Here is a 57,166-nt window from a genome sequence, read left to right as displayed (position 1 = left end):
AACTCACTCGGGTATGGCTTTGGCACAACAACATCCTTCCAGACCCACCCCTCGGGCAAGCCAGATCAGATGTCACCTATCCGTGCATCAGACCCCGCTCTGCTGACAACGGAGTGGCTATCGATTCGTATGGAATATAGGTCCTTAATCGTGCAGTGATAGAACTTGGATTCGTCGGTCCAATGCTCCGTCACACTCGTGAGCCATAGTTGGTTCGGTCCGCCCGCGTTGGACTCGCGTAGCACGACGTCAACATGCACCAGAGGCATGGCCTTTCGGGTCACTCCAGCCTTCTTGCGAACGTGGACGAAATCCGAGTTGATCTCCCGACGGGCACTACAAACAACAGTCAAGGTCTTGGTGATACTGCCAATCGAGGTGTTCCATCTTCGATATTTCTAGACATTGGATCGCAATACTTCTGTGTTACTTTTGTCGCACATTCCGACACTCAGTGTGGAGAATCAGGGGAGGTACGCGATGACTAGTCAGGCATTTGCTTCGACCAGCCGCGTCGAAGAATTTCGGACTGCGGATCGAGCGAGAGAGTCGATTATCGAAGCCCTCGACGCAGAATTATCCGGAATCCGGCCGATGATCGCACGGTCTTGGTACCGCAGTCGAGCCGCGGGCGTGGACGGCTCCGCGGACCAAGGAATGATCGATTCTGGCCGAGTCGACGAATATACTCTGAGCGCTGCAGAACCCCACTTGCGCAAACTCGATGAGGTGGCGTCTGATCTAGGTGGCTACGTGAGTCTCACCGCGCCGAACGGTTCGCTCATCCACCCGAGCTTCTTGCGGGCTGATGATAGCTTTCCGGAAGGTTATTCGCTGCTCGAAGAAAGCTGCGGAAGCAACGGCGAGGGGCTGGCGCTGGAGGAGGGACGTGGGGTGTGGCTTGCCCCCGAGGAGCACTTCCGCGAAGACCTGCGCGGGAACTGGTGCTTTGGATCTCTGGTCAGGGATCCTTTCCACAACCGGGTTCGCGCTGTAGTCGGACTCACATTTCCAGAAGCGCGTGTCTCCCAGATTGACCCGGGATCAACGCTCCTTATGCTCGAGGGAGTGTCGTCGCGAATAGAGCAGGAGATAGCGACCCGTACGTCCTCAAAGGAGCGTGCGTTGCTCGATGAGTATTTGACCGTAACGCGGCGACGAGGAGACACCCCCATCATTGCGATGGACGGCAAAAACTCCCTCATGAATGCCGCCGCGACATCTCGCCTGCAAGAGAATGACCTCGCGATCGTGGAAGGGTACGCGAAGTCAGTAATGTCATCCGGTCGCTCTAGCACCGCCAACGTGACTCTCCACGGACTCGGTTTGTCTGAGCTCACGCTTACTGCCGTGCAACTCTCAGGTGCCAGTGTTGGTGCAATTGTGACGATTCGGTCGCGGATTGAGCAACGTCACACACGTCGGTCCACAGGTGTGGTTCATGACGAAAAATTGGTTCAGGAGTCCTTTGCGCTTGCCCAATTGCGTCAGCGGCTCGTAGGCGCAAGTGATGAGTTCGAAGCCACTCTCTCCTTGGCTGCCCGCGCAGTCGAACAATCGCGGTCAGCAGTGGTGATTGGAGAGGCCGGAGTTGGTAAGCGGCGATTGGCTGGGACAATCGCTGCCCTCCGCGGGAGCAGCGTCTTCGTTGACGCTCGTCACCAGACCAGTACCTTGCCGTTCACAGAAGAGGTCGCACAAGCGTTGGGGGCGACTCCTGACACGCTCGTGATCGGGCATGCAGACGAGCTCAGTCAGCTTGACGGCATTGAAATTGTTCGAACGCTCGGCGGCCACCCAACGACGAAGGTGATTCTGACGGCGCATCGAGCCACTCCCACCACGATCCGCATTGCTGAGTTCTGCGGAGCCATCGAACTTGAGGTCGCACCGTTGCGCAATCGTCGTGAGGATATCCCGATCCTTGCACAGGCGATCGCTGCAGAAATCGGCCAAAAGGTCCTCTCGCGGAAGATGCTCTCAGCCCTGACGAACGCCGACTGGGAGCGAAACGTTCACCAATTGCGGTCGATCGTGACCAACGCGCTGGAGCGTTCACGAGGTGGCGAGGCGACCATGGACGATCTACCAATCGCGTTCCAACGTGTCGCGTCAATGGGGCGGTTATCGAGACTCGAGGAGGCTGAGTACAGCGAGCTGCGAAGCGCTTTGCGCGAGGCGCAAGGCAATCGTCGACTTGCCGCATCAATGCTGCAGATCGGTCGCTCGACACTCTATCGACGTATGGATTTCTTCAGGAGCCGGGGGCTCGACCTCTAGCAAGACGACTACCGGCCGCATTGGCGGCGCAATCTACTGGCATACCGACCGGACCGTGCACTCCACGGTCCGGTCGGTATGCCATTTTTTGTTGGCTTCGCGTGTACCGATCTGGGACGTTTCGGGCCGGTCTTGTAGCGGTGGAATGGTCACACCCCGCAGGCGAAACTCGATTCGGCCGCGGACCTCAACCGTCATAGACGAGAACAGGATTGCCACACATGAACCGCGAAGGACAGGGGACCATCCTGGTCGCTCCCCACCACTTCCCCGACCTTGACAGGGAGCACGCGCTCGCGAAGGAGCTCGGTTACGAGTTGGTTGCCGCCAGCGACGTCGATGAATTCCGCGAAGGTCTCGCAGACGCTGAGATCGTGATGATCACTCCTTACGCAAAATTGACGGCGGGCGACTTCCCGACAATGCAGCAGTGCAAGGCGGTAATCCGATACGGCATTGGATACGACAACATTGACGTCGATGCGGCATCCGCGGCCAACATTCCCGTATCGATTGTCCCGGGCACTGCCTCCGAGGAGGTTGCCTCGCATGCCTTCTCAATGGGCTTGGCACTCGCGCGGCGACTCTCCGCAGGAGATGCAGCCATCCGAAACTTCGCTTGGGGCGGCATCATCGGGTACGACACCCCTGTCCTCTCTCAGCTCGAGGTAGGTGTGGTGGGGCTCGGCCGTATTGGTCACCACGTTGCGCGGATGTACTCAGCGGTCGGTGCGCAGGTGCGTGCCTACGACCCCTTCGTCACCGAGAGCGAGTTTGAGCTTGCCGAGCTCACTGACATTCTCGAAAACTCGGATGTCGTATCGCTCCACCTGCCGCTGACCGATGAGACCTGGAATCTCGTCTCGGGCAGTGTGCTTGAGCGCATGCGCCGTGGTGCCGTCATTGTGAATGTCTCGCGTGGTGGGCTCGTGGATGAAGCCGCACTGGCCGAAGCTTTGATCAGCGGACACATCGCTGGTGCCGGCATCGACACTTTCGCACAGGAGCCGCTCGACGCCGAGCATCCGCTGCGAAAGGCCCCCAACACCATCTTGACGCCACATATCGCTTGGCGCTCGAACCGGTCGACAGGTGCCCTGCAGGAGGGCGCCGTGGAGCGCGTTCGACGGGCACTCACCGGTCAGCCACTGATCGACCTTGTGAACTGAGAATCGGGAGAAATAGACGTGAGTACCAACACAGCTACTGAGCGTGTCAAACACGAGGCCCTTGCCGAGGACCCGCATCTGCGCCGAGGACCTCGTGGGTTTCCGCTACTGCCCGGCGGCTACGGCCGATCGACCTATTTCACCGGAGAGCCGAGCCCCTATGCCATTCGCGGCTCTGGATTCCGAGTCTGGGACGATCGTGGTCGCGAGCTCATCGACGCGAACAATAACTTCACGTCGTTGATCCACGGAAATGCGCACCCTGAGATCACGGAGGCCGCGACCACGGCGCTGTCGGCGGGCGCGAGCTGGGGAATTCCGAACTTGTGGGAGTGGGAGCTCGCCGATCTGCTGCTCAAAAGGCTGCCGTCGCTCGATCAGGTGCGCTTCACGAATTCGGGAACCGAGGCTGTCATGTCGGCACTGCGCATCGCACGCGCGGCAACCGGGCGTGACAAGGTCGTCGTTACGAAGGGTGGCTACCATGGGACCTCGGATGTAGCGCTGGTGCCCGGAGGGCCGTCATATACCAAGGGTGTTCCCCAGGGTGTGATCAATGATGTGACTGCAGTGCCCTTGAACGACGTTGAGTTCCTTACCCAGGCAGTCGAGTCTGCACCGGAAGCCTTTGCAGCGATCATTCTCGACCTCCTGCCGAACCGTGCCGGCCTCATTAGCATCACTGAGGACTTCGTTCGCGCCGCGCGCGATCTCGCAACAAAGTACGGGATCGTGCTCATCATCGATGAAACGATCAGCCTTCGACTTGGCTACAGCGGCCTCATCGGCGAGTACGGCGTAGAGCCCGATTTGCTTACGACCGGCAAGCTGATCGGGGGAGGGTTCCCCGTGGGTGCAGTTGCAGGCCTGGGCGAGCTCATGGCAGAAGTGGATCCGACCCGCGCCGGTAATCTCCCGCACGGAGGAACATTTTCTGGAAACCCTGTGAGCATGGCGGCTGGAGCGGCTGCCTTGCGACTGTATACGGAGGGCCAGGTTCAGCGTCTGAACCGTCTGGGCGACGCCGTGCGTGCGGCCGTGACGAGTCGGGTCGCTGACGCTGGGTGGGAGATTCGCGGCCGTGGATCACTGCTCCGAGCGGTTCCTGCTGGCACGGAGAAAGTCACCGAGGACGTGCAACACCGCCTCTGGTGGGCGACGTACGAGCGCGGCTTGCTCGGTTCCCCGGCGAATCTCCTTTCCCTCTCGACCGAAATGGACGAGAACGTCGGCGCCGACATCGCTGATCGACTCACCGATGCCGTGAACTCTGTAGCCGCCGGCACCGACCGCGCTTGACTAGAAAGAAGCGACAGCTATGAAACTTGTCTCATACAATCACGCATACGGGCCCCGTGGTGGCGTCCTGATTGGCGACGAGGTGTACGACCTCGAACGGCTCTTGGCCGACGCCGTCGACGCCGACCGAGGTGCGCCGCACTCCACACGTGAGTTCTTGGCGCTGTATGGGGACCGCCTCGCTGAGTTCGGCGGAGTGTTCGCACGTGCCGGCGAGACTGCGGTCGGTGCACTCGTGGGTACGGTCTTCGAGGCTGGCCTGGTCGGCCCAGTGACGGACCCGACTAAGGTGCTCTGCGTCGGGCTCAATTACAAGGACCACGTCGCTGAAACCGGTCGTGCGTTGCCTGAGTACCCCGATGTCTTCACGAAGTTCGCCTCGACCCTCGTGGGCCCGTTCGACGAGATCGGCGGTGCTGACGTTAGTGACAAGCTCGACTTCGAGGGTGAGGTCGCTATCGTGATTGGGCGACGCGCGTCGCGCGTCAGCGAAGCCGATGCACTCGACTACGTCGCAGGACTTGCGCCGCTCAACGATGTGTCCGCTCGCGATCTCCAGTTTCGCGGTACCCAGTGGACTCCTGGCAAGGCCGTTGACGGGTCAACACCCTGGGGTCCAGCCATCGTCACGCTCGATGAGATCGGAGATCCGCAGACACTCGAGCTCGTCACACGAGTCAATGGTGTCGAGATGCAGCGCTCGAATACACGCCATCAGATTTTCCCGATTGCCACGATCGTGTCCTATATTTCAGGTTTCCTGACCCTCGAACCTGGCGACGTGATCGCGACCGGTACCCCTCAGGGGATCGGAGCGAAGCGCACTCCGCCCGTGTGGATCACTCCGGGTGACACTGTCGAGGTCGAGATTGAGCGCGTCGGCACGCTGAGCAATCGCGTGGCCGCGGTCTGAATCGCCCTCGGACCACATTCCATTCCCCTTCTGAACCGAAAGCACATACATCATGAGTCAAGTACTTACGGGCGCCGATGAGGCGCGGTACCGTATCGCTGTCGACACGGGCGGCACCTTCACCGACGTGGTCGTCGGCTCGAGCACCGGTGGCATGGCCGTCGGCAAGGCGCTCACCACCTACGATCGCGTGTTCACTGGATTTGAGGCTTCCGTGCGCCGGGCTGCCGAGTCCGTCGGCTGGGACGGCGATACCGTACTGCGCAACGCCGACGTCATCGTCTACGGCACCACGCACGCCACGAACGCCGTGCTCACCGGCAAGGTTGCGAAGACTGCCCTCCTTACTACGACAGGCTTTGCGGATACTTTGCTGCTCCGGGAGGGCGGCCGCCGTGAGGCGTTCGACTCGAAGGCCGCCTACCCGCAGGCCTACATCCCTCGAAACCAGACCTTCGAAATCCCGGAGCGATTGTCAGCGGAGGGAGAAGTTCTCCTGCCGCTCGACGAGGAGCGTACCCGCGAGGTCCTACGCTCGCTGGCCGCGGACGGCACCGAGGCCATCGCGGTGGGCTTTTTGTGGTCAATCATCAACGATGTACATGAGCGCCGCGTCGGTGAGTTGATCGAGGAAGAGCTGCCGGGTATCCCCTACACGCTCTCCAACGAAGCAAACCCGACTATCCGCGAGTACCGGCGCACCTCTGCGGCCGCAATCGACGCATCCTTGAAGCCACTGATGGCGGATCACTTGGGAAATCTGCGTGCCGACCTGGTGGAATACGGATTCGCAGGGGATCTGCTCGTCGTGACATCGGAGGGCGCCGTTCTTGACGTTGCCGACGTGTTGAACCGTCCAGTGCTGCTGCTCAATTCGGGCCCCTCGATGGCACCATTGGTGGGCGCTGCCGCGGCCCCCGATCGTGACACCGTCGTGGTGTGCGACATGGGCGGGACGACCTTTGATGTGTCGTTGGTTGAGAACGGGACCGTCCGGCACACCCGCGAAGCGTGGCTCGGAGAGCCGTTCGTCGGTCACCTCACCGGCCTGTCCTCGGTGGCGGTGACGAGCATTGGTGCCGGCGGTGGCAGTATCGCTTGGATCGACGGTGGCGGGCTGCTGCGTGTCGGACCTCAGAGTGCGCGCAGCACGCCTGGCCCGGCTGCCTACGGCCGAGGCGGTGAAGAACCGACCGTCACCGATGCATGTGTCGCACTCGGTTACCTCGATGCTCAGGGTTTTGAGGGCGGGTTTACTCTCGATCGCGACGCGGCGACGCGCGCGATCGACAGCCGGATCACGGGGCCCCTGGGACGCGACACTCTTCAGTCAGCTCAAGCGATCCTTGATGTGTCGGCAAACCATATGGCGACCGCGATCCGTCAGTCCTCGCTCGAGCAGGGTGTCGATCCTCGCGGGGCTCTCATCGTCGCTGGCGGTGGCGCGGGCGCAATGGTTGCGGCGACTATCGGCGCGCTGCTCGAGGCTGACACGGTACTCATTCCCGCGACCGCGGGCGTGCTCGCTGCATACGGCGCGCATCGCGCGCCGATCGCGACTGAGTTCCTCTCTCCGCTGCACAACGATACGCGCGCGTTCAATGTGAGCTCGGCGGCGACGGCTTTGCGTGATCTCTCGGGAAAGGCTGCTGTCTTCGCTGAACGATTCAGTGGCACCGAACCAGTGATTTCCTACTTCGTCGACGCGCGCTACCCGGGTCAGGCTTGGGACCTCCGCGTGATTCTCGACGAGTCACCCTCCCCGGAGTTGGCAGCTGAGATCGTCGAGCAGGCGTTCCACGTGGAGCATGATCGCCGCAACGGGACTCATGACCCCGACAGTCGTGTCGAGATCATCACCTGGGGCGTGCGCGTCGAAATCCCACGTCCCGAACTCGTCGCACTCGCAGGATCGAACGACTCGACCTCTGAAGTGCATCGCACCGACGACATCGTGTTCGGGGGCAAGCCCTACGCGACCCCGCGCTACCGCGGCGTCACGCTGAGTCCCGGCGATCACATCGCCGGACCCGCCGTCATCGATCAGCCAACGACCACCATCGTGGTGCCGCCCGAATGGGACGCAGAACTCGACGACCGATCCAACATCTACCTCACCCGTAAGGAGGCGTGACATGACACGCGAATTCGACCCGGTGAAGCTCTCCGTACTCGCCAACGCATTCGACGGCATCGTCCGTGAAATGACGAGTGGACTGCTTCGTTCCGCACGATCCTCAGTGATCAACACCGCGCGAGACTTTTCGTGCGCGGTGCTTACCGCCGACAACCAGCTGCTGGCCGCCGCAGAAGGTGTGCCCGTGCACGTGTTCGGTGCCGGTCCGCTCGGTGAAGACATGGTCGAACTGCACGACGACATTCGCGAGGGTGACGCTTTTCTGCATAACGATCCCTACCGAGGTAACTCGCACGCGGCCGACCACTGCATTCTCGTGCCGATCTTCGTCCAGGGCCGACACCTCTTCACTGCGGTGACGAAGGCCCACCAGGCGGACTGCGGCAATTCACTGCCGACGACCTTCTTCGCGACCGCTCGCGACGTATATGAGGAGGGAGCGCTCATCTTCCCCTGCGTGCGCGTGCAGCGTGACCACACCGATATTGACGACATCATTCGCATGTGTCGTTCACGGATCCGGGTACCGGATCAGTGGTACGGCGACTACCTCGCTTCGGTCGGCGCTTCGCGCATTGCCGAGCGACGCATTCAGGAACTCGCCGAGAAGTTCGGCGCCGACGACCTGGTCGATTTCGTCGATGCCTGGTTCAACTATTCTGAGCGCCTTGCCCAGTCCACGATCGAGACGTTGCCGGCCGTTGAACTCCACGGCTCAACCGCGCACGACCCGTTCCCCGGTACCGGCCCCGAAGGGGTGCCGTTGCAGGCGACCATCGCGGTACGCCCTGAGGAAGGACGTATTTCGATTGATCTGCGAGACAATCCCGACAATCTTCCGAATGGACTGAATCTGACTCGGGCTACGGCTACGGGAGCCGCCCTCGCAGGAATTCTCTCGGGGTTGCCCGAGAACCTTCCAAGCAACGCTGGCACCTTCCGGCGCATTGAGGTGCAGTTGCGGGACGGCTGTGCGGTTGGTGTGCCAAAGCACCCCTTCTCCTGCTCGTCGGGAACGACAAATCTCGCGGATCGAGTGGTCAACCTCGTACAGGCGGCGTTCGCGCAGATCGATGATGGGTATGGCGCTGCAGAAGGTGCGGCAGGTCAGGCACCGGCAAAGTCGGTCATCTCGGGGATCGACGAGCGGAACGGCAACGCTTACGTGAATCAGATTCTCGTCGGCGGTGTGGGAGGTCCTGCAACTCCGTTCGTAGACGGGTGGCCCACATACCAGCGCCCTGTCTGCGGTGCACTGCTATATCACGACAGCGTCGAGGTAGATGAGCAGCGCTACCCGATCCTGGTACATGAGCGGGCCTTGGTTGCTGATACCGGCGGCGCCGGTCGTCAGCGCGGTGGACTGGCAACTCGTGTGGTGATGGAAGCTCGGGACGAAGAGGTGACGCTTACCTACGGAATCGAGGGCAAGTTGAATCCTCCGAAGGGTGTCCGTGGCGGGCATGGCGGTGCCGAGCCGGAGGCGTGGGTCATCGATGCAGTGTCGGGTGAACGCAAAGAGATTCCGGTAGTTGGACGATACGATCTGCGTCGTGGAGAGAAGGTAGTGTCGATTACTCCAGGCGGTGGTGGCTACGGCGATCCGCTGGAGCGCGAGCCGGAGGCTGTATTGATCGATGTGGAGGATTTGCGCGTATCGATCGAGACGGCTCACGAAATCTACGGTGTTGTGATTTCCGATGGTGAGATTGACAACGCGGCGACTTCCGCGAAGCGACGGGACCTGCTGTCCGCTCGCTGATCGTGTGTCTCAGAATGGGACACGTTTCGCACACACCATTCTGAGATTGTAGAACTACTGAACGGGCGAGCCGCTGCGGTTCGCCCGTTCATTTCTCAGAGCGACGACCAGTGCGTCGCTCTTGCCCGGGCCATCGCAAGATGTGAGGCTCATCGAGAAGTGTGACTGACGGAGAGAAACTATGGAACCCATTCGAGTCGGCATCATTGGCGTCGGAAACGTTCTGAATCAGTACCTGGACAAGATCGACGTCCACCCCGATGTCGACATTGTGGCACTGGCCGACGTGAACGAGGCTGCGGTCACCGCGCGAGCCAAGGAGTACGGCGTCCGCAAGGCCCTCAGCCCCGATGAACTACTGGCTGATCCCGAAATCGAGCTGGTGCTCAATCTGACCCCGCCGAAGCTGCACGCGCCAGTGAGTCTGCAGGCGATCGCGGCGGGGAAGCACGTCCTGTCCGAGAAGCCATTCGCCACCTCGCTCGAGGAAGCGCAGCAGATTCTCGATGCGGCGAAGAAGGCTGGTGTGTATGCGGGCTCGGCCCCGACCACCTTCCTGGGTTCAGGAGCCCAGACTAGCCGTAAGTTGATCGACGACGGTTGGATCGGCGAGCCTGTTGCCGCCTTTGGATCGTTTGTCAACCGCGGATACGAGCACTGGCACCCCAATGTCGACCCGTTCTACAGCCCCGGAGCCGGCCCGATGCTGGATATTGGCCCGTATCTCATCACCAACCTGGTGAACATCTTCGGTCCGGTTCAGCGCGTCTCGGCATCTGCCGCCAAGTCATCGGAGACTCGTCCGCGCCCGACTAGCACAGGTGGCTACGACGGTGAGATCGAGATCCAGACGCCGACACACATTTCGGGGTCGATCGATTTTGAGTCCGGCGCAGTGGCCACCGTCGTCGTGAGTTGGGATGTGTGGAACCACAATCTTCCACATTTCGAGATCTACGGCACGGCGGGATCCATCGCGGCACCCAACCCGGATCATTTCGACGGTGCTCCGGTGCTTCGCCGCGGTGAACCTCGCGACCTCTCGCTCGACATGACACCCCCCGGCGGTGGTGACTGGCGAGAGACATCGCTGACGCATCGCGATGATGCGTACCGAGGCATCGGTCTCGCCGAATTCGGACATGCCATTCGTGCTGGCGTTGAACCCCGCACCGGTGGCGCATTCGCATACCATGTGCTCGAGGTGCTGCTCGCCTTCGAGCAGTCGTCTCAGGCTGGCCGTCATATTGAGATCGCGAGTACGTGTGAACGACCAAGGCCGCTGCCGTCGGTCGGCCCGCACGAACCGTATCGGTTCGACTGAGGACACAATGCGCCCCGGCACCGGCCGGGGCGCATTGCTCTTTTGATGACGAGAGGTTGTCGATGAAGCAGCACACCACTCCAGCACGTGACGTTCGAGGACAATTGAACGTCGCAGAGTTGGTGTCCATGCCGCACCTTGGCCTCGAGCTTGCTGCGGGAGCTGCAGGACTCAACCGGCGCGTTCAGTGGACGCACACCTCCGAACTCGAGGATCCGGGCCCATGGCTCGAGGGTGGTGAGTTACTCATTGTCAACGGGTTTGGGATTCCGGCCGATGCGCCTGGTCAAGCTGCGTATGTGCGGCGACTCGCTCAACACCGTCTCGCTGGTGTCGCGGTGAGTGTGCGCGCACCGGACCTCACCCCCGAGATGCTCGCCGTCGCCGACGAACTCGGATTTCCGGTCATGCGGATTCCGCGCCAGGTCCCCTTCATTGAACTGTCGTATCTCGTTGCGAATGCGAGCGAGCGATCAGCACGTGACCGCCTTGCCCGACACCTTCGCATCTTCGAGACCCTACGTTTGAGAAATGCAATTGACAGCGATGTGCCAGGGATCTATCGGCAGCTCGAGCAGATTTCTGGATACCGGCTTGCGCTCATTTCGCCTTCCGGGCAGGCGCTGCTCGACAATTGGCCCTGGGTGCCCGATATCGAGTGGGGGGACGCGCTTGAGGCGACTGACCTACGCGTGGTGAAGGGCGGCTACCTTTTGCCGCTCTTCGTTGGTGACCGGGTGACCGCTTATCTTGTCGGCATTGAGCACGCTGAATTCTCGGCTGAAGGACTCGCGGCTCTCCAGCACGTCAGCACGCTCGCTGCACTTGATGCGATCGAGAATCAGCGGCGGCGGGAAGCCGAGCACCGTACCGGAGCGTCCGCGCTGGCTCGTGCACTGGAAGCGGGAGCTTCGCACAGTGAAGTGGAGCAGAGACTCCACGATTCAGGTTTGATGCGAGAGATTCCATTTCGCGTTGTGGCCTTCGGAAGAATCCCGAATCCTTTGCCTGAGAGTCGGGCGCGAGATTGGTTGGCGGATCGTCGGATTCGACACACCCTCCTGTGGCAAGAGCAACTCATCGGGGTACTGCAGTGCAGTGATGAACAGCTCGCGGAACTTTCGGCAGCACTCAACGTCTCCGTCGGGGTTAGCCCCACGAACACCGACGTTGCTGAGATTCCAAGAATGCTGCGGCAAGCGAGATGGTCGTTGAGTCTCGCAGTGGATACCGATACACCTGAGATTGTGTTTACGGAGCAACAGCTTGGTATCTCTCGTTGGTTGAACCCTGATGCTCGAACAATGGAGCGTCTCGCAGAAGACACGCTCCGTCCTATTCTCGAACATGACGCCACGCAGGGATCCGAGTTATTCCACACGCTTGCCGTCTACTTCAGACAGCACGGCAGGATGCGTGTGACGGCAGGCGCACTGTATGTGCATGAGCACACTCTGCGTTATCGGCTGAACCGGATTGAGCAGATGACCGGGAAGAGTCTGAAGAACATGCGTGAGTCGTTCGAGCTCTGGCTCGCGGTGGAAGCTCACGCGTTGGTCGCTCGCGACGAAGACGAGTAGACGCAGAAATGCCCGTCCTCACCAATTGACGAGGACGGGCAGATGGTGGCACGAGTCAGCTGGGCAACTCGCTGTGTGCGGTTTCGCGTGACAGTAGGATTCCTGTGACGCCGATGATGGATGCTGCCGCACCGAGCCAGATCACGCTCAGCCATGTGTCTGTAGCGCTCAAGAGGGCGAAGGCGATGAGCGGAGTGAGCCCGGCAATCGCGGACGCACCCTGGAAGCCTACGGACATCCCGGTGTAACGCACCCTGGCGGGGAACAGCTCTGATAGGTAGGCGGAGAGCGGGCCGTACGTAGCTCCTACGAAGACCAGTTGACCGCCGACGGCGAGCACGATCGAACCGATGCCCGCGGTCGGCGTGAGCAGGGAGAAGTACACGGGGAGCCACAATAGGCATCCGACAAACCCGATGGCGAGCACTGGCCGTCGTCCGAATCGATCAGAGAGGGCCGCCCAACTCAGTGACACAACGATGTAGAGCACCTGTGCGATGGTGATCGACCACAGCACCATGCTGGCATTCAATCCGAGCCAGGTCGTCGCGTACGGCGTGACAAACACCAGTGACAGCTGGTAGTAGACCAGGGACAACGAGATCGCGATCCCGCAGAAGATCCCGCGACCGTGCCGTGAGAACAGCTCGACAATTGGCAAGCGCTCGTTCGTTGCAGGCTCCGAACGGCGCTCGGCCTGCATCTTCAGGAACGCGGGAGTATCGGCGATCTGGGTACGAATGTAGGCACCGACGCCCAGGAGAACCGCGCTGATGAGAAATGGGATGCGCCAGCCCCAGGCCTCGAACTGAGCCTGCGACATCACGCCAAGGAGAATCGCGAGCAGCGCAGACGACAGGAGAAAGCCGAACGAAGCGCCGACGTTTGCAATGGTCGAGAGGAACGCCCGGTGTCGAGTTCGTGCAGCGTGCTCGATGATGAGAGTCGCAGCGCCGGCGAATTCGCCGCCCACTGCAATCCCCTGGATGAGACGCAGCAGCACGAGCATTGCGGTGGCCCATCCGCCGAGCACGGCGAAGGTCGGGAGCAGGCCGAGCAAGACGGTGCTGCCACCCATCAACCAGACGGTGACGACGAGCATCCGTTTTCGTCCGATGCGATCGCCGAAGTGCCCGAATATGATCCCCCCCCACTGGTCGCGCGAAGTAGCCGACAGCGAGCGTGCTAAAGCCGAGCAACACTTCCGATACTGGGTCGCCGGGTTGGAAGAATAGTCTGCCGAGGATGAGCCCCGAAAGTGACGCGAAGATGAAGAAATCAAACCACTCCAATATCGCTCCAACGGTGCTTGACGCGACGACTCGAACCAGCGAAGTGCGTGGGTTGGTGATCGGAGCTGTGGATGCCGTGTGCATGGAAACCTCTGATTCGTCATTGAACTGTCGCTGGGGTAGCGAACGCTGCAGCAGGGTGCTCGGCCGACAGTAACAGCGCGCCGCAACGGGAATCATTGGATGAATATATGAAGCCACTGGGACCCGGTTGGGAGAAAGTGACAATCGTCGAGACACTGTCGCCGAGATGGTGAGAGCTCAGTAACATCGAGCTCTGCGGCGCAAAATCGCGGCGCACTCTGGCGCCGACGCACGTATCGGGGCGCCCCTACCTTGAGAACTGGAAGAGTTGATGTCAGCAGCGAAATCCCTGGTGGTGAGCCTGCCCGCCGCAGATCTCCGCGACGCACTCACACCACTCGAAGGCGTCGAATACGTCGACTGGGATTTCTCAACACCGCCGCCTCGAACGCACATCGATGTTGTCATTCTGCCGTATCTGTCATCGATGCAGCCGGTTCGCGCGCTGTCACAAGTGACGAGCCGGCTCGTTCAAAGTCCGGCTCTTGGATACGACGGGATCGAGGCGCTTCTGCCATCGGGGGTGACGTTCGCGAATGGCGTCGGCGTGCACGAGACAGCCACCGCCGAACTCGCGGTCACACACGTGCTCACGGCCCAGCGCGAGATGCATCGGATGTACCGGGACCAACTGCGTCGCCATTGGGACTGTGACAACCATTTCGTGCCTGGTTTAGCGGATCGTGAAGTCTTTATCGTCGGATACGGCGGTGTCGGCACCGAGATCGCACGGCGACTCGAGCCGTTCGGAGCGCGGATCTCGGTCTTCGCCTCTCGCCGGCAGGTCGCTGCGGACGGCCGGGAGGTACATTCAGTCACCGACCTTGTTGAAGCGCTGCCAAAGGCCGAGGTGATCGTGCTCGCGGTGCCATTGACCGACCGAACACGAAGGTTGGTCGATCGGGACTTCTTGGCGCGGATGAGAGACGATGCTCTCCTCGTGAATCTATCCCGTGGTCCCGTTGCCGTGACGGAAGACCTAGTGGCTGAGATCGGGAGACTGCGTTTTGCCCTCGACGTCACCGATCCAGAGCCATTGCCTGAGGACCATCCGCTCTGGACCGCGCCAGGGGTCACCATCACTCCCCACGCAGCTGCTGGCAGTTTGGCGATGCGTCCGCGCATGCTCGCTTTGATCGAGGAGCAAGTGTTCAGATTGCACGCGGGCGATGAGCCGTTACACGTGGTGATCCGCACCTAACCGAGGTCCAGTACCAAAATGGCACACTTGCGTGTTGCAACCCGGTGGGAGTCTGAATCGGTACGCGGCGACTTCGATCGCCGACCCCGCTTCGAACTTGAGGAGACCCCATGAGCAGCACAGCCGCTGCCGTTGCCGGTATTGGCGACCCGAAAGCGCCAGTTCGGCGTCGCACCGTTGCCCAGGCAATTATCGAGTACCTCCAGGTGCAGTACAGCGAGCTCGACGGCGAACGCCGTCGACTGATTCCCGGAATGTATGGCATCTTTGGCCACGGTAACTCGGTCGGTCTGGCACAAGGCATTGACGAGTACGGCGTCGACTTTCCGCACTATCCCGGTAAGAACGAGCAGAATATGGTGCACGCAGCCATCGGGTTTGCGAAAGCTTCAAACCGTGCGGCGACACTCGCGTGCACCGCTTCCGCGGGTCCGGGGTCCACGAATATGGTGAGCGGTGCGGCGACGGCGACGACCAACCGTCTGCCGGTGTTGCTTTTCCCTGCCGATATCATCAACAATCGATTCGGTGACCCGGTACTGCAGCAGATCGAGCACCCCATTGAGCGCGATATCTCGGCGAACGACTGCTTCCGTCCTGTCAGCCGGTACTTCGATCGCATCACTCACCCAGGTCAGTTGCTTTCAACGCTCCCCGAGGCGATGCGTGTGCTGACCGACCCTGTCGACACGGGCGCCGTTGTAGTGTGCCTGCCGCAGGATATCCAGGGCGCCGAGTTTGACTTCCCTGAGGCATTCTTCACCCCTCGCGTGTGGCACATCCGTCGCCGATCCGCCGTCGAGGAGGAGCTGGCTGGCGCAGCCGAGATCATTGCTGCATCGCAGCGGCCCATTATCGTGGCCGGCGGCGGAGTGCGCTACTCCAGTGCTCAGAAGGCGCTGGCCGAGTTCAGCGATCGTTTCAGCATCCCCGTCGTAGAGACCTACGCGGGTAAGGGTGCAGGCCCGGTCGGTGCGCTCGGTCTGGGCGGTCTGGGAGTCACTGGCACGGTTGGCGGCAATCAGATCGCGGGTGAGGCCGACTGCGTGATCACCGTCGGCACCCGTCTGCAGGACTTCGTCACAGCGTCGCACTCCGTCTTCCGCCACCCGGATGTGCAGATCGTCAACCTGAACGTTGGCACATTCGATGCGCACAAGATGGGTTCATTCCCAGTGATCGGCGACGCGAAGCGTTCGCTGCTCTCCCTGCATGAGCGTCTCGCGGATGTCGACTTCGCGCCGATCGGTTCTTACGCGGATGAGATTGCCGCAGCACAGGAAGAGACTCGGAAGGTGCGGGAGCACGATCTCCAGGACTTCCAGGACGAGAAAATGAGCCAGGCGCAGGTGATCGACGTTCTCAATCAGCGCATCACTGCTCAGGACGCGCTGGTGCTCGGCTCGGGCGGCGTCGTCGAGGGCATCCACAAGGCATGGGACCCCTCGAACGGGGCGGAGATCCACTTTGAGTACGCGAATTCTTGCATGGGTCACGAGATCCCGGCGGGCCTCGGCTACCGTCTCGCCCAGCAGAATAGCGACGGCGAGGTGTACGTTCTGATCGGAGACGGCACCTACTTCATGCAGCCGACGGAGCTTGTAACCGCCGTGCAGGAGAACCAGAAGATCATCGTCATCGTAGTCGACAACCGCGGACACCAGTGCATTTGGCCGCTGCAGGCGGCCAAGGGTGGCGGGCAGGAGTTCGGCACTCAGCTCCGCGAGCGCAATGCAGTCTCCGGACGCCTCGACGGCCCGATCGTCGACGTCGACATCGCAGCGAATGCTGCGAGTATGGGTGCTGCGGCGTGGTCGACAGACACGATCGAAGAGTTCACGGCAGCCCTCGAAGAAGCACAGGCCGTGTCCGGCCCCGCCGTGATCGTGGCGAACATCGAGCCGTTCCGCTATCTGTCGGGCAATGGCGCGTTCTGGGATGTCGGTGTGCCCTTGACCTCGCAGCGTGAAGTGACTCGCGAGGGTGTAGCGAAGCACGTGGCAGGACGCGAGCGCCAGCGGTACTACGGCGTGACGGTCGCCCCGAGCGAGCGCTGACGAAACCGTCGGCACTGATTGGACGGGCGGGATCCCCAGGGATCCCGCCCGTCACCTGCATTAGGCGCCGGATGGCGTTCACCCGATATTCAACGACGAAAGAGAGACACCATGGGCGCTTTCGCGGTCATTAATCCTGCAACCGGTGAGACTCTGGCCGAGTATCCGCCCGCGACGAACGCAGAGGTCGCTGCGGGCATTGCGGCGGCAGATCATGCGTATCGCGACTGGGCTCGCACCACCACCCTTGAAGAGCGAACTGCCGCCGCCGCGCGATTGGCTGAGCTATTCGACGAGCGCGCGGAAGAGTTTGCCGAGATCATCAACCGTGAGATGGGAAAGCCATTCGCGCAGGGCGTCGGCGAGACGAAGTTTTCGGGGGCGATCACGTCGGCGTACGCTCGGAAGGCGGCAGAGTGGCTCGCCGATGAGGTTCTGGAGGTCGATGACGGACTCCGCACGTTCGTGCGCTATCAGGGAATCGGCGTACTCCTCGGGGTCATGCCCTGGAACTTTCCCGTCTACCAGGTCGTGCGCTTCGCAGTTCCAAACTTGATCCTTGGAAACACCGTGCTGCTGCGGCACGCCTCTCAGTGCCCGGAATCCGCGCTGGCTCTTGAGCGTATTTTCCGGGATGCCGGTTTCCCCGAGGGTGCTTACGTGAACCTTTTCGCCACCCACGACCAGATCGCGGAGATCATCGCGGATGACCGGGTGCAGGGCGTCTCGCTCACCGGTTCCGAGAGAGCCGGCGCGGCGGTTGCGGCCCAGGCGGGCAAGCATCTGAAGAAGTGCGTGCTTGAACTCGGCGGCGCCGACGTATTTCTCGTGCTCGACACCGATGATCTCGACTACGCCGTGGAGCACGCAGTGCGCGGGCGCATGGACAACAGCGGCCAGAGCTGCACCGGTTCCAAGCGCATCGTGGTGCTCGACGAGTACTTCGACGAGTTCTCCGAGAAGTTCGCGCAAGCTCTCAGCACGCAAACATACGCCACCGGCGACTTCGGACCACTCTCATCTAGCGCGGCGACCCATGAACTCGCCGATCTTGTCAACGGCGCAGTCGATCAGGGCGCTGAGATCCTCGTCGGAAATGGCGCCCCGGAGGGTAACTTCTTCACCCCGACGATCCTCACCGGCATCACACCGGCGATGGACGTCTACAGCCAAGAGCTCTTCGGGCCCGTCGCGCAGCTGTATCGCGTGAGCAGTGACGACGAAGCGATCGCACTCGCTAACTCCTCCCCGTTTGGTCTTGGCTCCGTGATCATCTGCGATGACCTGGAGCGAGCCGAACGAGTGGGCTCGAAGCTTGACGTCGGCATGGTCTTCATCGGTGCCGCAGGACTCAGCGGCGCCGATGTACCGTTCGGCGGAGTGAAGAAGTCGGGGTACGGCCGGGAGATGGGGCAGGCAGGTCTCCTGGAGTTCGCCAACAAGAAGCTGTTCCGCTTCGCCGGAAGCCTCCGGGATGAGTAGCGCACTGCGGATCGCGCTGATTGGGGCCGGGAGAATCGGAAGAGTGCACGCATCCAATATCGCGGCGTGCACCGAGACAGACCTCACCGTGGTCGCTGATCCGATTGTCGCGGGAGCTCAAGATGTCGCGAGTCGATTCGGCGGTGAGGCGATTGCTGACCCACTGGCGGCGCTGGATCGTGAACGTGTGGACGCAGTTGTGGTCGCGTCACCCACGCCGACCCACATTGGACTAATCGAGGCATGCATCGACCGAGGCATACCCGTGCTCTCGGAGAAGCCGATCGACCTCGACATGGGTCGCGTTGACGCTCTGCGCCCGCGCGTAGCTCGTGCCACGAGCCCGGTGGCCATCGGCTTCAACCAGCGCTTCGACCCTGCGATCGCCGAGGTTCATCGCCGCGTTATCGCGGGCGAGATTGGTGCGATCGAGCAGCTCACGATCACGAGCCGGGATCCGGGACCACCACCGGCAGCGTACATAGCAGTCTCAGGCGGCATCTTCCGCGACATGACGATCCACGATTTTGATCTCGCCCGGTACTTCGTCGGGGAAATCGATGAGGTGACGGCGGTCGGATCCTGTCTGTTCGACGAGGGGGCTCGCGAGCACGGCGACTACGACACGGTGGTCGTGACGCTCAAGGCGCGTACCGGTGCGATCGTGACGATCACAAATTCCCGACACAGCTCATATGGATACGATCAGCGCATCGAAGCCTTCGGCGGAAAGGGCCTCTTGAGCGTTGAGAACGTGCCAGCAAGTCACGTCAGCGTCTCGAATGCGTTGCACGCTGGAGCACGCGGCCCCGTCGTTGAGCAGTTCCTCGAGCGATATGCACGTGCGTATGCCAATGAACTCGACGAATTCGTCGCGTGGGTGCGAACAGGGGCGTCCTCGAGCCCCACCTTCACCGATGGGTGGGCTGCGCAAATCATCGCCGAGGCCGCCCATCGGTCAGCACGTGAGGGACGCACAGTGAGGACCGACGAAATCAACTGAGCCTGCTACTCACCTATACACAGCGTTCTCATCGGTAGGCACGACTTCCGGGTAAGAAGTAGTGCATGTCCCCATCTGGAACAGCGGCCGCCTGCCGCACATTGCTCTACTGGAGCAAGAGTCAATCTTGAACAGCAAGGAAGCGGCAAGACGATGGATCGACGTTCGGCCCAGATTCACATCGAGGGAGCACGCGTGCTCATCACGGGAGCCTCCTCCGGTGTCGGCGAAGCAACTGCAAGGCTATTCAGTGACCGCGGTGCGAGCGTGGCGCTTCTCGGACGTCGCATTTCGGAACTAGAACGGGTGAGGTCATCGATCAGAGGAACCTCCATCGTGCTCCCGGTCGATGTTTCGGATGAGGAGAGCGTGATCGATGCCGTGCACCGCGCCGGGAGTCGCCTCGGTGGTCTTGACGTTGTAATCAACGCTGCTGGTGTCGCGGCGCCGGCCGAGGCAGAGCACATCACCGGTGATGAGTGGCGATCGGTGATTGACACAAACCTCTCGGGGACCTTTTACGTGTCGCGGGAAGCGATCCCGTATCTGCGCGAATCAGGGGGCAGTATCGTCAACGTCGCCTCCGATCTCGCGATGATGGGAGCCGCGGGACTTGTGCATTATTGCGCGTCGAAGGCTGGTGTCGTCGGCCTCACCCGTGGTCTGGCTGCAGAACTCGCGCCTCGGATCCGAGTGAATGCCCTCTGCCCTGGGCCGATCAATACACCAATGATGCAACGGGGGTTGAGTGACGCCCCGGATCCCGAGCGCGCATTGCGGGAGAAGGAGCACAGCGTGCCCCTTGAACGCCTTGCGTCTCCAGAGGAGATCGCAAAGTCGATTTTCTACCTTGCGATCGACGCCACCTTCGCCACCGGCGCTGCACTCAACCTCGACGGTGGCACCTCGGTCGTCTAGGCAAGGTGCGCGCACGTGTCGGTAGTCCATAAAGAATGAAGGAGAAGCACCATGTCCCAACCACGCGCGATCGTGATCGTGCCCGAAGGCCGGCCGGTGCCGCCCCTGAAGTCGTTTGCGAGGGAGGCAGAGGTCACCGTCGTAAGAACCGCTGACGAGTTTCGGGCAGCGCAGCCCGGCACCGAGATCCTCTTCTTGAACGACTTCCGAACGAAGCTGCTCCGCGATGTCGGCCCGGGTGATCTGAAATGGATCCATACTTCGAGCATCGGCGTTGATGTGCTCCTCACTCCTGAGATCGTGGACAGTGACATTATTGTGAGCAATTCACGCGGGGTGTGTGAACGTCCCATCGCCGAGTGGATTCTCGGCGTCATCGTGATGTTTGCGAAGGATCTGCGCCGCACGGTCGAACTCCAACTCGAGCGCACCTGGCTCCACCGTGAGACTGAACCTATCCTTGGTCGCAAGGTGCTCGTTGTCGGACCCGGCCCTGTAGGGCAGGAGACGGCACTGCTGCTTCGCGGTGCAGGCATGGACGTGACGGTCGTGGGCCGTAGCGCGCGCTTGGATGACCGACTCGGCGAGATCCATGCGTTCTCGGAGCTTGATGACCTGCTTGGCATCGTTGATGACGTGGTGCTGACGATGCCGTTGACTGAAGAAACTCGAGGACTGTTTAACCGCGAACGCTTCGCGCGCATGCGGCCGGGCGCGCGGCTTGTGAATGTTGGACGCGGCGCCGTCGTAGTTGAAGCAGATCTGCTCGATGCAATCGACACGGGTCATCTTGGGGGAGCGGCTCTCGACGTCTTCGAACAAGAACCCTTACCCGCGGAACATCCCTTCTGGTCGCGGCCTACGATTCTCGTGTCACCACATGCTTCCGGTGACCTCGTTGGCTGGCGGGGACGTGTCGCTGAGTGCTTTGCCGCCAACCTCCGCAAGTGGAAGGCGGGCGAGCCGTTGAATGATGTCGTGGACCTAGCACGCATGGGAGTTACGGCGGGCTGAAGACGCAGTTCGTAGCGGGGGTGGGACGCTATCGTGTCACCCCCGCGTGTTTCATGCTGGCACAATACCTCGCGTTCGGACGTTTCTAGGATTACTCTGCAACCAAGATCGTTCAATGACGAGGATTTCATGACAAGCACAACACACGACGCCTCAACTGAAGAGGCAAGTGACGGATCGGCCGCCCCGGCCACCGGAAAGACAACGCTCAAGGGCAACATGGGGGTTGGAGAGCTCGTCATGAGCGTTCTTGCCTTCTCGTCGCCATTGACCACCGTGGCGGGAACGCTGCCAGTTCTGCTTATCTTCAGTGGGCAGACCGCGCCTGCGATCTACCTCTTGCTCACCCTAATGCTGGTGGTCTTCTCCGTCGGCTTTGTGCGCATGAGCCGCAGCGTCCAGAACCCGGGTGGATTCTATGCGTTTGTCACGGCAGGCCTTGGAAAGCCGGCAGGGCTGGGAGGCGCGCTCCTTGCCCTTGTAGGTTACATTTTCATTGGTTTCTTTGCGCCGGCATTGTTTGCGATCACGCTGCAAGGATGGGTAGTCAATGCGCTGAATGGACCTGACATTCCGTGGTACTGGTATGCCCTGGGGATCATCGCGGTGACGACGTTCCTCGCTTACAACCGGATTGATCTCTCTGCCAAGGTGCTCACCACGGTCATGCTCCTGGAAGTTGTCGTGGTCGTGGTGTTTGACGTCCTCGCGTTCGTCAATTCTGGAGGAGCCAGTACGGGGGGTCTGGGCCTCGCGCTTCCGAGCTTGACCGATGCGAGTATCGGGCTCGCGCTTCTGTTCGCAGTGGGCAACTTCTTCGGGTTCGAAGCAACGGTGATCTATCGCGAGGAAGTGAAGAATCCGGAACGAACGATTCCCCGAGCAACCTACCTTGCAGTCGTGGGCATCGGACTGTTCTACGCCATTGCAGCGATCGCGTACATCGCATTCCTCGGCGGAGCCAATGTTCAAGCCGCGGCGGAGGCGAATACGGTGAGTCTCTTCGACGAGGCGCTGCGCGAGTTCGCCGGAAGCCTCTTTGCGGACATCGCCGTTGTGTTGCTGATGACCTCGATCCTCGCGTCGATGCTCTCGATTCAGAACATTGCTGCGCGGTACAGCTTCTCGCTCGCAGTTGACCATGTTCTGCCTCGCCGACTGGCGCGCGTGCACCCGAAGCACCGCTCACCGCACGCTTCTGCGCTTGCCGTCGGGCTGCTTTGGGCAGCAGCGACAGTTATCCTCTCGGTACTCAGCGTGCCACCGGAGAACATCTACCCCGTAGCGAGTGGAAGTGGCACGTTCTCCGTACTGCTTCTCCTGTTCATCACCAGTGTCGCCATCTTCGTATTCTTCGCGCGGCGAGGGTCGCAGGGTGACACTGCACCTTGGGTTGTACTGGTGGCAGCTGCTATTAGTGCTGCGTTCTTTGGTGGCGTGACGTTCTTGGCGATCAAGAACTTCTCGGCGTTGATCGAAGGATCGGTGGTGCTCACTGTCATATTCATGACATTCACGTTTGCGTTGTTCGTCGGCGGATTCGTATACGCCATCTATTTGCGCCGCCGGAAGCCGGACGTGTACGCGCGACTGGGGCGACAGAAGGTGTAGCACGCTTACGCGCAACAGTGCCCCCGGGAAGCCTCATGCTCCCGGGGGCACTCTTGCGCGTAAGGCACACGAAACGGTCCTGTGTCCCAAAGCGGCACAAATACGGGTCTCCATCGCGGCCGATAGTTGAGTAACTGCAGAGGCACCGTCGGAAACGGTAATGACTTTGCGGGCCAGAGATCCATCAACGACGAGGATGACATGACTGACGGACCCTCAGCGACCACTCCGCTGGTCGCCCTCAACAATATTCAAAAAACCTTCGGGGCGGTCACCGCGCTTCGCGGCGTCAGCATCGACGTGCTCCCCGGCGAGACATTCGCCTTGCTCGGCGATAATGCCGCCGGGAAGTCCACGCTGATGAAGGTGCTCACGGGCGTGTACCAGCCCGATCACGGCACCATCCGCATGGAAGGCGATGCGGTATCTTTCCCGACCCCAGCCGTGTCTCGCACAGCGGGCATAGAGATGGTCTACCAGGACTTTGCTCTGGCGGACAATCTCGATGTTCGCACCAACATCTTCTTGGGCCGTGAGCCGCAGAAAAACATCATCGGTCCCCTGGTCCGAGTGATCGATAAGAAGAAGATGGAACGCGAGACGAACCGGGTGCTCGAACGTCTCGACATTCCGATCAACCCTCGACTCAAGGTCAAGCGGCTCTCCGGAGGCCAGCGTCAGGCAGTGGCAATCGGACGTGCCCTCGCGTTTGACGCCAAGCTCATCATCATGGATGAGCCGACGGCGAACCTTTCGGTCGCCAAAGTCGACAAGCTCATCGAGGTGACGCAGAAGCTGAAAGACCTTGGCATCGCGGTGATCATCATTACCCACCGCCTTGACGAGGCTTTCGCGGTCGCGGATCGCTGCGCCGTCATGCGCCAGGGCGAGGTGGTGGGGCGATTCCGCATGGATGAGGTGACCGAGTCGGAGGTCGCGCACCTCATCTCGCAGGGATCGCTCGACGGATATGAAGCCGCTCTCGATGATGCGCCACCTGAACGTCGCCGCATCGGGAGCACATCTACTCCAATCAAAACTGACCAGGTTCCGACGATCGGGAGCGACGCATGAGCACAAATACGGTCGCAGTGATGCTGCGAGAAACGAAACAGGATGGCCCCTCGCCGGCGATGCGCGTCAAGCACTTCGTTGGGGACTACGGAATTCTCATTATCTTTGCGATAGTGCTGGCCTTCTTGTCGATCGCGGCCCCGAACTTCTTGACCCTGGACAACCTGGTCAACGTCGTACGCCAATCGTCCATCATCGGCATCATTGCGCTCGGCATGACCTTCATCATGATCACCGCAGGCATTGACCTCTCCGTCGGATCGGTCGTCGGACTGGCCGGTATGGTGTTCGCAATCCTGGCCCCCTCAAGCGGCAATGCACTTTGGATTCCATTGGTCGCTGGACTAGGTGTGGGTCTGTTAGTCGGCTTCCTGAGCGCCGCGTTGGTGGTCTGGGGCAGGGTACTTCCGTTCCTCGCGACCCTCGCGACCATGGCGGTCGCCCGGACGGCTGCGCTCGTCCTCACGGACGGGCAGGTCGTATCGGGGCTGAGCGGCCCCGCAGAGTGGCTCGGTTCCGGCTTCATTGGTCCGATCCCGGTTCCCGTTATCCTCTTCATCGTCGCCGCGCTCCTCTGCGACTTCGTCCTCAGCCGAACCAAGTTTGGCTCGCACGTCTACGCAATCGGCGGCAACGAGGAGTCCTCGAAGAAGGTCGGCATTTCGGTGAATCGCGTGCTCTTTACGGTCTACCTGATTGGTGGCGGCCTTGCCGCCATGGGGGGTCTCGTGCTGACGGCGCGCCTGGACGGCGCGGCCCCGACCGCCGGTCTCACCTATGAACTGCAGGTGATTGCAGCGGTGGTGATCGGAGGCACCAGCTTGTTCGGTGGCGTGGGTACGATTCGCGGCACCGTCATCGGAGTGTTGCTGCTTGGCGTGGTGATGAACGGTATGAACCTGCTCGGGGTCTCCAGTTACTACCAGCAAGGCGTTCAAGGTCTCATTCTCGCGCTCGCCGTGCTGCTGAATCGTTGGAAATCTGACTAACCGCAATCCCAGTTTTCGCTGTATCTCTTTCGAAAGGAAATCTCATGAATATGCGACGACGCGTGTCCACGGTTGCCGCCCTCTTTGCGGCCTCCGCACTCGTGCTGACCGGATGCTCTAATGGTGGCTCAGCCTCCGATGACGCTTCGGGCGGCGATGAGCAGTACGACATTGGTGTGGTGGTGCTCGACCTGCAGGATCCCGACCTGGCGCACATGGTCGAGGCCATGGAAGCCTCAGCGGAGGAAGAGGGGGTGACTCTCCACGTCGCCGACTCCAAGAAGGATGTCGCAAGCGAGCTCAACCAGGTCGAGGACCTGTTGACTCGACAAGTTGATGCGGTCATCATGCAGCCTCTGGATGGGGAGGCAAGCCAGAACGCAGCCAATCGTGTCATCGAGGCCGGCGTTCCGCTGTTCATTCTCTCCACCGAGTTCGCAGACGGAGCCGATGTCGCTTACGAGAGCTACATCGGTGTGGACGACACACTCGCCGGCGTCATGCAGGCGGAGTACCTGAACGAGCAGCTTCCCGAGGGAGGAAAGATCGTGTTCGCGGCGGGCATCTACGGTGCTTCGTGGACGGATCGACGGAAGTCCGGGTTCGACGATACGATCAACGACAACTTTGAGATCGTCGCAGAGTTCCAGGCAAAGGGCAGCCGAGACGAAGGTAAGCGCAACATGGAGGACACGCTCCAGCGCTTTGGGCCCGGAGAGATCGACGCCGTGGTGGCGAACAACGATGAAATGGCTATCGGCGCGGCCTCCGCGATCAAGGACGCTGGTCGAACCGGGGACATTGCTGAAGTTATTGGAGTCGATGGCACTCCGCCAGCGGTTGCAGCGATCGAAGCCGGGGAGATGACCGCGACCGTTCGCCAGGACTCAGCTGGACAGGGTGAAGAAGCGGTGCGAGTGGTGCACTCATTCCTGAAGGGGGATACGGTCGAGGATCGCTACACTCTTCCCTTTACACTGATCACGAAGGAGAACGTCGCGGAGTTTGCCGAGTAAACAAACAGCACTTCGTTCGACCGACGGGGCGCCGCTGCACCATGCAGCGGCGCCCCGTCCACTTTTGGCACAGATCACTGCCCCATCACACTGCATACACTGCGGGAGTAGGCGGCGATTGGGGTACAAGCATGTCGAATCTCACGATTCCAACTGTGGACGCAATGCAGGTGTGTGCGGATCTGCGAGAGAGAGGCATTGACGTTGACGACGCTCCTCGCCGCCGTTCGGAGTACTCTTTCGATGCATCGAACTATCGGATTCGCCCGCGCGCTGTTGTTTTCCCGCGCACTGTTAATGAGATTCAGGCCGTGTTGCGCGCGGCGGGTACCTCCGGTCTTCCAGTGACAACCCGTGGCGGTGGAACTTCCATGGCGGGCAACGCCGTCGGCCACGGTCTGATCCTCGACCTCTCGCGCCAATTCACTGATGTCGGAGAGATCGATGTTCAAGAGCGCGCAGTGTGGGTCGACAGTGGAGTAGTGCTCGGCGAGCTTCGAACGCTCGTGGAACAAGCAACGGGTGGTGCACTCACGTTCGCTCCGGATCCCTCGTCACTCAGTCGCGCGACCATCGGTGGGTCGATCGGAAATGACGCGTGCGGCAACCACTCTGTGGCATACGGACGCATGACACAACACGTTCGCGAGGTTGAAGTTGTCACGATCGACGGTGCGCACCTCCGCTTGACGCGTGGCGGAATAGTCGCGGTGGATCCGCAAGACGTGCCGTCGGTCGTGCGTGCGGACCAGCTAGAAACGGAGATCCGCGACCTGGCACAAGCGAATCTCGCCGCCCTCCGTCTCGAACTACAAACGATTCCTCGTCAAGTGTCGGGGTACCATCTTGGACACCTACTGCCTGAGGAAGGTTTCGATATCGCGGCAGCGCTCGCAGGAAGCGAGGGGACGGTCGCGGTCATTACACGAGCTCGGGTCGCGCTCGTACCTCGGCCGAAAACGACGGCGCTGCTGTGTCTCGGCTACGGCAGCACGATCGACTCAGCACATGACGTGATGGATATTCTCGCCAGCAAGCCCACCGCGATCGAAGGCCTCGATCGATCAATCGTTGAGATCATGCGGCATCGTCGCGGCCCCGAGAGCGTGGATGGGCTACCCCGTGGCGAAGCATTCTTGATGGTGGAGTTCTCCGCGGAAGGCGTCGAGGCGGCCCGGGAACAGTGTGTGCAACTGCTCAACGTGCTGACGGTTCATGGGCGGATGATTGACGCCGCCGTAGTTACGGACCCGGTCGCCCGAGCGAAGCTCTGGCGTGTGCGCGAAGACGGCGCCGGACTTTCGTCCCGCCGGGTCGACGGTGTACAGACGTGGCCGGGGTGGGAAGATTCTGCGGTGGCGCCGGAACACCTCGCTGCCTATCTCTCGGAACTGCTGCCGCTCGTCGAGAAGTACCAGTATTCGGCCTTTTTGTATGGTCACTTTGGGGCTGGCTGCGTACACATGCGACTGGATTACGACTTCCGCAGCGATCACGGCCGGCGGGATTTCGAGGACTTCACACGTGAAGCCGCGGAGCTCGTCGTCGCCCATGGCGGATCGCTCTCGGGCGAGCACGGCGACGGAAGGGCGAGGAGTGAATTGCTCCGTGTGATGTACTCGCCTGAGATCCTCGAGTTGTTCGCCGCGTTTAAGCGGATTTGGGATCCCGCGAATCTGTTGAATCCTGGAATCATCGTCGACCCTGATGCATTCACCGACTCGCTCGCGCTCGCCGACACACCGGCTCCGGGTCCGACGTTCGGTGAGCCAGCAATCATCACCGAGACCGCCACCATGGGGTTGTCGATTCAGTCACGTACGAAGCTGCCACTGGCCAGTCCATACGTTGGAAATGCTCACGCATGCATCGGGGTCGGCCGGTGCCGCGCGACCAGCGGCGGGTTCATGTGTCCGAGCTATCGTGCAACGAAAGACGAGAAGGACAGCACGCGGGGTCGTGCCCGCGTGCTCCAGGAACTCACCCGAGCGAACAAGAACAGCCTCGACGGGTGGTCGTCTCCGGAGGTCCGCGAAGCGCTCGACCTCTGTCTGTCCTGCAAGGCATGTTCAAGCGATTGCCCAACGGGTGTTGATATCGCAGAGGCAAAATCTGAGCTCATCGACGAGCACTACCGTGGGCGCATTCGGCCGTTCACCCACTACTCAATTGGTTGGTTGCCGCGTTGGCTTCCGCTGATCGGATGGGTCTCGGGAATTGCCAATGTTGGGGCGCGTATTGGCGTGTTGCGACGGATCGCCGACTGGCTCGGAGTGAGCGCCCGGCGCCAACTCCCGGCCTTCAGATCTCGCGGCGAGATTCGTCGACATTTGGACGATGCAGCCTTTGACACGAACGGCGACGTCCTCATTTTTGCGGACAGCTTCACCAAGGCGTTCCGCCCGGAGGCGATCCCGGCGGCCGCGCGGGTGCTTGGAGACACCGGCCGCACTGTCGGGTGTACCGCGGACGCCTGTTGCGGGCTCACCTGGATTTCAACAGGACAACGTGACGGAGCACGCCGACGCCTCGAACGGTTGATCCGCAAGTTCGATGACGGAACCGATCGCGACATCGTGGTGCTCGAGCCAAGTTGCGCGGCGGCCATCCGCGACGAAGGCCCCAAAATGATCGGCGGCGACGCAGCGGACCGTGTCGCTGCTCGTGTTCGGTCTTTCTCGGTCGCGGTCGACGAAGCGGTGCAGCGCGGGTGGACCCCCACCGCACCGGCGCCGACGGCTGCCGTCCTGCAAACCCACTGCCACGAGCACGCGGTCTTCGGGTCGGGTGCCCAGAGGCGGGTGCTCGGTGCGTGGGGCGTTCCACGCATCGTCGAGTCGACTTCATGTTGCGGGGTTGCGGGCAATTTCGGATTCGAATCCGAGCATTTTGACATGTCGATGCAGGTCGCTGAGCACTCGATCGTTCCTGCACTGAGCCAAGCTCCGAACGACGCCCTGATCCTGACCGACGGGTTCAGCTGCACCATGCAGGTCTCTCAGATAGACCCTGACCTTTCGGGGCAGCATCTGGCACTCACTCTTGATCCTGCCCGAACACCCGACGGGCTTCCGAAAGGGACGACGGATGAACAGCCATGAGGCTCGACGTGACGTAGATCGCCAGGCGCGACTCGCTGCGGACGTGATTGCCCACCGTTCGGGTGTCGATTGCCATGATGTTGTGCTCACGCTAGGGAGCGGTTGGCGCGAGGGCGCCGCGTCGCTCGGCGAGACCGTGACCGCAATTCCTGCGACTGAGATTCCGGGATTTTCCGGCGCCGCTATCCCGGGGCACTCCGGACTACTCCACTCGATACGACTGAAGGGCGGTGCCCATGCGTTGGTCATCGGGGCACGAGCGCACCTCTACGAAGGCCGCGGCGTCAACGCCGTGGCGCACGGTATGCGCACGGCGGCCGCAACCGGAGTCCGCACTGCGGTGTTGACCAACGGAGCCGGTGGCATCGATCCGGCATTCGCGGTGGGAGACGCCGTATTGATCAGTGACCATATGAACATGACCGCAGCGTCACCCCTCATCGGATCGGATTTCGTAGATCTCACCGATCTTTATTCCGCACGATTGCGTGCCCTCGCGAAGCGAGTCGTGCCCGGCTTGCAGGAGGGCGTGTATGTGCAATTGCCGGGCCCGCATTTTGAAACCCCTGCGGAGATCCGAGCCCTCAGCATGCTCGGGGGTCAACTCGTCGGGATGTCGACGGTGCTGGAGGCGATCACGGCGCGTTCGCTCGGCATTGAAGTGCTCGGCATCTCGCTGGTGACGAATGCTGCAGCTGGGTTGAGCGGCCCGATCGATCATCTTGAGGTGCTCGCAGAGGGGAGCGCAGCTTCAACTCGATTGAGCCATACGCTCAAGAGGTTGGTTGATTCACTGCCCCTCTGAGCGCGATTCTCTGAAGAGAACGCGCTAGTTGGATACCTTCTGCATATCTCTATCCCCACTGCCCGAGAAGCAGACGACACGGTCGTGACCCTCGCGGAGCTCGATGTTTCCGAGTCCTGCGTTTGCTCGGAACAGTCTCAGGGGCATCCCGGGCTGTGGCACACGGTGTTGCGGTCCCCCTTTTCCCTCCCGAACGGAGTGAAAAAGGCGGACCGCTCCTCCGAGCGCTCCGCTACCAGCCGCCCTGCCAGCCACTCAGAAGGCCATAGGGCATGCGCTGAGGCTCCTCTCCGGGCACAGCCTGGAGGAAATCGAAGTCGCACCCTTCATCCGCTTGCGTCACATGATCGAGAAAGAGTCGCCCATATCCGCGAGTGTATTTGCGCTCGGGCAATTCCAGTTCTGCGAGCCGGCGTTCGAGTTCTTCGGATGGAATGTCGAGATCTAGGCGTTGTGTTGAGACATCCAACACAATGGTGTCGCCGTCTTGAACGACAGCGAGCGGGCCGCCTGCTGCGGCTTCTGGGGAAATATGCAGGATGGTGGTGCCAAAGGCCGTCCCGCTCATTCTGGCATCGGAAATCCGCACCACATCGCGGATTCCTCGCTTGAGAAGCTTCTCGGGAATGGGGAGCATCCCCCACTCAGGCATGCCGGGTGCGCCTACCGGGCCGCAATTGCGCAGCACAAGTACAGAATCCTCGGTGATGTCGAGGTTGGGGTCGTCCACGCGCCTGCCAAGATCAAAGATGTCGTCGAACACGACAGCTGGCCCTCGATGGGTGAGCAGCTCAGGGCTCGCCGCACTGCGCTTAATGACGGCACCCTTCGGAGCCAACGAGCCGCGCACGACAGCGATGCCACCGGAGGCATCAAACGGCGTCTCGAGCTTTGAGATGACATCACCATCGGGCTCGGGCGAGTTCGCGAACCCTGCCTCGAGGGTATCGCCTGTGACCGTAATCGCATTGCCCTTGAGGAGCGGGGATAGCTCCTTGAGTACGGCACCGATCCCGCCCGCATTGAATAGTTGTTGCACGAGATATTCGCCTGACGGTCGAACGTTCACGATGCGGGGAGTGCGCTCAGAAATCTGGTGGAACCTGTCAAGGTCGAGCTCGTACCCGACACGACGAGCGAGGGCGAGCAAGTGGATGACAGCGTTGGTCGACCCTCCAACCGCCATGAGTAGAGTGATGGCATTGTCGAATGCATCGGGGGTCAGGATCTCGCTCGGCTTCGGGCCGCCGGTGAGGGCCATTTCAACAGCTCGACGTCCAGTGGCTTCCGCCGCTTGAGCTCGCCGTGCGTGGACTGCAGGAATTGCCGCAGTGGAGGGCAGACACATGCCAAGAGCCTCCGTGATCGAGGTCATTGTCGAAGCGGTGCCCATCTCACTGCAGTGACCCGCGGTGGGTTTTGCCGAGGCCTCAAGCTCGTCAAAGTCGGCTTGCGTCATGCGGCCAGCCCGGAGCTCGTCGGCATACTTCCAAGTATCGGTGCCTACCCCCAGCTGTTTGCCTCGAAAGACTGCCGGTTCTTGTGGCCCCCCAGTCAGCATGATCGCGGGGATATCTGCGCTCGCCGCACCCATAAGCTGTGCGGGCACGGTCTTGTCGCAACCTCCGAGCAATACGACCGCGTCCAGCGGGTATGAGCGGATCGATTCCTCCACGTCCATAGCCATCAGGTTGCGGAACTGCATTGCCGATGGCTTCATGAGGCTTTCGCCCAGCGAAATGGTGGGGAACTCGAGTGGCAACCCGCCAGCCATTAGCACTCCTCGCTTCACTGCGTCCGCCAGCAGTTTGAAGTGAATGTTGCAATTGACGAGTTCAGACCATGAGTTGGCGATTCCGATGACGGGGCGGTCTTTAATCGCAAAGCTTGAGAAACCTTCGGCCTGAATAGCAGTACGGTGCACGAAGCCCGTGAGATCATGTGCTGCGAACCAACGCGCACTCCTGAGATCGGCCAGGGATGATTCTTCCATGCTGAGTTCTTTCCTTCTCGATGTAGGTGAGAAGACGAATGCTGTGGAGAGATCGACACTGCGTTCGAACTCCATTGTCAGCATTGCGTCGCCGATTGCTCTTTAGTACAGCAAGTTGAAGGCACGAGAACCTGTTCCAGATTGAGACAGCCTGGCAGGGTCGGAGTGGTCGTAGCCTGGCGCAAGCGTCGTTGCAAGAACGCCGCATCATGAAACTTGATGACGAAGGAGTCGACATGGCGAACAGCGGGCAAATCGGAGTCGGGCTGATCTCAGTTGGTTGGATGGGGCGTCTGCATGCGCGGGCGTACCTAGCGACCCGGCAGTTCTTTCCTGAGCTCGAGCGGCACCCTGAACTCGTGATCGCGGCTGATCCTGACGCGTCGGGCAGACAGCATGCCGAAGGTGCCCTCGGGTTTCGCGAGACCACCGCGGATTACCATGAACTGCTCGCGCATCCCGACGTGGATGTGGTCTCGATCTGCGCTCCGAACTTCTTGCACCATCAGATCGCGCTGGCGGCGATCGCAGCGGGGAAGCCGTTCTGGATTGAGAAGCCGATGGGGATCAGCGCTACGCAGTCCCGTGAAATCGCGCAAGGTGCCGCCAAGGCTGGACTTATCACCGCGGTCGGATTCAACTACCGCCACGCGCCCGCGGTGGCGGAAGCCCGCCGACTGGTGAGGAGCGGCGAGCTGGGAACGATCACAAACGTGCAGATGCGTTTGATCACGAGCTACGCCTCCGATCCTCAGCAGGTGTTTACGTGGAGATACGAGAAGGAGCGTGCTGGGACAGGAGTGCTGGGTGACGTACTCTCACACGGCTTCGACCTCGCACAGTTCGTGGTCGGTCGGGTCGCATCCATCAGCGCGCTCACGGAGACATTCATCACTCAGCGTCCACTCCCGGCAGGCACGTCCGCGAATAGTTTTGCGAAAGGAGAGGCCTCGACGACGCTGCGCGACGTCGAGAACGAGGACTTCGCCGCGGCGCTCGCCAGATTCGAGAACGGCGCTGTGGGGTACTTCGAATCAACTCGTGTGGCCATCGGACCGCACGCGGAGTACATCTTGGAGGTCTACGGTACGCAGGGATCGCTGCGGTGGAACTTCGAGCGTATGAACCAGCTCGAGGTGGCGAGGGATCTTCGCGGGTACCAGACCGTACTGACGGATACCAGTTTCGGTGAGTTCGGGCGATTCCAGCCCAATGCCGGCCCGGGAATCGGGTTCAACGACCTCAAGACGATCGAAGCGGCGTTGTTCATTCGATCCGTGATCGAGAATGAGCAGTTGGCACCGTCTGTCGCTGACGGCTGGTCTGCGTCCGAACTGGTGGATGCGTCGGTGCGGAGCGCGGATTCAGGTGCGTGGGTGCAGGTTCCAGCCGTGGACGGTATCACCACGTTCGATCGATAGTTCCCGGTCATGCTTGAGCACTACGGCATTGGATGCTGCAAAACAATCAGCAATGCAATGTCGCATCGCGGGCACTCCCACCACCGATCCTAAGGAAGCAACACTGGGCTGTCGTAGCTCGCACAGTCTGATGGCCAGGGAGGAGTGAGGTCGCTGCAGTCGTCATTGTGGTGCACGTATGTTCGGGGATGTGAGCAGCCAAATCGGGGTGCTTCAGGGCACCTTGGACAGTAGCTCGCGGATGAGGCGGTCGGCTTCTCGCAGCTCACGGACGCGACCCCAGTCGGCCAGTTCGGCTGCGATCGCGGCTTTCCCTATCTGGCGAACCTGTCCGATACGGAATCGCACGTTTCCGTCCCGACGCTCCTTCAAGACGTAGTCTCTGACCAACTTGTCCACTGCAGTTGGTTCGACGTATCCTTCCACAACATCCTCAGCACTCATTCCGGAGCCCGCAGCTCCCACACCAGAGATCGTTACTCGTGGGTCTGCGCGCAGGTCTGCGACATCATCGAGGTGTGCCTGGTCGTACGCGAAGGCTCCGCCGAGTGCCAGCAGCATCGCACTGACCGACGACATGACCGCCGCGAAGATGCCCGCGAACGCCAGCCCGGCCAGCCAGGTGGGTGTCTGCTGCGCCAGGAAGATGAGGAAGGTGGAGTCTGGCGCTTCCAGATCCTCGCCGCCCTGCAGCACGACCACGGCTGCAACAACAAACACTGTGGTCACCACGGCGGTCAGCACGTAGAGTCCGAGACCGATCGCGAGCGAAGCTCGACCCTGACGCTCGTTCTTGGCCGCGAAGATGCGCATCACGGTGTGCGGCAGCACGGCATTGACAGTTGCCCAGATCACGAAGGCTCCGATGTAGGAGGCGAGCGGGAAGGCCTCCGTTCCCTCCCACTGCGGTCGGAGCGTGATGGCGAGGTCGTAGAGTGTCGCTGCACCGCTGTTGGCGCCCAGTGCGAAGCCACCGCACAGCACGACGACCGAGATCATGAGCAGCCCCTGCACGAAGTCGGTGAGGGTGACCGCTCGCATCCCCCCGTAGAACGTGTAGAAGATGTAGACGACGCCGACGCCGATGACGGACCAGCCATAGGAGAAACCGACCCCGAGGATCCCGCGCGTTCGATGCCGCAAGGTCAGCCGGGCGAGATTCTCATCAAGTCGCCGAGTGTCTTCCTCGGATACCGCAACCGCCCCGACGCCACGGCAGCGGCGATGTTCGACGGGTGGTACCGCACCGGAGACGTGGGGCGGATGGATAGAGACGGCTACCTGCTGTTCGAGAGCCGCAATCAAGACATGATCAAGAGCAACGGGTACTCGGTCTATCCAGAGGAGGTCGAAGGCATGCTCGTGCGGCACGAGGCGGTGCGGGAGGCCGCGGTGGTCGGCTACCCGGACCCGAAGCGGGGCGAGAGCGTTCGCGCGTACGTGGTGCTGGAGCCGGGCGCGGTGCTCACGGAAGTGGATCTGATGGCGTGGACGCGCGAGCGCATGTCTGCGTACAAGTATCCGCGGCAGATCCGGTTCACCGAGCGGCTGCCGACGACCACGACCGGCAAACTGCAGCGCGTGAGGCTTCGCGACCTCGACTGAGTAGAGCCCCAGTACTGCAGTGAACAGCACCGCCAAACCGGGCGAAGTCACGCTTGCGGTGATCGACCCTCCGGAGTTTACTGGGGGCAGGGGGCTCGACCAGAGGAGTTCGATGTTCGAAGTCGACATGGAGGGGGTGCCCCAGCGCGCATCCACCGGATCGCTTCCGGGGACAGGGCGCGTCGCCGAGCTCCTGCACGAGGCGCACGAGCGATACGCGGCCACCCACGACGGCGTCGTCGCCGACTATATTCCGGTGCTCGCGCGGGCGAACCCTGATCGGTTCGGGTTGTCACTCATCGGTGTCGACGGTGCGACTCACGAAGCCGGGGATGCAACCGACACCTTCACCATCCAGTCGATCTCGAAGGCGTTCGTCTTCGCGCTGGTCTGCGAGGAGATCGGCCACCATGCGGTGCACGAGCGCGTCGGTGTGAATAACACCGGCCTCCCGTTCAATTCGGTGATGGCGCTCGAATTGAATTTGGGCAGCCCGATGAACCCCATGGTCAACGCCGGAGCGATTGCGACCACGGCGATGATGCCAGCAGCGTCGTACGATGCGCGGTGGGAGGCGATCCGGAGCGGACTCTCGCGCTTCGCCGGGCGGGAGCTCGCCGTCGACACCGAGGTCTACGAGTCGGAGATGCGGACGAATACGCGGAACCGGGCGATCGCGCGGCTCCTCGAAGGGTACGGGCGGCTCGAGCGGGACCCCGCCGCCATCGTCGACATGTACACGCGCCAGTGCGCGTTGGTGGTGACCGCTCATGACCTCGCGGTGATGGGCGCCACCCTCGCCGACGGCGGAGTGAATCCGATCACGGGCGTGCGCGTGGTGGCGGAGGAAGTCACGCGGGATACCCTCACCGTGCTCGCCTCGTGCGGCATGTACGAGCGATCGGGCGAGTGGCTCTTCGAGATCGGCCTCCCGGCGAAATCGGGGGTCTCCGGCGGCATCGTCGCGATCTCGCCGGGAAAGGGCGCGCTCGGCTCGTTCTCGCCGCCGCTCGACCCGGCGGGCAACAGCGTGCGGGGGCAGCGGGCGTGCGCGTTCCTCTCTCGCGCGCTCGGCCTCAACCTTTTCGCGAGCGGGGTGTCACGAATGGAGACCGCAGGATGAGCAATTCGCAGCAGCTGAAGAACGGCGCGGCGGTCGACGAGCGCCGCTCGTGGACGCCGATGATCGGGCTCTTCCTCGCCCAGGTGCTGATGTCATTCAACGTCGCCGCACTCCCGATCTCCCTGGGCGGGTTCGTCGAAGACTTCGGTGTTCCCCCGACCACGGCGAGCACCACGATCGTCGTCTACGGTCTTGCCGTCGCTGCGCTGGTAATGACGGGCGCGAAGCTGGGCCAGCGGGTCGGATGGGTACTGATCTTCCGCATCGTGATCGTCACTTTCGCCGGTTCTTCGCTACTCATGATCTTCGCGCCATCCATCGAGTGGGCGATCGCCGGTCAGGTGCTCGCCGGCGCCTCGGCCGCGATCATCGTGCCATCGCTCGTGGCGCTCATCGCCGAGAACTACCGCGGCGACCAGCAGGCGACCGCGGTGGGGTCGCTGGGCTCTGCCCGCGCGTTCTCGGGGGTCAGCGCCTTCCTGATCGGCGGCACCCTTGGAACGCTGGTCGGCTGGCGCCCGGTGTTCCTGATCACGCTGGCTCTGGCCGTCGCCGTGTTCGCCCTGAGTTTCGGTCTGCGCTCCGACCGCGGCAACCGCGCCGTGCGCATCGACCTCATCGCCTCGGTGCTGATCGGTGCGGCGATCGTCATGCTGACGCTCGGTTTCAACAACCTCAACGGGTGGGGCGTGCTGGCGGCGCGCGACACGGCGCCGTTCTCGGTTCTCGGGCTCTCACCGGCGCCCGTGCTCGTCGTGCTGGGCGTGGTCTTCGGGCAGCTGTTCTTCATGTGGACGAGGCGTCGCACCCGCCAGGGAAAGACGCCGCTCGTCGACCTCAGCGTGCTCGACCGGCCCGAAGAGCGCGCCGCGATCTACGCGATGTTCATCATCGTGCTCATGGAGGCGGCGGTGAACTTCACGCTGCCGACCTACATCCAGGTGGTGCAGGGGCGAACGCCGTTCGACACCTCGCTCGCGATGATGCCCTTCAACTTGACGGTGTTCATCACGGCGACCCTCATCGTGCGCTTCTACACCCGGTTCACACCGCGCACGATCGCGTTGTTCTCCTTTGCGCTGACCACCGTCGCCCTCGTGTGGCTCGCCTTCGTCGTCACGAACAACTGGGAGACGATTCCGACGATTCTCGGCCTCATCGTCTTCGGGATCGGCCAGGGCGCGCTCGTCACGCTCGTGTTCAACGTGCTCGTCACGTCGGTGCCGAAAGAGCTGGCGGGTGATGTCGGGTCCGTGCGCGGCACGACGCAGAATCTAGCATCGGCGGTGGGCACTGCGGTGATGGGTGCGGTGCTGGTGACACTGCTCACGACGGGGGTGACGCAGGCAGTCGAGGATCACCCGGAGCTTCCGGCAGAGCTCGTCGAGCAGGTGGACCTCGACTCGGTCAACTTCGTCGGCAACGATGAGCTGCGCGGCGTGCTGGAATCGACAACCGCGACGCCCGAGCAGATCGACGCGGCGGTCGCGGTGAACGAGGATCAGCGCCTGCGCACGCTGAAGCTCGGCTTCCTGATCCTCGCCGGCATCAGTGCCGTGGCCGCCCTGCCCGCGTCGCGTCTGCCGAACTACAAGCCCGACGAGATTCCGGATCCCGAGACCGAGTAGCGCTGCACGTCGACCAGAGTCCCGCGCCGCCTCACCACGGACTCGGCGCGTAGTCCTTCAAGAAGACGCCGTAGAGATCCTCGCCCGATTCGCCGCGCACGATCGGATCGTAGACGCGCGCTGCTCCATCGACCAGGTCGAGGGGGGCATGAAAGCCCTCCTCGGCGAGGCGCACCTTTGTGAAGTGCGGGCGCTCGTCGGTGATCCACCCGGTGTCGACCGCGGTCATGAGGATGCCATCGGTCTCGAACATCTCCTCGGCGCTCGTACGTGTGAGCATATTGAGCGCGGCTTTCGCCATGTTGGTGTGCGGGTGACCCGGTCCCTTGTACCGCCGTGAGAACTGCCCCTCCATCGCCGAGACGTTCACCACGTACGTGCGGCGGGCTGCTGCCGCGACCATGGAGGCGCGCAATCGGCTGATCAGCAGGAACGGCGCGGTCGTGTTGCAGAGCTGCACCTCGAGCATTTCGAGCGGATCGACCTGCTGCACGTGCTGCACCCAGCTGTTGACGTGGCTGACGTCGGGCACGAGACCGCCCGCGTCGATGGCTGACCCGTCAGCGTGCTTGGTGAGGGAGGACGCGCCCGCCGCCATCGCAAGCGTGCTGAGTTCGTCTCCGGTGAGCCGCTGCGAGAGCCCCTCCGCGATCGTACCCACGAGATCGCTCGGACCCTCGGCAGCGTGCACGCCTGCACCTACCGAGGCCTCGAGCGCGCGCGGGTGCAGCTGAGCCGACTTTCCGAGCACCTGCATCTCGGGAAGCGGCCCGTGCGGCATCGGTTGCGACTCGGCGTCGGCGAGCAGAGAGTATGAGCCCGGTGATCGCCGCACCGTCTGAGCCGCATTGTTGATGAGGATGTCGAGGGGCCCTTGCGCGGCGACAGCGTCGGCGAGCGCGATGACCTGAGCCGGGTCGCGCAAATCGATGCCGACGATCTTCAACCGGTGCAACCATTCGGCGGCATCGGGGAGCGAGGCGAACCTGCGCGCGGCATCGCGGGGGAAGCGCGTGGTGATGGTCGTGTGGGCGCCGTCCCGCAGGAGGCGCAGCGCGATGTGCATGCCGATCTTCGCGCGCCCGCCGGTGAGCAGCGCGCGCTTGCCAGAGAGGTCAGCGCTCGCGGTGCGCTTCGCGTGGCTGAAGCGTGCGCACTCGGGGCAGAGCTGGTGGTAGAACGCATCGACGCGGGTGTAGGGCTGCTTGCAGATGTAGCAGTTGCGCGGCTTGATCAGCTCGCCCGCGATCGGTGCCTCGGTGCCTGATGTGAGCGGGAGACCGCGCGTCTCGTCGTCGATGCGGTCGGGAGCGCCCGTGGCCGTCGCGGCGATCACAGCGCGGTCGGCGGCGGCAATGGTCTCGCGATTCTGGCGCCGCCGCTGATCCTTCACCGATTTGAACATCGTGGAGGTGGCGCGCCGCACAGCGAGGAAGTCGGGGTGGTCGGCCGGAAGCTCGTGCACGGTGCCGATGACGCGGAGCGCGATCTCGAGTTCGCCGGGGTCGATGCCGCCATGCGTAGGGTCGGTCATCTGCCCGGTCGAGGGTTCGGTCATTGGGTCAATGTTACGGCCTGGCGCGGCTGCGGCCGCGAACGTAGGCTGAGCGCATGGCATTCTTCGACAAGATCCTCAATTCCCGGTTCGTCGATCAGTACGGTGCCGCGCTCGCCCCATCGTTCGATTTCGTGGACTCGTCCGCCGGAGCCGAGATCGACCTGGCCGCGGATCCATTGCAGGTGAGTGCGGCGGTGCAGCAGCTGGTCAACGATCTCGGCCACACGCTGGCAGGGGTGAGCGACGATCAGCTGGCGCTCGCGGTCATTACGAAGAAGACGCTGCTGAGCTGGGAAATCGCGACCGGGATCGAGATCACCCCTTCGGGAGCGGGGACGCGCGTGGCGATCTACATGGCCAACATGCCCGGGCGCCCGACCGCGCTGCTCGACGGCGCGAAGAACAAGAAGGCAGCGCAGAAGCTGGCCGGGCACATCAGCGCCGCGCTGGCCTAGCGCCGAGGCCGTAATGCTGATGCACCGCCGGACCGCGCTCGCCGCCGTGTGCGTCGCAATTGCGCTGCTCGCCGGGTGCACCGACGCTCAAAGTGATGCGCCAGAGGGATCGCCGCCGAGTCAGCAGTCGATCGTGGCGGGCCTCGATGCGCCGTGGTCGATCGCGTTCGTTGGAGCGACGCCGATCGTGAGCGAACGCGACAGCGGCAGAATCGTCTCGATCGACGCTGACGGAGCGATGACCGAGCTCGTGACGATCACGGGGCTGCGCCAGGGCGGCGAGGGCGGCCTGCTCGGGCTCGCAGCGAACGAACGCGCACTGTACGCGTACGCCACGATGGATGACGAGAACCGCATTCTGCGCTTCGCACTGCTCGAGGGTGAAGACGGTGTCGCGCTCGGTGATCCTGAGGTCGTGCTCGATGGCATTCCGGCGGCGGGCAACCACAATGGCGGTCGCCTCGCGTTCGGGCCAGACGGCATGCTGTACGCGACAACCGGCGATGCGGGAGCACCCGAAGCTGCGCAGGATCCCGACTCGCTCGCCGGCAAGATTCTTCGCATGGAGCCCGACGGCGCCAGTCCCGACGACAACCCGTACCCGGAGTCGCCGGTGTGGAGTCTTGGGCACCGAAATCCGCAGGGAATCGCGTGGGCGCCGGACGGCACCATGCTGGCTTCGGAATTCGGGCAGAACACCTGGGATGAGCTCAACGTCATCGAGCCCGGTGCGAACTACGGGTGGCCGGAGGTGGAGGGTGCAGCGGAAGACCCGGAATTCGTCGATCCCGTGCAGCAGTGGCAGCCTGCCGAGGCGAGCCCGAGCGGTATCGCGGTGCACTCCGGGAGCGTGTGGATCGCGAACCTGCGCGGTGAGTCGATACGTGAAGTGCCGCTTGACGATCTGACGGCGTCGAACCTGCACGAGGCGGGTGCGCTCGGGCGGGTGCGCGATGTCGTGATCGCGCCGTCGGGCGAGCTGTGGGCGATGACGAACAACACCGACGGTCGAGGCGCTCCGCGCGATGGGGACGACCGCATCGTCGTACTGCAGTGACCTACGCAGGATCTGGGGCGACTGCGGCGACTGCGGCGACTGCGGGGTCGCGCGGCACATCGCGCAGCAGGGCGCCGAGCAGGCGGATCCCGCCGCGGAGCGTCTCGGTGTCAGCGCTGAAATGCCCGAACCACGTGCCGATGATCGTGGTGTGCACCAACGTTACGAGTGCCGCGAACCCGCCCGGGAGCTGCGCATCCGCGCCGTCGCGCCAGGGCTCCAGCAGCTGCACGGCCTGCGCCATCACCTGCTCGTGGTTGTCATCGGCGAGCCGCGCATTTCCTCGTCGCATCGAGTGCGCAAGAATCTCGAACATCGCGAGATGGTCTGCGAGCGGCATCTCGATGGTCCTCTCGAACAACCAGCCGATCTGCTCGTCGAGATTCGGGAGTGCCTCGGGGAGCACGAGGCCGACGGCCGTGGCCTGCTGCACGTGCTCGGCGACGGCGTCGAGCAGCGCCTCCTTGCTGGCGAACCAGTAGTGCAGACTCCCTAAAGGCAACTCAGCCTGCTCTGCAACTCTGCGCGTCGTCACCCCGGCGAGACCGTGCGCGGCGATGACGCTGATCGTTGCCTCGATGAGTGTGCGACGCGTGCTGTTGCTACGTCCTTGCGATTCTCGGTTCACCGGGTCAGTGTACGTAAGATCTGCCGCGTTTTCAGCATCCGGAACATCCGGTTTCGCAGGAATCGAGCTGTGGTTCAGCCCGGCGCAGTCGAATCAACAACATTGATGCGCCGAATCACGTGCACCTGGGGAACGCGGGGTGGTAATCAGGGCTGAGCCAGATATCTTGGTACCGGCCCGGCGTTCACTCCGGGGCGGGAATATCGAGGGGGCGCCGTTGGCACCACACATCGAGGGAGCTGGCACGAAGCAGCAGCGCGGCATCGAGACGCGGATGGCGCTGCTCGAAGCTTCAGGGCGGGTCTTCTCGAGGCTCTCCTACGATCAGGCCAAGCTCAAAGACATCTCCGATGAGGCCGGAGCGAGTCAGGGGTCCATCTACTTTCACTTCGGCAACAAGTACGACATCGCGGAGGCCGTGCTCGCGGTGCAGCAGGAACGCATGCGCGCCGCACTCGATGAGGAGCTCGCGGTCGGTCGCAACGGCTACGACACGGTCATCGTCATGCTCCGGCGTCTCGCGGATCTCATGGCGACCGACCGACTCGTGCAGGCGGGCCTGCAGCTCGTCGACTCCCTGCCGGAGGCGCTCCGCGATCACGGTCACAACTCGTACGTCACCTGGCAGGGCAATGGCACGATGCTGATCGAACAGGGCATTCGCGACGGATCGATCACCTCGACCGAGTCGCCGCGATTGCTCGCCGAGATCATCAACGAGCTGTACGTCGGAGCGCAGATGATGGCGGGCATGGCGGATCGCTGGGGGTCCCTGCCCGACCGCGTCGACCGCTTCCTGCCCTTCGTGGAGCTGCTCCTCCGGCCGGAGCCCGAGCGCTGAGCCCGCGGCGTCAGTCGGAGAGGCAGGCCCCGGTCGATACCGTCGCCGTCGCCGTCTCAAGCGTCGCGAGCACGGGGAGCAGTTCGGCGAGGGTCATCGCATATCCGACATTCGTACGCTCCGTGTCGCGCGCGAACACGACACCGGCAACTCCGCCCTCCGGCGTGAGGAGCGGGCCGCCCGAGTTGCCCGGGCGTACATCGGCCGAGAGCACGTGAATCGAACGCGGCGACGTCGACGAGCCGTAGATGTCGGAGACCGGAGTGTCGCGCGTCGCGAGCACCCCTGCGGCGACGGTCGTGAATGGGCCGCCGTACGGGTAGCCCTGCACCGCGCCCCCGCTTCCCGCGACGAGCGAATCGTCGATGGGCAGCGGGCTCGCATCGACGTCGACGGCGATGACCGCGAGATCGTCGACCGGGTCGAAGTACACGACGGTGCCATCACGCGCCGGTTCGCCGGGCAGTTCGACGAGCGGCGTCTCGATGCCGGCGACGACGTGGGCGTTCGTGACGATGCGATCCTCGGCGGCGACAAAACCGGTGCCCGTCGGCATCGTGCCGCAGCCGTACGCGAGACCCGAGATGCGCGCGACCGAGGCAGCTGCGGCAGCGAGCGCGGGATCATCGGTGTCGATAGTTGCCGCGGGCGTTTCCGTGCTGAGGTCGGAATCCAGCAGTGCATCGACGGTCGGGATCACCGTGTCGCCGAGCACGGCAGCGTGCAACCGGGCTGCCGCGTCGGTGAGCGGCTTCGGAGTCCACTGCTGCAGCGTGCGAAGCACCGTCGACGACGCGACCGCCGATGACACGACCGGCACTCCCGATGACGCGATAGCGCCACCGATGAGCGCCACCGCGGTCACGGAAGCCACGAGACCGAGCGCACCGCCGAGCAGGCGCTCGATTGCGCGCAGTTTCAGGCGATCCGCCCCGCGTCTCACAAACGAACCGATGACCGAGCCGAGCCAGGCCCCCAGGGCGAGCAGCAGGATCGCCGAGCCGATCACCGCTGCGCTGCGCCAGCCGTTCTCGGGCAGTTCACGCGCGATGATCGGCAGCAACCAGGGCGATACCGCCGCACCGGCGACGAGCCCTGCAAGCGCACCGAGCACCGAGAAGAACCCGGAGCGCACGCCGGCGAGCGTGGACACGATGAGCACGACCACAATGATGATGTCGACGATCGGCAGCACCCGGCCTCGTTCCTCTTCACGCTCGGGCCGCCTGCCCGCTGCTTCTCGGGAACTGTACTGATACGGCCTGGGAGTGCTCCGCAGGAAGCCCGGAGGATCGCTGAGCGCTCCGGGCCGAGCTTCGGTGTGAGGGCTTCCGCAACTCTCGCCTCACCGAAACTCATCTGCTCGCCGAAGCCCGTCTGCTCACCGGCGGAAGCCGCTAGACGGCCCGGCTCTTGAACGAGCGCAGCCTCAGACTGTTGCCGACCACGAACACGCTCGAGAACGCCATCGCCGCACCGGCGAGCATCGGGTTGAGCAGACCGAGCGCCGCGAGCGGAATCGCCGCGACGTTGTACGCGAACGCCCAGAACAGGTTGCCCTTGATGGTGCCGAGGGTGCGTCGGGAGAGACGGATCGCGTCGCCCACGCTGCGCAGGTCACCGCGCACGAGGGTGATGTCGGAGGCCTCGATGGCGGCGTCCGTACCGGTGCCCATTGCGAGGCCGAGATCCGCCTGTGCGAGCGCGGCGGCGTCATTCACGCCGTCTCCGACCATCGCGACGACGCGCCCCTCCGCCTGCAGGCGCGCGATCACCGCGGCCTTCTCCTGCGGCAGCACCTCGGCGATCACTTCGTCGATGCCGACTTCCGCCCCGATGCGTGCGGCGACCGTGCGGTGGTCGCCGGTGAGGAGCACCGGCGTGAGGCCGAGATCGCGCAGCTGGCGGATCGCCTCGGCGCTCGTGGGCTTCACCGTATCGGCGACGACCAGCACGCCGCGCAACTCGCCGTCCCACGCGACGAGCACGGACGTCTTACCGTCGGCCTCGGCGCGGGCTTTCGCTTCGAGCAGTGCTTCGTTCGCGGCGATCGACCAGTCGTCCATCAGGGCCTGGCGCCCGACGAGCACGGCGTGACCCTCGACGACCCCGGATACTCCGAGGCCCTCCGTGTTCACGAAGTTCTCGGCCTCGGGGAGGCCGGATTCGAGCTGAGCGGTCGCTCCCGACGCGATGGCCTGGGCGATGGGATGCTCGGACGCGTCTTCGAGCGCTCCGGCGAGGCGGAGCAGGGTTGCCCGATCCGTGCCGTCGGCTGCGATTGCGTCGACGAGCGTCATGCGGCCGCTCGTCACCGTGCCGGTCTTGTCGAGCACGACGGTGTCGACGCGTTTCGTCGATTCGAGCACCTCTGGCCCCTTGATGAGGATGCCGAGTTGCGCGCCCCGCCCGGTACCGACGAGCAGCGCCGTGGGCGTCGCGAGGCCGAGCGCGCACGGGCACGCGATGATGAGCACCGCGACTGCGGCGGTGAATGCGCTCGCCGTAGGGAACCCTGTCGCGAGCCACACCCCGAGCGTCGCCAGCGCGATCACGATCACGATCGGCACGAAGACGCCCGAGACCCGGTCGGCGAGCCGCTGCACGTCGGCCTTGCCCGACTGCGCCTCCTCCACGAGCCGCGCCATCTGCGCCAGCTGGGTGTCGCTGCCGACGCGCGTTGCTCGAACGATGAGTCGACCACTCGCGTTCACGGTGCCGCCGGTGACCGCATCGCCGGGCCCGGTTTCGACCGGAACGGACTCGCCGGTGAGCATTGAGGCGTCGACGGCGGAGTGCCCCGAGACGATCACGCCGTCGGCGGCGATCTTCTCGCCGGGGCGCACGACGAATTCGTCGCCAACGGCGAGCTCGGAGGTGCCGATCCTCACTTCTTCGCCGTTGCGCAGCACTGCAACGTCCTTTGCACCGAGCTCGAGCAGAGCCCGCAGCGCAGCACCGGCTTGCCGCTTGGAGCGCTTCTCGAAGTATCGGCCAGCGAGCAGGAACATGGTCACTCCGGCCGCGACCTCGAGATAGATGTTGCCCGCCCCGTCGCTCGGGCTCACGGTGAGCTCGAAGGGATGCGTCATGCCCGGATGACCGGCCGTGCCGAAGAACAGCGCGTAGAGCGACCAGAGAAAGGCGGCAGAGGTTCCGACCGACACCAGGGTGTCCATCGTTGCCGCACCGTGACGCGCGTTCGTCCATGCGGCGCGATGGAACGGCCATGCGGCCCACACGATGACGGGGGACGCGAGGGCGAGGGCCGCCCACTGCCAGTTGGTGAACTGCAGGGCGGGAATCATGGAGAGCAGGATCACGGGAACCGACAGCACGATCGACCCGATGAGCCGGTGACGCAGCGCGGTGAGCTCGGGGTCCGCCGACTCCCCGGCGCCGTCGACGCCGGCTGCGTCGCCCGAGCGCTCGCCTCTGGGCGGCTGGGGCAGGGCGGCGGTGTACCCCGTCTTCTCCACCTCGGCGATGAGCAGGCCGGGATCGAAGCCCGCGGGCGCCGACACCTTGGCCTGTTCGGTCGCGTAGTTGACGCTCGCCTCGATGCCGTCGAGCTTGTTCAGCTTCTTCTCGATACGCATGGCGCACGAGGCGCACGTCATGCCGCCGATCTTGAGATCGTACGAGGTCGGGGAGAGACTGTTCGGCAGAGCCATGGGGTGGTCCTCTCGAGGGGAGCGAGGTGTGGTCGGGTCGGTCGGCCTGCGGGCCGCGATGCGCAGCGGGTGCGGATCAGGCGGGTTGCGCCGTGTACCCGGCCTCGTCGACGGCCGCGAGCACTGCTGCGGTCTCGACCGGCTCTCCTGCGGTGGTGACGCTGAGCTCACCGGTGGCTGCGCTCACCGAGATATCGGTGACGCCTGCGATCTCGCCCACTTCCGATCGCACTGCGCGCTCGCAGTGATCGCAGGTCATTCCGGTAACGGTGAATGCAGTCGTGGTCATGAGCGTGCTCCTTCAATGCGCGGGATGATGCGTTCCGATGTGCCAACGGTATACCCTAGGGGGGTATCACGCAAGGGCGTCAGGGGACGATCGGGCGCCCGCGACGCTCCGCCCGCAGCGGAATCCGACTCAGCAACCAGACGAGCGCGCCGCTCGCGAGCAACGCAGCCAGTAAGCCGGCAATCGTCGCGACGAGCGCTCCTCCGCCGCGCTCCGGGAGGAGGAAGCCGTACGGAACCCATCCGTCGGTCGCACCGCGCACCAGTACGACCGCGATCCACACGAGCGGATACGGCAGCACGACCCAGAGGTTGCGCCAGGGGAGCGGGGCGCGGTCTCCGACGCAGATCCAGTCGAGCAGCAACGCCGCCGGGAAGACGATGTGCAGTACGGCGCTGACCCACGGAGGCGCCGCACCGGTGCCGGGCACGAGCACGTTGTAGATCACGCTGACGATCAGCATGCAGGCGACCGCGACACCGCGCACCGCCGCAGCCCAGCGGGGTGCCGGGCGCTTCTGCGCGCCGATGCTTCCGAGCACGATGAGCAGAATGGCAGAGAGCAGGCTCGTGAGGTTGGTGAAGTAGCCGAAGAAGTCGAATGGGTTCTGGCCCCCGACACCCTGCAGATACGTGGAGACGAGAATGAGGATCACGGCTGCCCCGACTGCGATACGCGCCCGGGCGACCACGGCGGGTACCCGGCTCATCGCTTCGGCCATTCCCAGCGCGGCACGTCGAGCAGACCCTGGCCCGCGACTTCCGTGCCGTCTCCGTCGGAGACGAGTTCGATGGCGGAACCGGTGTTTTCGAGCGCCCGGCGCAATACGCTCGAGTGAGTGACGACGACGACCTGCGTGCGGTTCGCCGCGGTCGCGATCAGCGAGGCGAGCGCCGGGATCAAGCTCTCGTGCAGCGACGCCTCCGGCTCGTTGACGACGATCAACGGCGGCGGATCGGCCGGGAGCAGGGCCGCGCAGAGCAGCAGGTATCGCAGGGTGCCGTCGGAGAGCTCCGCCGTCGAGAGCGGCCGGAGGAGGCCGGGCTGACTGAGCATGAGGCGGAACACACCGCTGACGACGTCGATAGAGACGCGCGACCCCGGAAACGCGTCGGAGACGGCATCGGTCAGATCGTGATCCTGCACCGCCTCGATCGCGGTCGCCCAGACCGCGGCCAGATCGGCGCCGTCATCGCTGAGCCACCGTGTGCGCGTGCCGACCTGCGGGGCGCGGGCCGGGGCGTCGCGGTCGGTGCGGAAGTGATCGTAGAAGCGCCACTGCGCCATGCGATGCCGCAGCCGAAGCGTGTCGGGCAAAGCCGTCGCGTCTTCGAGGTCGAGCAGCACGCTCTGCCCCGGCCCGAGTTTTTGCGAGAGCACGCGCCATCCGTCGTCTCGCACGCGCACCGCCGCGCGCGTTCGGTCGACGATCACAGAAGCCGGCCGCGCGAACGGCCCCACGAAGACCTGCTCCCGTTTCACCTCGGGATCCTGCGTGAAGAAGCTGCGGCCGCGGTCGAGCTGCGGCAGACCGAGATCGGTGAGATAGCCGAACTCATCCGACCCGAAGCCCAGCCGGAGGGAGACCGGACGCCCCGGGGAGGCGCCCTTGATCGGACCCGATGCACGACGCGAGACCTCTGGACCCGCCCAGAGTACGCTCGCAAGCCCGCCTTCCCGGGCGATCGACCCCACAATGCGACCCTCGCCGGCCGCCGCGAGCAGGCGCAGCGCCCGGTAGAGGTTGGACTTGCCCGTGCCGTTCGCCCCCGAGACGATCGTGAGTCGGTCGAGCGGCACGATGAGGTCGACGAGTGACCGGTACCCCGAGACCGCGAATGTGGTGAGCATGGCTGCATTCTTGCAGCGGCCGCCGACAATCGTCGCTACGCCGCCTCGATGAGGGCGAGCGCTGTGTCGATCGCGGCGCTCGCGCTCGCGCTGTCGATGCGAGCGAGCGCGAGCGCCGCCACCACCTGGCCGGTGCAGGCGTCCGCGAGGCGATCCGCCGCTCGTGCGTCGAGGGTCGGGAGTCGGGCTTCGATGCCGCGGCCGAGGGCCTCGCGAAGCTCGCTCCGGTATGCGGTGACCGTCGCGGCCACGGCGGCATCGTGCCCAATCGGTGATCCGGCCGAGTTGATGAGCATGCAGCCGCTGCGGGCAGAGAGCGAGGCGGGATCCGCGAGCGCCGCGCTCAGTCCCTCCAAGTAGGCGACGATCGCGCCGGGCGCCACCTCGGGGCCGCTCAGCGGTTGCAGGCGGGGGCGGATGACGTCGTCGAGATACTGCTCCACAGCAGTGTCGAAGAGCCCCCGCTTCGAACCGAAGCTGTTGTAGATGCTCGAGCGACGGAGCCCGGTGGCCCGTTCGAGATCGGCGATCCCGGCGCCCTCGTACCCCGTCGACCAGAACACGTCCATGGCGGCGCGCACGACGATGCTGCGATCGAACGATGCTGTGCGTGCCATGGTTGAGCCTTTCGGGACTGATCGGTCCAGTATATATTGGAACGATCGTTCCGAATAGATCCGGACCGCATCGGCCCGGTATCCGAAGGCGCAGGATCGCCCACACACCCCGGAGGTTTCACATGACCGCACCTATCAGCACGCAGATCCAGCTCGTCTCACGACCGAGCGGTTGGCCCACGCACGACGACTTCCGCACCGCACGGGTCGAACTCGGAGAGCTGCAACCCGGCGAAGTGCGCGTGCGCAACGAGTTCGTGTCGGTCGATCCCTACATGCGCGGCCGCATGAACGACGCGCGCAGCTACGTCGCGCCGTACGCGCTCGGCGAGCAGATCCAGGGCGGCGCGATCGGCCGAGTCGTGGCCTCGGCCTCTGATGACGTGCCGGAGGGCGCCGTGGTGCTGCACCAGCACGGGTGGTCCGACCTGGTGCAGGCAGACGCGAAGACCTTCCGCGTCGTCCCCGAGATCGAGGGGGTGCCGCTTTCGCTGCGACTGCACATCATGGGCATGACCGGCCTCACCGCCTACGTCGGTCTGACCGCGATCGCGAATCTGCACGAGGGCGACACGGTGTTCATCTCGGGTGCCGCCGGAGCCGTCGGCACGGCGGCCGGTCAGATCGCGAAGCTCCTCGGAGCGGCGCGGGTGGTCGGCTCAGCGGGATCCGCAGAGAAGGTGGCGCTGCTCACCGAGAAGTACGGATACGACGCGGCCTTCAACTACAAGGACGGCGACGTGCGCGGCCAGTTGGCAGCGGCCGCTCCCGACGGCATCGACGTCTTCTTCGACAATGTCGGAGGAGACCATCTCGAAGCGGCACTCGACGCGTTCAACGATGACGGGCGCGCAGCCCTCTGCGGTGCGATCGCCGAGTACAACACCTCGGAACGCACCCCCGGGCCCGACAACATGGCCAACCTCATCACCCGCGCCCTGAAGCTCGAGGGCTTCACCGTCGGCAAGCACCTGCAGCACGCGCCCGAGTTCCAGGAGCGCATGGGCGAGTGGTTCGCAGCCGGCAAGATCGCGTACGACGAGACGATCGTCGACGGTATCGACCACACCGTCGACGCGTTCCTCGACATGATGCGCGGCGGCAACATCGGCAAGATGCTCGTGCGCGTCTAAGGCCGCCGGATCCGGCGCGATCTGCACGCCGCCCTCCGCGCACGGCACAGCGCCCGGACCCCATCCTCGGGGCCCCGGCGCTGTGCGTTACTGCGGACAACAATGTGCCCGCCGCTCCTGTGCGAGCGACGGGCACATTGGCCTTGTTGGCGATCGGGCCGCGCCTCAGCGGCTGCCGATGCCGGGTGTATCGGATGCCCGAGATTACATCGGGGGCATCAGAACGCTGTCGACCAGGTACACGGTCGCGTTCGCGGTCTGCACTCCGCCGCAGACGATGTTCGAGTCGTTGACCATCATCTCGTCGCCCGAGCCGGTCACCTCGAGGTCAGCGCCCTGAACGGTGGTGTGCATACCTGCGATGTCAGCCGGCTCGATCTGGCCGGGAACCACGTGGTAGGTCAGGATGCTGGTGAGCATGTCGCTGTCGGTCTTCAGCGTGTCGATGGTCGCCGAGTCGATCTTGGCGAACGCGTCATCGACCGGAGCGAAGACGGTGAACTCATCGCCATTCAGCGTGTCGACGAGATCGACGTCAGGGTTCAGCTGGCCGCTGACCGCCGAGACGAGGGTCGTCAGCATCGGGTTGTTCGAAGCTGCGACGGCAACCGGATCCTGCGACATGCCCTGGATCGAGCCATCGCCCTCGGGCACTGCCTCAGCGTAAGCTGCGCAACCCGGTCCGACCAAGTTCGCTGCCGGATCCATGGTGTCCATCGACTCCGACGGCTCCTCCATGGGCGTCTCTTCCATCTGCTCCGTGGTCTGATCTTCGGCAGCTTCGTCTGAAGCTCCCATGGAGCAGCCGGTGAGCATTGCGGCGCCAACCAGCGTCATTGCGAACGCGGCGCCGAGGGTCTTCTTCTTGGTGAACATGGTTCCTCCTCGAGATGAGATCCGCAGATTTCCGCGGCTTGTAAATGTCTTCGGAGCCCTCCCGGGGTCGGATGGGAAATTGATCGAAAAAGTTCTCGGGGGCCTGCGAGCGCCGGCTTCGGGCGCCCCGGCTCGCGCGTACCCACGTACCCACGTGCGCGCTCGCGCGCGCGAACAAGAACTGCGAACGCGAGAACCGGGCGAAGCCCTCGGCGCAAGCCGCGCGCCCTCGAGCGACTCCTCCCATCCGATCGGCCTCCGGCTCCGAAGTACCTCGCAATAGGAAGGCCTCTCATGGATATCGTGCTTATCGGTCTGCTCGGCGGACTCATCACCGGCATTTCGCCGTGCATTCTGCCGGTCCTGCCGGTCATCTTCCTGACGGCCGGTGCACAGCCTGCCGCGCCAGGGAAGGCGCCGGAGGTCATTCCGGCGAAGCGCAGTCGCCCGTTCTGGATCATCGCGGGGCTCGTGCTGAGCTTCTCCGTGGTGACACTGCTCGGGTCCGTACTGCTGGGGCTGCTGAACATTCCGCAGAGCGCGATCCGCTGGGCCGGCGTCGCCGTTCTGCTGATCATCGGTGTCGGGATGCTCTTCCCGGGGTTCGAGCAGCTGCTCGAGAAGCCGTTCCAGCGGCTGCCGCGCCGCAAGGTCGGCGAGGGCGGCAACGGGTTCGGTATGGGGCTCGCGCTCGGTACCGTGTTCGTGCCGTGCGCCGGCCCCGTGCTCGCAGCGATCATCGTCGCCGGCGCTACGGGTCAGATCGGCATCGAGACCGTGCTGCTCACCTTCTCCTTCGCGATCGGCGTCGCACTGCCACTGCTCGTCTTCGCACTCGCCGGCAGCAAGGTCGCACAGCGCATCCGCGGCTTCCGCAAGCGCGAGCGCACGCTCCGCATCGTCGGCGGCGTCGCACTGATCGCTCTGGCGGTGGGCCTCGCCTTCAACGTGCCCCAGGCCCTGCAGCGTCTGCTGCCCGATTACACCGCCGGAATCCAGAAGGATCTGGCCGAGAGCGACGCGGGCAAGAGCGCACTGAACCTGGGCGGTCTCGTCACCGACGAGAACCGCGAGCTCGACAACTGCGCGAACGATGCCGAAGAGCTCGCCTTGTGCGGCAAGGCGCCCTCGATCAAGGGCATCGACACCTGGCTGAACACCGAGGGCGGCGAGGCACTCGATCTCGACGAGCTCAAGGGTCAGGTCGTGCTCATCGATTTCTGGGCCTACTCCTGCATCAACTGCCAGCGCTCGATCCCTCACGTGGTCGCCTGGGATGAGGCGTACGGAGGCGACGGTCTGACCGTGATCGGCGTCCACTCGCCCGAGTACGCGTTCGAGAAGGAGCAGTCGAACGTTGAGGCCGGCATCAAGGACTTCGGCATCGAGTACCCCGTCGCGATGGACAACAACCTGTCGACCTGGACGAACTACCGCAACCGCTACTGGCCCGCGCACTACCTGATCGATGCCGAGGGCACGGTGCGCCACATCTCGTTCGGCGAGGGCAACTACGAGACCACCGAGAAGCTCATGCGTGAACTGCTCGAGGATGCGAATCCCGACGAGCAACTCCCCTCCGAGACCAATATCTCGGATGCGACTCCCGAACTCGGCAGCACCACGCCAGAGACGTTCCTCGGTTCGTCGAAGGATCGCAACTTCGCGGGGCCCGGTGACTATCGGGCAGGTGAGGGCGAGTACGAGTTCCCGAAGGATCAGAAGCATGACACGTTCGCACTCGACGGCAAGTGGACCATCGAGACGCAGTACGCGACTCCGACGGATGACTCCGAGGCGAACATTCGCCTCGATTACCGAGGCCAGGAGGTGCGCGCTGTCATCGCCGGCAGTGGAACCATCGAGGTCGCCGTCGAGGGAGGCGGAACGCGCTCCATCGAGATCGACGGGACGCCGCGCTCGTACCGAGTCGTGGAAGCGGACGATCCGGCTGAGGGGACGCTCGATGTACAGGTACCGAAGGGCGTACAGGTCTACTCGTTCACCTTCGGGTAGGCCCCGATCGCATAACGGAATCAGACTCGCAAGCGAATGGCGAAGGCAGAGTGGAGGTGAATGAGGCATGCTAAGTGTGATGGTCATTGACGGGGTGGAGATACCGGAGGACGGCGCGAGCGTCGATCCGGCGGACAGGGCGCTCGCACGCGCCGCAGTGGGAGACCAGCGGGCCTTTGCAGAGCTGTACGATCTGCTCTCGGCTCGCGTGTTCGGCCTGATCCTCAGGGTCCTGGTCGATCGATCGCAGAGCGAGGAAGTGCTGCAGGAGGTCTTCCTCGAAGCGTGGCAGACCGCCGATTCGTTCGACCCGGATCGGGGCAAGGCGCGCACCTGGCTCCTCACGATCGCCCACCGCCGGGCGGTCGACCGGGTCCGTGCTTCGCAGGCGTCCCGGCGGCGTGATCTCGCCGCCGGCACGCGCGACCTGGCCGAAGCTCAGCCGGGAGTCGACGACGAGGTGGAACTCATGATCGACGGCACCCGCGCGGTTCAGGGGCTCGGTGAGCTCCCGGAGCCTCAGCGCCGCGCGATCGTGCTCGCCTACTTCGGCGGGTACAGCCAGAGCGAGATATCAGTGCTCCTCGGAGCCCCGCTCGGCACCATCAAATCAAGAATTCGAGACGGCTTGACTCGTCTCAGGAAAGAAATGGAGGCGACGCGATGAACGAGCAACAGTTCCGCGAGCTCTCCGCTGCTCGCGCCTTGCACGCGCTCTCCCCGGAAGAGGAGCAGACGTTCTCGGAAGCACTAGCGGCTCATCCCGAATGGCTGCGTATCGTCGATGAGGATCGCGAGACCGTCGCGTCTCTCGCCGCGTCGACCGCAGAAGTGGCCCCGCCGCGTGCGGCCCGCGGCGCGATCCTCGCCCTGATCGCGCAGTCGCCGCAGTTCGAGGCCGGTCACGCGCCGGGCGAGCGGGCGCACTCCGCACCCGCTGCTCCTGAAGCGCCGGCCGCGGACAGCAAGCCTGCGCGAGCAACCGATCTGGTTCCCGAGCTGATCGAGGAGCCCGAGGATCCCGAGCTGGCGTTCACGCGCTCGCGCCGCAAGACGGCGTGGTTCGGGCTCGCGGCATCGGTCGCGGTGCTGCTCGCGATCGCGCTGGCATTGCCCGTCGGAGGCATGATGGCTCCGCAGGATCCGGTTTCGGTAGCGCTGCAGCAGGTCGAGTCGGCTCCCGATTCGCGTTCGGCGACGGTGAATGTCGGTGCGGGCGAAGCCACGCTGCTTTGGTCGGACTCGACGCAGCAGGCCGTGTTCATGACCGACGGCATGGAGGCGGCGCCCGAGAACCACGACTACGAGGTGTGGATCGTGCGCGGCGACCAGCCCATCTCGCTCGGCGTGATGCACGCCGACGCGAACGGCGGCGGCGCAGTGCTCGCCGAAGGGTTCACGCCCGGCGATGCACTCGCGGTGACGATCGAGGATCGCGGCGGGTCGCCCACGGGCGCCCCGACCACCGATCCCGTCGTAGTGGTCGCCTCGGCCTGATCCGGCCGCGGGCGCGCAGACACACGACGCAGGAGGCCCCATGATCCGGGTGGATCACGGGGCCTCCTGCGGTGATTACCGGGTGTAGGTGGTTACAGCGCGTGGGCCGTGTCTTCGACCTCGCCCACGAGCTCTTCCACGATGTCCTCCAAGAAGAGCACCCCGGTGAAGCCCGTCGTTGCTGAACCGACGCGAGCGATGTGCGCACCGCGTTCGCGCAGCAGCTCGAGCGCCACCTCGACCTCGGCGTCGGCCGCCACCGTCGGCAGCTCGCGAGCCCGGTCCGCCGGAATCGGCGTATCGATCTCCGACGTCGACGAGAGGTCGAGGATGTCCTTGAGGTGCAAGTACCGCTCAGGGGCGCCGTCGGCTGAGTGCAGCACATACCGCGAGTAGCCGTGCTCCGACACCGCCTGCTGCACCTGGCGCGGGGTCGCGTCGAGGGGCAGCCGCACGAGGGAGCTGAGCGGCACCTCCACGTCGGAGACATGCTTTTCCGTGAATTCGAACGCAGCGAGAATCGTGCCGCTCGTGTCTTCCAGCGTCCCCTCCCGGGTCGACTGCTCGACGATATTCGCGACCTGATCGATCGTGAACGCCGTGTTCGCCTCATCCCTCGGCTGCACGCGGCAGAGACGCAGGAAGCCGTTGGCGACCCAGTTGAGCGAGCGGATGAGCGGGCCGACCACCTTCGACACGAAGACGAGCGGCGGTGCGAGCAGGAGGGCCGCGCGATCCGGCACCGAGAACGCGAGGTTCTTCGGCACCATCTCGCCGAACACGACATGGAGGAACGTGACCAGCAGCAGCGCGACGATGAACGCCGTGATCGAGACCGCTTCGGCGGTGAGGCCCGTCCACGCGAGCAGCGGGATCTCGAGCAGGTGGTGGATCGCGGGCTCGGAGACGTTCAGAATGACCAGCGAGCATACGGTGATGCCCAGCTGGCTCGTCGCCAGCATGAGGGTGGCGTGCTCCATGGCCCAGAGCGTGGTCTTGGCCGCCTTGCCGCCGGCTGCGGCGCGCGGTTCGATCTGGGAGCGGCGCGCAGAGATGACTGCGAATTCGGCGCCGACGAAGAATGCGTTCACCACGAGGAGGACGACGAGCCAGATGAGGCCGGGAAGGTACTCGTTCATCGTTCGACTCCCTGACGTCGCTGCTGTTGGCCGGTCGACGGCTCCTGATGGTCGGCCTGCTGGCCCTGCTCGAACGCGTCCATCACCTTGGTGCGCGTATTGAATGCGGGGTCGGCCTCCCGCTCAGTGGTCGCGTAGCGCAATCGCGTGATGCGCGACCCGTCGAACTCTTCGACGCGCAACGTGCCGTGGGGCAGCTCGAGCTCTTCGCCGAGATCGGGAATGCGCTCCAACGTCTCGAGCACGTACCCCGCGACGGTCTCGTACTCCTCGCTCTCGGGTACGCGGATCGCGAGCCGATCCCAGAGCTCATCGGGGCGCAGGGAGGCGGGGAAGAAGATCTCGTCGCCGGTGACCACCACGTCTTCGAGCAGCGCATCGTGCTCGTCGCGCACCTCGCCGAGCAGTTCTTCGACGAGGTCTTCGAGGGTGACGACACCGGCGGTGCCGCCGTGCTCATCGACCACTACCGCCATCTGGTAGCTGCGCTGCCGCAGCACCTCGAGCAGCGATTCCACTCCCGCAGCTTCGGGCACCCGAACGGGCTCGGACATGAACTCCGAGACCGAGGTGTAGTCGCGGCGCTCGAAGTCGACGCCGTACGCCGACTTCACGTGCACGATTCCCACGATGTCGTCGACGCTCTCATCGAAAACGGGGTAGCGAGAGTGACCGGTCTCGACGCTGCGCGCGACGACGTCGGCCGCGGTCGCGGTGCGCGGCAGCATCTCGGCTCTCACGCGGGGCGTCATCACGTCTTCCGCAGTGCGAGAGGAGAACGAAAGGGTGCGGTGCAGCATGGTGGCGTCGTCGTGGTCGAGCGAGCCCTCGAGCGCCGAGCGGCGCACGAGGAAGCTGAGCTCCTCTGCGGTGCGCGCCCCCGAAAGCTCCTCCTTCGGCTCGATGCCCATTGACCGAATCACCCGGTTCGCGGTGCCGTTGAGCAGAGCCACCACGGGGCGGAAGATGAACGTGAACCCGATCTGCAGTGGAATGACCACCTTCGACGTTGCGAGCGGAACCGCGAGCGCGAAGTTCTTCGGGATCAATTCGCCGAAGATCATCGAGAACAGGGTGGCGAGCACGATCGCAACCACGGCGCCGACGCCGACCACTCCGGCTTCGGGAACGCCCACGCTTATGAGAGGCCCGCGCAGCAGAGAGCTGATCGCCGGCTCGAACGTGTAGCCGGCAAGCAGTGTGGTCAGCGTGATGCCGAGCTGCGCAGCCGAAAGATGCGTCGATGTGATCTTGAGCGCCGAGATGGTCGGGCTCAGGCGCCGTTCGCCGCGCGTGCGGCGCTGTTCGAGTTCGGGCCGGTCCAAGTTCACGAGCGCGAACTCGGATGCCACGAAGACGCCCGTGCCGAGCGTCAGAAGCACTCCCGCAAGGAGTCCCCAGATTTCCCCTGTCATCGCTCACCCCCAACCTGCGCTGAACGGGTGAGCTTCGTACTATGACCAGGTCTGTCGTCCATGAGTACTGAAACTAGCGGTATCAGCCGTGAAAGTGCCGAGATCTTTGCCGACATTCGCGGCCTGCGATTGTGCACCGCTAGCTGTAGTGTCCGGGGACGTTGTGTGATCTGGACCCCGTGACACAGACGAGAACCTCCGGGCAGAGTGGAGCTGCTACCACTGCCGCTCTAACCCCG

The 57,166-nt window shown here is 63.6% G+C and carries 45 protein-coding genes; 31 read left to right on the top strand and 14 right to left on the bottom strand.

The window, feature by feature from the left end:
* Positions 1–753: 753 nt before the first annotated feature.
* The 8 genes from AB0O71_RS13505 (at position 754) to AB0O71_RS13470 (ending at position 12,464) form a co-directional block, all read left to right on the top strand.
* Positions 754–2,280 carry a helix-turn-helix domain-containing protein gene (locus AB0O71_RS13505; protein ID WP_363746150.1) on the top strand — a complete coding sequence of 509 codons (1,527 nt, stop codon included), beginning with the start codon at positions 754–756 and terminating at the stop codon, positions 2,278–2,280.
* 221 nt (positions 2,281–2,501) lie between these two features.
* On the top strand, positions 2,502–3,449 hold the full coding sequence (locus AB0O71_RS13500) for a C-terminal binding protein (RefSeq protein ID WP_363746148.1): 948 nt from the start codon (positions 2,502–2,504) through the stop codon (positions 3,447–3,449).
* A gap of 18 nt (positions 3,450–3,467) precedes the next feature.
* The gene (locus tag AB0O71_RS13495) at positions 3,468–4,748 is read left to right on the top strand and encodes an aminotransferase class III-fold pyridoxal phosphate-dependent enzyme (RefSeq protein WP_363746146.1); all 1,281 of its coding nucleotides are present in this window, start codon (positions 3,468–3,470) and stop codon (positions 4,746–4,748) included.
* A 19-nt stretch (positions 4,749–4,767) separates the two neighbouring features.
* A complete protein-coding gene (locus AB0O71_RS13490; RefSeq protein WP_363746144.1) occupies positions 4,768–5,661 on the top strand; it encodes a fumarylacetoacetate hydrolase family protein in 894 nt (297 codons plus the stop codon).
* 52 nt (positions 5,662–5,713) lie between these two features.
* Positions 5,714–7,795 carry a hydantoinase/oxoprolinase family protein gene (locus tag AB0O71_RS13485; RefSeq protein ID WP_363746142.1) on the top strand — a complete coding sequence of 694 codons (2,082 nt, stop codon included), beginning with the start codon at positions 5,714–5,716 and terminating at the stop codon, positions 7,793–7,795.
* A gap of 1 nt (position 7,796) precedes the next feature.
* A complete protein-coding gene (locus AB0O71_RS13480) occupies positions 7,797–9,560 on the top strand; it encodes a hydantoinase B/oxoprolinase family protein (RefSeq protein WP_363746140.1) in 1,764 nt (587 codons plus the stop codon).
* A 181-nt stretch (positions 9,561–9,741) separates the two neighbouring features.
* Positions 9,742–10,884, top strand: coding sequence for a Gfo/Idh/MocA family oxidoreductase (locus tag AB0O71_RS13475; protein ID WP_363746138.1), 1,143 nt, complete (start codon positions 9,742–9,744; stop codon positions 10,882–10,884).
* A 62-nt stretch (positions 10,885–10,946) separates the two neighbouring features.
* Positions 10,947–12,464 carry a PucR family transcriptional regulator ligand-binding domain-containing protein gene (locus tag AB0O71_RS13470; protein ID WP_363746154.1) on the top strand — a complete coding sequence of 506 codons (1,518 nt, stop codon included), beginning with the start codon at positions 10,947–10,949 and terminating at the stop codon, positions 12,462–12,464.
* Between the two features lie 55 nt (positions 12,465–12,519).
* On the opposite strand, the gene AB0O71_RS13465 is transcribed toward AB0O71_RS13470, so the two are convergent.
* Positions 12,520–13,860 carry an MFS transporter gene (locus AB0O71_RS13465; protein WP_363746136.1) on the bottom strand — a complete coding sequence of 447 codons (1,341 nt, stop codon included), beginning with the start codon at positions 13,858–13,860 and terminating at the stop codon, positions 12,520–12,522.
* Between the two features lie 407 nt (positions 13,861–14,267).
* Here AB0O71_RS13465 and AB0O71_RS13460 point away from each other — a divergent pair, with 407 nt between their 5' ends.
* The 12 genes from AB0O71_RS13460 to AB0O71_RS13405 all read left to right on the top strand — a co-directional run bounded on the left by AB0O71_RS13460 (position 14,268) and on the right by AB0O71_RS13405 (position 30,111).
* Positions 14,268–15,041, top strand: coding sequence for an NAD(P)-dependent oxidoreductase (locus AB0O71_RS13460; RefSeq protein WP_363746134.1), 774 nt, complete (start codon positions 14,268–14,270; stop codon positions 15,039–15,041).
* Positions 15,042–15,151: 110 nt separating this feature from the next.
* Entirely contained in the window at positions 15,152–17,098 is a 1,947-nt protein-coding gene (gene iolD, locus AB0O71_RS13455) for a 3D-(3,5/4)-trihydroxycyclohexane-1,2-dione acylhydrolase (decyclizing) (RefSeq protein WP_363746132.1), read from the top strand.
* 111 nt (positions 17,099–17,209) lie between these two features.
* Entirely contained in the window at positions 17,210–18,580 is a 1,371-nt protein-coding gene (locus tag AB0O71_RS13450) for an aldehyde dehydrogenase family protein (protein WP_363746129.1), read from the top strand.
* Positions 18,573–19,583: an inositol 2-dehydrogenase gene (gene iolG, locus AB0O71_RS13445; protein ID WP_363746127.1), complete on the top strand. Its 1,011-nt coding sequence runs from the start codon at positions 18,573–18,575 to the stop codon at positions 19,581–19,583. Before AB0O71_RS13450 ends, iolG begins: the two co-directional genes overlap by 8 nt.
* Positions 19,584–19,736: 153 nt before the next feature.
* Positions 19,737–20,501, top strand: a complete 765-nt coding sequence (locus AB0O71_RS13440) for an SDR family NAD(P)-dependent oxidoreductase (RefSeq protein WP_363746125.1) — start codon at positions 19,737–19,739, stop codon at positions 20,499–20,501.
* Between the two features lie 72 nt (positions 20,502–20,573).
* Positions 20,574–21,515, top strand: coding sequence for a D-2-hydroxyacid dehydrogenase (locus AB0O71_RS13435; protein ID WP_363746123.1), 942 nt, complete (start codon positions 20,574–20,576; stop codon positions 21,513–21,515).
* 129 nt (positions 21,516–21,644) lie between these two features.
* A complete protein-coding gene (locus AB0O71_RS13430; protein WP_363746121.1) occupies positions 21,645–23,126 on the top strand; it encodes an APC family permease in 1,482 nt (493 codons plus the stop codon).
* Between the two features lie 201 nt (positions 23,127–23,327).
* Positions 23,328–24,200 carry an ATP-binding cassette domain-containing protein gene (locus AB0O71_RS13425; protein WP_363746119.1) on the top strand — a complete coding sequence of 291 codons (873 nt, stop codon included), beginning with the start codon at positions 23,328–23,330 and terminating at the stop codon, positions 24,198–24,200.
* Positions 24,197–25,189: an ABC transporter permease gene (locus AB0O71_RS13420; protein ID WP_363746117.1), complete on the top strand. Its 993-nt coding sequence runs from the start codon at positions 24,197–24,199 to the stop codon at positions 25,187–25,189. The genes AB0O71_RS13425 and AB0O71_RS13420 overlap by 4 nt, the downstream gene beginning before the upstream one ends.
* Positions 25,190–25,233: 44 nt before the next feature.
* On the top strand, positions 25,234–26,205 hold the full coding sequence (locus tag AB0O71_RS13415) for a sugar ABC transporter substrate-binding protein (RefSeq protein WP_363746115.1): 972 nt from the start codon (positions 25,234–25,236) through the stop codon (positions 26,203–26,205).
* A gap of 41 nt (positions 26,206–26,246) precedes the next feature.
* The gene (locus AB0O71_RS13410; protein WP_363746113.1) at positions 26,247–29,306 is read left to right on the top strand and encodes an FAD-binding and (Fe-S)-binding domain-containing protein; all 3,060 of its coding nucleotides are present in this window, start codon (positions 26,247–26,249) and stop codon (positions 29,304–29,306) included.
* On the top strand, positions 29,293–30,111 hold the full coding sequence (locus AB0O71_RS13405; RefSeq protein WP_363746111.1) for a purine-nucleoside phosphorylase: 819 nt from the start codon (positions 29,293–29,295) through the stop codon (positions 30,109–30,111). Before AB0O71_RS13410 ends, AB0O71_RS13405 begins: the two co-directional genes overlap by 14 nt.
* 232 nt (positions 30,112–30,343) lie before the next feature.
* Here AB0O71_RS13405 and AB0O71_RS13400 read toward each other — a convergent pair whose 3' ends face one another.
* Positions 30,344–32,179 carry an IlvD/Edd family dehydratase gene (locus AB0O71_RS13400; RefSeq protein ID WP_363746109.1) on the bottom strand — a complete coding sequence of 612 codons (1,836 nt, stop codon included), beginning with the start codon at positions 32,177–32,179 and terminating at the stop codon, positions 30,344–30,346.
* Positions 32,180–32,340: 161 nt separating this feature from the next.
* Here AB0O71_RS13400 and AB0O71_RS13395 point away from each other — a divergent pair, with 161 nt between their 5' ends.
* Positions 32,341–33,525, top strand: coding sequence for a Gfo/Idh/MocA family oxidoreductase (locus AB0O71_RS13395; RefSeq protein ID WP_363746152.1), 1,185 nt, complete (start codon positions 32,341–32,343; stop codon positions 33,523–33,525).
* 213 nt (positions 33,526–33,738) lie between these two features.
* On the opposite strand, the gene AB0O71_RS13390 is transcribed toward AB0O71_RS13395, so the two are convergent.
* Positions 33,739–34,668 carry a hypothetical protein gene (locus AB0O71_RS13390; RefSeq protein ID WP_363746107.1) on the bottom strand — a complete coding sequence of 310 codons (930 nt, stop codon included), beginning with the start codon at positions 34,666–34,668 and terminating at the stop codon, positions 33,739–33,741.
* Between AB0O71_RS13390 and AB0O71_RS13385 the strand changes: the two genes are divergently transcribed.
* The 3 genes from AB0O71_RS13385 to AB0O71_RS13375 all read left to right on the top strand — a co-directional run bounded on the left by AB0O71_RS13385 (position 34,660) and on the right by AB0O71_RS13375 (position 37,881).
* The gene (locus AB0O71_RS13385; RefSeq protein WP_363746105.1) at positions 34,660–35,130 is read left to right on the top strand and encodes a hypothetical protein; all 471 of its coding nucleotides are present in this window, start codon (positions 34,660–34,662) and stop codon (positions 35,128–35,130) included. The genes AB0O71_RS13390 and AB0O71_RS13385 overlap by 9 nt on opposite strands.
* Before the next feature lie 112 nt (positions 35,131–35,242).
* Complete coding sequence (glsA, locus tag AB0O71_RS13380) at positions 35,243–36,253, top strand: glutaminase A (protein WP_363746103.1); 1,011 nt, start codon at positions 35,243–35,245, stop codon at positions 36,251–36,253.
* The gene (locus AB0O71_RS13375; protein ID WP_363746101.1) at positions 36,250–37,881 is read left to right on the top strand and encodes an MFS transporter; all 1,632 of its coding nucleotides are present in this window, start codon (positions 36,250–36,252) and stop codon (positions 37,879–37,881) included. The genes glsA and AB0O71_RS13375 overlap by 4 nt, the downstream gene beginning before the upstream one ends.
* Before the next feature lie 31 nt (positions 37,882–37,912).
* Here AB0O71_RS13375 and AB0O71_RS13370 read toward each other — a convergent pair whose 3' ends face one another.
* Positions 37,913–39,439 (bottom strand): SDR family NAD(P)-dependent oxidoreductase, encoded by a 1,527-nt coding sequence (locus AB0O71_RS13370; protein WP_363746100.1) that lies wholly within the window; start codon positions 39,437–39,439, stop codon positions 37,913–37,915.
* A gap of 53 nt (positions 39,440–39,492) precedes the next feature.
* On the opposite strand from AB0O71_RS13370, the gene AB0O71_RS13365 reads away from it, so the two are divergent.
* Both AB0O71_RS13365 and AB0O71_RS13360 read left to right on the top strand, forming a co-directional pair.
* Positions 39,493–39,894 (top strand): hypothetical protein, encoded by a 402-nt coding sequence (locus AB0O71_RS13365; RefSeq protein WP_363746098.1) that lies wholly within the window; start codon positions 39,493–39,495, stop codon positions 39,892–39,894.
* Positions 39,895–39,907: 13 nt separating this feature from the next.
* Positions 39,908–40,951, top strand: coding sequence for a PQQ-dependent sugar dehydrogenase (locus AB0O71_RS13360; protein ID WP_363746096.1), 1,044 nt, complete (start codon positions 39,908–39,910; stop codon positions 40,949–40,951).
* 1 nt (position 40,952) lies between these two features.
* On the opposite strand, the gene AB0O71_RS13355 is transcribed toward AB0O71_RS13360, so the two are convergent.
* Entirely contained in the window at positions 40,953–41,579 is a 627-nt protein-coding gene (locus AB0O71_RS13355) for a TetR/AcrR family transcriptional regulator (RefSeq protein WP_363746094.1), read from the bottom strand.
* Positions 41,580–41,796: 217 nt separating this feature from the next.
* On the opposite strand from AB0O71_RS13355, the gene AB0O71_RS13350 reads away from it, so the two are divergent.
* Positions 41,797–42,420 carry a TetR/AcrR family transcriptional regulator gene (locus AB0O71_RS13350; RefSeq protein ID WP_363746092.1) on the top strand — a complete coding sequence of 208 codons (624 nt, stop codon included), beginning with the start codon at positions 41,797–41,799 and terminating at the stop codon, positions 42,418–42,420.
* 10 nt (positions 42,421–42,430) lie between these two features.
* Here AB0O71_RS13350 and AB0O71_RS13345 read toward each other — a convergent pair whose 3' ends face one another.
* The 6 genes from AB0O71_RS13345 to AB0O71_RS13320 all read right to left on the bottom strand — a co-directional run bounded on the left by AB0O71_RS13345 (position 42,431) and on the right by AB0O71_RS13320 (position 48,851).
* Positions 42,431–43,615 (bottom strand): MarP family serine protease, encoded by a 1,185-nt coding sequence (locus tag AB0O71_RS13345; RefSeq protein WP_363746090.1) that lies wholly within the window; start codon positions 43,613–43,615, stop codon positions 42,431–42,433.
* 202 nt (positions 43,616–43,817) lie between these two features.
* Positions 43,818–46,094, bottom strand: a complete 2,277-nt coding sequence (locus tag AB0O71_RS13340) for a heavy metal translocating P-type ATPase (RefSeq protein ID WP_363746088.1) — start codon at positions 46,092–46,094, stop codon at positions 43,818–43,820.
* A 76-nt stretch (positions 46,095–46,170) separates the two neighbouring features.
* On the bottom strand, positions 46,171–46,383 hold the full coding sequence (locus AB0O71_RS13335) for a heavy-metal-associated domain-containing protein (protein WP_363746086.1): 213 nt from the start codon (positions 46,381–46,383) through the stop codon (positions 46,171–46,173).
* A gap of 79 nt (positions 46,384–46,462) precedes the next feature.
* A complete protein-coding gene (locus AB0O71_RS13330) occupies positions 46,463–47,092 on the bottom strand; it encodes a Pr6Pr family membrane protein (RefSeq protein WP_363746084.1) in 630 nt (209 codons plus the stop codon).
* Complete coding sequence (locus AB0O71_RS13325; RefSeq protein ID WP_363746082.1) at positions 47,089–48,234, bottom strand: AAA family ATPase; 1,146 nt, start codon at positions 48,232–48,234, stop codon at positions 47,089–47,091. Before AB0O71_RS13325 ends, AB0O71_RS13330 begins: the two co-directional genes overlap by 4 nt.
* A 35-nt stretch (positions 48,235–48,269) precedes the next feature.
* Positions 48,270–48,851, bottom strand: coding sequence for a TetR/AcrR family transcriptional regulator (locus AB0O71_RS13320; protein WP_363746080.1), 582 nt, complete (start codon positions 48,849–48,851; stop codon positions 48,270–48,272).
* 122 nt (positions 48,852–48,973) lie between these two features.
* Between AB0O71_RS13320 and AB0O71_RS13315 the strand changes: the two genes are divergently transcribed.
* The gene (locus AB0O71_RS13315) at positions 48,974–49,984 is read left to right on the top strand and encodes an NADP-dependent oxidoreductase (RefSeq protein WP_363746078.1); all 1,011 of its coding nucleotides are present in this window, start codon (positions 48,974–48,976) and stop codon (positions 49,982–49,984) included.
* 204 nt (positions 49,985–50,188) lie between these two features.
* On the opposite strand, the gene AB0O71_RS13310 is transcribed toward AB0O71_RS13315, so the two are convergent.
* Entirely contained in the window at positions 50,189–50,860 is a 672-nt protein-coding gene (locus tag AB0O71_RS13310; RefSeq protein ID WP_363746076.1) for a fasciclin domain-containing protein, read from the bottom strand.
* Between the two features lie 294 nt (positions 50,861–51,154).
* Between AB0O71_RS13310 and AB0O71_RS13305 the strand changes: the two genes are divergently transcribed.
* The 3 genes from AB0O71_RS13305 to AB0O71_RS13295 all read left to right on the top strand — a co-directional run bounded on the left by AB0O71_RS13305 (position 51,155) and on the right by AB0O71_RS13295 (position 54,373).
* Positions 51,155–52,876 carry a cytochrome c biogenesis protein DipZ gene (locus tag AB0O71_RS13305; RefSeq protein WP_363746074.1) on the top strand — a complete coding sequence of 574 codons (1,722 nt, stop codon included), beginning with the start codon at positions 51,155–51,157 and terminating at the stop codon, positions 52,874–52,876.
* Between the two features lie 79 nt (positions 52,877–52,955).
* A complete protein-coding gene (gene sigK / locus AB0O71_RS13300; RefSeq protein WP_363746072.1) occupies positions 52,956–53,543 on the top strand; it encodes an ECF RNA polymerase sigma factor SigK in 588 nt (195 codons plus the stop codon).
* Positions 53,540–54,373 carry an anti-sigma factor gene (locus tag AB0O71_RS13295; protein WP_363746070.1) on the top strand — a complete coding sequence of 278 codons (834 nt, stop codon included), beginning with the start codon at positions 53,540–53,542 and terminating at the stop codon, positions 54,371–54,373. Before sigK ends, AB0O71_RS13295 begins: the two co-directional genes overlap by 4 nt.
* Positions 54,374–54,465: 92 nt before the next feature.
* Here AB0O71_RS13295 and AB0O71_RS13290 read toward each other — a convergent pair whose 3' ends face one another.
* Both AB0O71_RS13290 and AB0O71_RS13285 read right to left on the bottom strand, forming a co-directional pair.
* On the bottom strand, positions 54,466–55,512 hold the full coding sequence (locus AB0O71_RS13290) for a CNNM domain-containing protein (protein ID WP_363746068.1): 1,047 nt from the start codon (positions 55,510–55,512) through the stop codon (positions 54,466–54,468).
* Positions 55,509–56,927: a hemolysin family protein gene (locus tag AB0O71_RS13285; protein WP_363746066.1), complete on the bottom strand. Its 1,419-nt coding sequence runs from the start codon at positions 56,925–56,927 to the stop codon at positions 55,509–55,511. Before AB0O71_RS13285 ends, AB0O71_RS13290 begins: the two co-directional genes overlap by 4 nt.
* Positions 56,928–57,166: the final 239 nt, after the last annotated feature.

Origin of the sequence: Leucobacter sp. NPDC077196 (assembly GCF_040687075.1) — a bacterium.
GTDB lineage: Bacteria > Actinomycetota > Actinomycetes > Actinomycetales > Microbacteriaceae > Leucobacter.
This window is presented reverse-complemented; position numbering and strand designations above follow the sequence as displayed.

What these genes read in the sequence shown, in the direction of transcription:
- AB0O71_RS13320 (WP_363746080.1), bottom strand. Translation starts at nt 48,851, where the DNA reads ATGGCACGCACAGCATCGTTCGATCGCAGCATCGTCGTGCGCGCCGCC.
- AB0O71_RS13330 (WP_363746084.1), bottom strand. Translation starts at nt 47,092, where the DNA reads ATGAGCCGGGTACCCGCCGTGGTCGCCCGGGCGCGTATCGCAGTCGGG.
- AB0O71_RS13295 (WP_363746070.1), top strand. Translation starts at nt 53,540, where the DNA reads ATGAACGAGCAACAGTTCCGCGAGCTCTCCGCTGCTCGCGCCTTGCAC.
- AB0O71_RS13490 (WP_363746144.1), top strand. Translation starts at nt 4,768, where the DNA reads ATGAAACTTGTCTCATACAATCACGCATACGGGCCCCGTGGTGGCGTC.
- iolD (WP_363746132.1), top strand. Translation starts at nt 15,152, where the DNA reads ATGAGCAGCACAGCCGCTGCCGTTGCCGGTATTGGCGACCCGAAAGCG.
- AB0O71_RS13465 (WP_363746136.1), bottom strand. Translation starts at nt 13,860, where the DNA reads ATGACGAATCAGAGGTTTCCATGCACACGGCATCCACAGCTCCGATCA.
- AB0O71_RS13305 (WP_363746074.1), top strand. Translation starts at nt 51,155, where the DNA reads ATGGATATCGTGCTTATCGGTCTGCTCGGCGGACTCATCACCGGCATT.
- AB0O71_RS13385 (WP_363746105.1), top strand. Translation starts at nt 34,660, where the DNA reads ATGCCGCAAGGTCAGCCGGGCGAGATTCTCATCAAGTCGCCGAGTGTC.
- sigK (WP_363746072.1), top strand. Translation starts at nt 52,956, where the DNA reads ATGGTCATTGACGGGGTGGAGATACCGGAGGACGGCGCGAGCGTCGAT.
- AB0O71_RS13440 (WP_363746125.1), top strand. Translation starts at nt 19,737, where the DNA reads ATGGATCGACGTTCGGCCCAGATTCACATCGAGGGAGCACGCGTGCTC.
- AB0O71_RS13400 (WP_363746109.1), bottom strand. Translation starts at nt 32,179, where the DNA reads ATGGAGTTCGAACGCAGTGTCGATCTCTCCACAGCATTCGTCTTCTCA.
- iolG (WP_363746127.1), top strand. Translation starts at nt 18,573, where the DNA reads ATGAGTAGCGCACTGCGGATCGCGCTGATTGGGGCCGGGAGAATCGGA.
- AB0O71_RS13290 (WP_363746068.1), bottom strand. Translation starts at nt 55,512, where the DNA reads ATGAACGAGTACCTTCCCGGCCTCATCTGGCTCGTCGTCCTCCTCGTG.
- AB0O71_RS13370 (WP_363746100.1), bottom strand. Translation starts at nt 39,439, where the DNA reads ATGACCGAACCCTCGACCGGGCAGATGACCGACCCTACGCATGGCGGC.
- AB0O71_RS13430 (WP_363746121.1), top strand. Translation starts at nt 21,645, where the DNA reads ATGACAAGCACAACACACGACGCCTCAACTGAAGAGGCAAGTGACGGA.
- AB0O71_RS13405 (WP_363746111.1), top strand. Translation starts at nt 29,293, where the DNA reads ATGAACAGCCATGAGGCTCGACGTGACGTAGATCGCCAGGCGCGACTC.
- AB0O71_RS13335 (WP_363746086.1), bottom strand. Translation starts at nt 46,383, where the DNA reads ATGACCACGACTGCATTCACCGTTACCGGAATGACCTGCGATCACTGC.
- AB0O71_RS13415 (WP_363746115.1), top strand. Translation starts at nt 25,234, where the DNA reads ATGAATATGCGACGACGCGTGTCCACGGTTGCCGCCCTCTTTGCGGCC.
- AB0O71_RS13315 (WP_363746078.1), top strand. Translation starts at nt 48,974, where the DNA reads ATGACCGCACCTATCAGCACGCAGATCCAGCTCGTCTCACGACCGAGC.
- AB0O71_RS13450 (WP_363746129.1), top strand. Translation starts at nt 17,210, where the DNA reads ATGGGCGCTTTCGCGGTCATTAATCCTGCAACCGGTGAGACTCTGGCC.
- AB0O71_RS13480 (WP_363746140.1), top strand. Translation starts at nt 7,797, where the DNA reads ATGACACGCGAATTCGACCCGGTGAAGCTCTCCGTACTCGCCAACGCA.
- AB0O71_RS13460 (WP_363746134.1), top strand. Translation starts at nt 14,268, where the DNA reads ATGCAGCCGGTTCGCGCGCTGTCACAAGTGACGAGCCGGCTCGTTCAA.
- AB0O71_RS13500 (WP_363746148.1), top strand. Translation starts at nt 2,502, where the DNA reads ATGAACCGCGAAGGACAGGGGACCATCCTGGTCGCTCCCCACCACTTC.
- AB0O71_RS13395 (WP_363746152.1), top strand. Translation starts at nt 32,341, where the DNA reads ATGGCGAACAGCGGGCAAATCGGAGTCGGGCTGATCTCAGTTGGTTGG.
- AB0O71_RS13285 (WP_363746066.1), bottom strand. Translation starts at nt 56,927, where the DNA reads ATGACAGGGGAAATCTGGGGACTCCTTGCGGGAGTGCTTCTGACGCTC.
- AB0O71_RS13420 (WP_363746117.1), top strand. Translation starts at nt 24,197, where the DNA reads ATGAGCACAAATACGGTCGCAGTGATGCTGCGAGAAACGAAACAGGAT.
- AB0O71_RS13425 (WP_363746119.1), top strand. Translation starts at nt 23,328, where the DNA reads ATGACTGACGGACCCTCAGCGACCACTCCGCTGGTCGCCCTCAACAAT.
- AB0O71_RS13410 (WP_363746113.1), top strand. Translation starts at nt 26,247, where the DNA reads ATGCAGCGGCGCCCCGTCCACTTTTGGCACAGATCACTGCCCCATCAC.
- AB0O71_RS13310 (WP_363746076.1), bottom strand. Translation starts at nt 50,860, where the DNA reads ATGTTCACCAAGAAGAAGACCCTCGGCGCCGCGTTCGCAATGACGCTG.
- AB0O71_RS13475 (WP_363746138.1), top strand. Translation starts at nt 9,742, where the DNA reads ATGGAACCCATTCGAGTCGGCATCATTGGCGTCGGAAACGTTCTGAAT.
- AB0O71_RS13375 (WP_363746101.1), top strand. Translation starts at nt 36,250, where the DNA reads ATGAGCAATTCGCAGCAGCTGAAGAACGGCGCGGCGGTCGACGAGCGC.
- AB0O71_RS13470 (WP_363746154.1), top strand. Translation starts at nt 10,947, where the DNA reads ATGAAGCAGCACACCACTCCAGCACGTGACGTTCGAGGACAATTGAAC.
- AB0O71_RS13325 (WP_363746082.1), bottom strand. Translation starts at nt 48,234, where the DNA reads ATGCTCACCACATTCGCGGTCTCGGGGTACCGGTCACTCGTCGACCTC.
- AB0O71_RS13340 (WP_363746088.1), bottom strand. Translation starts at nt 46,094, where the DNA reads ATGGCTCTGCCGAACAGTCTCTCCCCGACCTCGTACGATCTCAAGATC.
- AB0O71_RS13360 (WP_363746096.1), top strand. Translation starts at nt 39,908, where the DNA reads ATGCTGATGCACCGCCGGACCGCGCTCGCCGCCGTGTGCGTCGCAATT.
- AB0O71_RS13485 (WP_363746142.1), top strand. Translation starts at nt 5,714, where the DNA reads ATGAGTCAAGTACTTACGGGCGCCGATGAGGCGCGGTACCGTATCGCT.
- AB0O71_RS13365 (WP_363746098.1), top strand. Translation starts at nt 39,493, where the DNA reads ATGGCATTCTTCGACAAGATCCTCAATTCCCGGTTCGTCGATCAGTAC.
- glsA (WP_363746103.1), top strand. Translation starts at nt 35,243, where the DNA reads ATGTTCGAAGTCGACATGGAGGGGGTGCCCCAGCGCGCATCCACCGGA.